55 protein-coding genes and 1 pseudogene (2 of these 56 only partly in view) are annotated in these 56,909 nt (G+C 57.3%); 36 read left to right on the top strand and 20 right to left on the bottom strand.

What is annotated here, in order from left to right; all coding sequences use genetic code 11:
• From GZH91_RS13300 to GZH91_RS13260, 9 genes are all read left to right on the top strand, one after another.
• On the top strand, positions 1-323 hold the 3' portion of the coding sequence (locus GZH91_RS13300) for a bifunctional diguanylate cyclase/phosphodiesterase (RefSeq protein WP_161984273.1). It extends 2,611 nt beyond the left edge of the window; only the last 323 of its 2,934 coding nucleotides appear in the window; the start codon falls outside the window, past its left edge; it ends in the stop codon at positions 321-323.
• Entirely contained in the window at positions 320-1,261 is a 942-nt protein-coding gene (locus tag GZH91_RS13295) for an ATP-binding response regulator (protein ID WP_223264591.1), read from the top strand. The genes GZH91_RS13300 and GZH91_RS13295 overlap by 4 nt, the downstream gene beginning before the upstream one ends.
• Before the next feature lie 26 nt (positions 1,262-1,287).
• Complete coding sequence (locus tag GZH91_RS13290) at positions 1,288-2,121, top strand: HDOD domain-containing protein (protein WP_147074136.1); 834 nt, start codon at positions 1,288-1,290, stop codon at positions 2,119-2,121.
• A 17-nt stretch (positions 2,122-2,138) separates the two neighbouring features.
• Positions 2,139-3,536, top strand: a complete 1,398-nt coding sequence (locus tag GZH91_RS13285; RefSeq protein WP_147074138.1) for an ATP-binding protein — start codon at positions 2,139-2,141, stop codon at positions 3,534-3,536.
• 106 nt (positions 3,537-3,642) lie between these two features.
• The gene (locus GZH91_RS13280) at positions 3,643-4,986 is read left to right on the top strand and encodes an HD domain-containing phosphohydrolase (RefSeq protein WP_147074140.1); all 1,344 of its coding nucleotides are present in this window, start codon (positions 3,643-3,645) and stop codon (positions 4,984-4,986) included.
• An 11-nt stretch (positions 4,987-4,997) separates the two neighbouring features.
• The gene (locus tag GZH91_RS13275; RefSeq protein ID WP_147074141.1) at positions 4,998-5,555 is read left to right on the top strand and encodes a response regulator; all 558 of its coding nucleotides are present in this window, start codon (positions 4,998-5,000) and stop codon (positions 5,553-5,555) included.
• A gap of 34 nt (positions 5,556-5,589) precedes the next feature.
• Positions 5,590-6,243, top strand: coding sequence for a GTP-binding protein (locus tag GZH91_RS13270; RefSeq protein ID WP_147074142.1), 654 nt, complete (start codon positions 5,590-5,592; stop codon positions 6,241-6,243).
• A 6-nt stretch (positions 6,244-6,249) separates the two neighbouring features.
• Entirely contained in the window at positions 6,250-7,491 is a 1,242-nt protein-coding gene (locus tag GZH91_RS13265) for a sensor histidine kinase (RefSeq protein ID WP_147074143.1), read from the top strand.
• A 5-nt stretch (positions 7,492-7,496) separates the two neighbouring features.
• Positions 7,497-9,731 (top strand): ATPase, T2SS/T4P/T4SS family, encoded by a 2,235-nt coding sequence (locus GZH91_RS13260; protein WP_147074145.1) that lies wholly within the window; start codon positions 7,497-7,499, stop codon positions 9,729-9,731.
• Positions 9,732-9,874: 143 nt separating this feature from the next.
• Here the strand turns inward: GZH91_RS13260 and GZH91_RS13255 are convergent, their stop codons facing one another.
• The 8 genes and pseudogenes from GZH91_RS13255 to GZH91_RS13220 all read right to left on the bottom strand — a co-directional run bounded on the left by GZH91_RS13255 (position 9,875) and on the right by GZH91_RS13220 (position 17,165).
• The gene (locus GZH91_RS13255; RefSeq protein ID WP_147074147.1) at positions 9,875-10,411 is read right to left on the bottom strand and encodes an N-acetyltransferase; all 537 of its coding nucleotides are present in this window, start codon (positions 10,409-10,411) and stop codon (positions 9,875-9,877) included.
• Positions 10,412-10,492: 81 nt separating this feature from the next.
• A pseudogene (locus GZH91_RS13250) lies at positions 10,493-10,600 on the bottom strand (transposase); the annotation flags it as partial.
• A 98-nt stretch (positions 10,601-10,698) separates the two neighbouring features.
• The gene (gene folK, locus GZH91_RS13245; RefSeq protein WP_147075121.1) at positions 10,699-11,265 is read right to left on the bottom strand and encodes a 2-amino-4-hydroxy-6-hydroxymethyldihydropteridine diphosphokinase; all 567 of its coding nucleotides are present in this window, start codon (positions 11,263-11,265) and stop codon (positions 10,699-10,701) included.
• Positions 11,262-11,504 (bottom strand): formate dehydrogenase subunit delta, encoded by a 243-nt coding sequence (locus GZH91_RS13240; protein WP_147075120.1) that lies wholly within the window; start codon positions 11,502-11,504, stop codon positions 11,262-11,264. Before GZH91_RS13240 ends, folK begins: the two co-directional genes overlap by 4 nt.
• 7 nt (positions 11,505-11,511) lie before the next feature.
• Positions 11,512-12,333, bottom strand: a complete 822-nt coding sequence (gene fdhD / locus GZH91_RS13235) for a formate dehydrogenase accessory sulfurtransferase FdhD (RefSeq protein WP_147075119.1) — start codon at positions 12,331-12,333, stop codon at positions 11,512-11,514.
• Positions 12,320-15,169 carry a formate dehydrogenase subunit alpha gene (gene fdhF, locus GZH91_RS13230; protein ID WP_147075118.1) on the bottom strand — a complete coding sequence of 950 codons (2,850 nt, stop codon included), beginning with the start codon at positions 15,167-15,169 and terminating at the stop codon, positions 12,320-12,322. Before fdhF ends, fdhD begins: the two co-directional genes overlap by 14 nt.
• A complete protein-coding gene (locus GZH91_RS13225) occupies positions 15,166-16,728 on the bottom strand; it encodes a formate dehydrogenase beta subunit (RefSeq protein ID WP_147075117.1) in 1,563 nt (520 codons plus the stop codon). The genes fdhF and GZH91_RS13225 overlap by 4 nt, the downstream gene beginning before the upstream one ends.
• Positions 16,725-17,165 carry a formate dehydrogenase subunit gamma gene (locus GZH91_RS13220; protein WP_147075123.1) on the bottom strand — a complete coding sequence of 147 codons (441 nt, stop codon included), beginning with the start codon at positions 17,163-17,165 and terminating at the stop codon, positions 16,725-16,727. The genes GZH91_RS13225 and GZH91_RS13220 overlap by 4 nt, the downstream gene beginning before the upstream one ends.
• Positions 17,166-17,655: 490 nt before the next feature.
• On the opposite strand from GZH91_RS13220, the gene soxC reads away from it, so the two are divergent.
• Both soxC and GZH91_RS13210 read left to right on the top strand, forming a co-directional pair.
• Complete coding sequence (gene soxC, locus GZH91_RS13215) at positions 17,656-19,113, top strand: sulfite dehydrogenase (protein WP_198415314.1); 1,458 nt, start codon at positions 17,656-17,658, stop codon at positions 19,111-19,113.
• A complete protein-coding gene (locus GZH91_RS13210) occupies positions 19,097-19,687 on the top strand; it encodes a c-type cytochrome (protein WP_147075171.1) in 591 nt (196 codons plus the stop codon). Before soxC ends, GZH91_RS13210 begins: the two co-directional genes overlap by 17 nt.
• Before the next feature lie 155 nt (positions 19,688-19,842).
• Here the strand turns inward: GZH91_RS13210 and GZH91_RS13205 are convergent, their stop codons facing one another.
• Positions 19,843-20,802, bottom strand: coding sequence for an IS5 family transposase (locus tag GZH91_RS13205; protein ID WP_161984272.1), 960 nt, complete (start codon positions 20,800-20,802; stop codon positions 19,843-19,845).
• Between the two features lie 289 nt (positions 20,803-21,091).
• The gene (locus GZH91_RS13200; RefSeq protein WP_147071543.1) at positions 21,092-21,316 is read right to left on the bottom strand and encodes a hypothetical protein; all 225 of its coding nucleotides are present in this window, start codon (positions 21,314-21,316) and stop codon (positions 21,092-21,094) included.
• A gap of 596 nt (positions 21,317-21,912) precedes the next feature.
• Between GZH91_RS13200 and GZH91_RS13195 the strand changes: the two genes are divergently transcribed.
• From GZH91_RS13195 to GZH91_RS13140, 12 genes are all read left to right on the top strand, one after another.
• Positions 21,913-23,121: an aromatic ring-hydroxylating oxygenase subunit alpha gene (locus tag GZH91_RS13195; protein ID WP_147071541.1), complete on the top strand. Its 1,209-nt coding sequence runs from the start codon at positions 21,913-21,915 to the stop codon at positions 23,119-23,121.
• Between the two features lie 48 nt (positions 23,122-23,169).
• On the top strand, positions 23,170-23,631 hold the full coding sequence (locus GZH91_RS13190) for an aromatic-ring-hydroxylating dioxygenase subunit beta (RefSeq protein WP_147071539.1): 462 nt from the start codon (positions 23,170-23,172) through the stop codon (positions 23,629-23,631).
• A gap of 24 nt (positions 23,632-23,655) precedes the next feature.
• Positions 23,656-24,693, top strand: coding sequence for a 2Fe-2S iron-sulfur cluster-binding protein (locus GZH91_RS13185; RefSeq protein WP_147071537.1), 1,038 nt, complete (start codon positions 23,656-23,658; stop codon positions 24,691-24,693).
• Between the two features lie 9 nt (positions 24,694-24,702).
• Positions 24,703-25,428 carry a cyclic nucleotide-binding domain-containing protein gene (locus GZH91_RS13180; protein WP_147071535.1) on the top strand — a complete coding sequence of 242 codons (726 nt, stop codon included), beginning with the start codon at positions 24,703-24,705 and terminating at the stop codon, positions 25,426-25,428.
• Positions 25,429-25,566: 138 nt separating this feature from the next.
• The gene (locus GZH91_RS13175) at positions 25,567-26,715 is read left to right on the top strand and encodes an ABC transporter substrate-binding protein (RefSeq protein WP_147071533.1); all 1,149 of its coding nucleotides are present in this window, start codon (positions 25,567-25,569) and stop codon (positions 26,713-26,715) included.
• 71 nt (positions 26,716-26,786) lie between these two features.
• Entirely contained in the window at positions 26,787-27,953 is a 1,167-nt protein-coding gene (locus GZH91_RS13170; RefSeq protein ID WP_147071531.1) for an ABC transporter substrate-binding protein, read from the top strand.
• A gap of 28 nt (positions 27,954-27,981) precedes the next feature.
• Positions 27,982-29,319, top strand: a complete 1,338-nt coding sequence (locus tag GZH91_RS13165; RefSeq protein WP_147071529.1) for an ABC transporter permease subunit — start codon at positions 27,982-27,984, stop codon at positions 29,317-29,319.
• Between the two features lie 107 nt (positions 29,320-29,426).
• On the top strand, positions 29,427-30,182 hold the full coding sequence (locus GZH91_RS13160) for an ABC transporter ATP-binding protein (RefSeq protein ID WP_223264505.1): 756 nt from the start codon (positions 29,427-29,429) through the stop codon (positions 30,180-30,182).
• A gap of 6 nt (positions 30,183-30,188) precedes the next feature.
• Complete coding sequence (locus GZH91_RS13155) at positions 30,189-31,013, top strand: ABC transporter permease (protein WP_147071525.1); 825 nt, start codon at positions 30,189-30,191, stop codon at positions 31,011-31,013.
• 11 nt (positions 31,014-31,024) lie between these two features.
• The gene (locus tag GZH91_RS13150) at positions 31,025-31,933 is read left to right on the top strand and encodes an ABC transporter ATP-binding protein (RefSeq protein WP_147071523.1); all 909 of its coding nucleotides are present in this window, start codon (positions 31,025-31,027) and stop codon (positions 31,931-31,933) included.
• 571 nt (positions 31,934-32,504) lie between these two features.
• Entirely contained in the window at positions 32,505-33,365 is an 861-nt protein-coding gene (locus GZH91_RS13145) for an amidohydrolase family protein (protein ID WP_147071521.1), read from the top strand.
• Between the two features lie 254 nt (positions 33,366-33,619).
• The gene (locus GZH91_RS13140) at positions 33,620-34,090 is read left to right on the top strand and encodes a GNAT family N-acetyltransferase (RefSeq protein ID WP_147071519.1); all 471 of its coding nucleotides are present in this window, start codon (positions 33,620-33,622) and stop codon (positions 34,088-34,090) included.
• A gap of 520 nt (positions 34,091-34,610) precedes the next feature.
• Here GZH91_RS13140 and GZH91_RS13135 read toward each other — a convergent pair.
• The 7 genes from GZH91_RS13135 to GZH91_RS13105 all read right to left on the bottom strand — a co-directional run bounded on the left by GZH91_RS13135 (position 34,611) and on the right by GZH91_RS13105 (position 41,487).
• On the bottom strand, positions 34,611-35,363 hold the full coding sequence (locus GZH91_RS13135) for a sulfite exporter TauE/SafE family protein (protein ID WP_147071555.1): 753 nt from the start codon (positions 35,361-35,363) through the stop codon (positions 34,611-34,613).
• 168 nt (positions 35,364-35,531) lie between these two features.
• Entirely contained in the window at positions 35,532-36,353 is an 822-nt protein-coding gene (gene folP / locus GZH91_RS13130; protein WP_147071517.1) for a dihydropteroate synthase, read from the bottom strand.
• Positions 36,354-36,356: 3 nt separating this feature from the next.
• A complete protein-coding gene (locus GZH91_RS13125; RefSeq protein WP_147071515.1) occupies positions 36,357-36,896 on the bottom strand; it encodes a histidine phosphatase family protein in 540 nt (179 codons plus the stop codon).
• Positions 36,893-37,699: a formylmethanofuran dehydrogenase subunit C gene (locus GZH91_RS13120; RefSeq protein ID WP_223264503.1), complete on the bottom strand. Its 807-nt coding sequence runs from the start codon at positions 37,697-37,699 to the stop codon at positions 36,893-36,895. Before GZH91_RS13120 ends, GZH91_RS13125 begins: the two co-directional genes overlap by 4 nt.
• The gene (fhcD, locus tag GZH91_RS13115) at positions 37,696-38,592 is read right to left on the bottom strand and encodes a formylmethanofuran--tetrahydromethanopterin N-formyltransferase (RefSeq protein WP_147071513.1); all 897 of its coding nucleotides are present in this window, start codon (positions 38,590-38,592) and stop codon (positions 37,696-37,698) included. Before fhcD ends, GZH91_RS13120 begins: the two co-directional genes overlap by 4 nt.
• Entirely contained in the window at positions 38,589-40,253 is a 1,665-nt protein-coding gene (locus GZH91_RS13110) for a formylmethanofuran dehydrogenase subunit A (RefSeq protein ID WP_147071511.1), read from the bottom strand. The genes fhcD and GZH91_RS13110 overlap by 4 nt, the downstream gene beginning before the upstream one ends.
• The gene (locus GZH91_RS13105) at positions 40,240-41,487 is read right to left on the bottom strand and encodes a hypothetical protein (RefSeq protein ID WP_147071509.1); all 1,248 of its coding nucleotides are present in this window, start codon (positions 41,485-41,487) and stop codon (positions 40,240-40,242) included. The genes GZH91_RS13110 and GZH91_RS13105 overlap by 14 nt, the downstream gene beginning before the upstream one ends.
• 296 nt (positions 41,488-41,783) lie before the next feature.
• On the opposite strand from GZH91_RS13105, the gene GZH91_RS13100 reads away from it, so the two are divergent.
• The 8 genes from GZH91_RS13100 to GZH91_RS13065 all read left to right on the top strand — a co-directional run bounded on the left by GZH91_RS13100 (position 41,784) and on the right by GZH91_RS13065 (position 49,334).
• Positions 41,784-42,773 carry a beta-ribofuranosylaminobenzene 5'-phosphate synthase family protein gene (locus GZH91_RS13100; RefSeq protein WP_147071507.1) on the top strand — a complete coding sequence of 330 codons (990 nt, stop codon included), beginning with the start codon at positions 41,784-41,786 and terminating at the stop codon, positions 42,771-42,773.
• 30 nt (positions 42,774-42,803) lie between these two features.
• A complete protein-coding gene (locus GZH91_RS13095; protein ID WP_147071505.1) occupies positions 42,804-43,706 on the top strand; it encodes an NAD(P)-dependent methylenetetrahydromethanopterin dehydrogenase in 903 nt (300 codons plus the stop codon).
• Positions 43,696-44,868 carry an ATP-grasp domain-containing protein gene (locus GZH91_RS13090; RefSeq protein ID WP_147071503.1) on the top strand — a complete coding sequence of 391 codons (1,173 nt, stop codon included), beginning with the start codon at positions 43,696-43,698 and terminating at the stop codon, positions 44,866-44,868. The genes GZH91_RS13095 and GZH91_RS13090 overlap by 11 nt, the downstream gene beginning before the upstream one ends.
• Positions 44,869-44,871: 3 nt before the next feature.
• The gene (mch, locus tag GZH91_RS13085; RefSeq protein ID WP_147071501.1) at positions 44,872-45,840 is read left to right on the top strand and encodes a methenyltetrahydromethanopterin cyclohydrolase; all 969 of its coding nucleotides are present in this window, start codon (positions 44,872-44,874) and stop codon (positions 45,838-45,840) included.
• A complete protein-coding gene (locus GZH91_RS13080) occupies positions 45,837-46,751 on the top strand; it encodes an ATP-grasp domain-containing protein (RefSeq protein ID WP_147071499.1) in 915 nt (304 codons plus the stop codon). The genes mch and GZH91_RS13080 overlap by 4 nt, the downstream gene beginning before the upstream one ends.
• On the top strand, positions 46,748-47,611 hold the full coding sequence (locus GZH91_RS13075) for a triphosphoribosyl-dephospho-CoA synthase (RefSeq protein ID WP_223264502.1): 864 nt from the start codon (positions 46,748-46,750) through the stop codon (positions 47,609-47,611). The genes GZH91_RS13080 and GZH91_RS13075 overlap by 4 nt, the downstream gene beginning before the upstream one ends.
• Positions 47,612-47,772: 161 nt before the next feature.
• Positions 47,773-48,285 (top strand): formaldehyde-activating enzyme, encoded by a 513-nt coding sequence (fae, locus tag GZH91_RS13070; protein WP_147071498.1) that lies wholly within the window; start codon positions 47,773-47,775, stop codon positions 48,283-48,285.
• Positions 48,286-48,917: 632 nt separating this feature from the next.
• The gene (locus tag GZH91_RS13065; protein WP_147071495.1) at positions 48,918-49,334 is read left to right on the top strand and encodes a hypothetical protein; all 417 of its coding nucleotides are present in this window, start codon (positions 48,918-48,920) and stop codon (positions 49,332-49,334) included.
• Here GZH91_RS13065 and GZH91_RS13060 read toward each other — a convergent pair.
• A complete protein-coding gene (locus tag GZH91_RS13060; RefSeq protein ID WP_147071493.1) occupies positions 49,331-50,083 on the bottom strand; it encodes a HisA/HisF-related TIM barrel protein in 753 nt (250 codons plus the stop codon). The two genes, GZH91_RS13065 and GZH91_RS13060, sit on opposite strands and share 4 nt — an antisense overlap.
• On the opposite strand from GZH91_RS13060, the gene GZH91_RS13055 reads away from it, so the two are divergent.
• From GZH91_RS13055 to GZH91_RS13035, 5 genes are all read left to right on the top strand, one after another.
• Complete coding sequence (locus GZH91_RS13055) at positions 50,082-51,065, top strand: ATP-grasp domain-containing protein (protein WP_147071492.1); 984 nt, start codon at positions 50,082-50,084, stop codon at positions 51,063-51,065. The genes GZH91_RS13060 and GZH91_RS13055 overlap by 2 nt on opposite strands.
• Positions 51,055-52,140 carry a hydantoinase/oxoprolinase family protein gene (locus GZH91_RS13050; RefSeq protein WP_147071490.1) on the top strand — a complete coding sequence of 362 codons (1,086 nt, stop codon included), beginning with the start codon at positions 51,055-51,057 and terminating at the stop codon, positions 52,138-52,140. Before GZH91_RS13055 ends, GZH91_RS13050 begins: the two co-directional genes overlap by 11 nt.
• Positions 52,141-52,198: 58 nt before the next feature.
• Entirely contained in the window at positions 52,199-53,593 is a 1,395-nt protein-coding gene (gene pabB, locus GZH91_RS13045; protein ID WP_147071488.1) for an aminodeoxychorismate synthase component I, read from the top strand.
• Positions 53,578-54,159 carry an amino acid kinase family protein gene (locus GZH91_RS13040; RefSeq protein ID WP_147071486.1) on the top strand — a complete coding sequence of 194 codons (582 nt, stop codon included), beginning with the start codon at positions 53,578-53,580 and terminating at the stop codon, positions 54,157-54,159. The genes pabB and GZH91_RS13040 overlap by 16 nt, the downstream gene beginning before the upstream one ends.
• A 318-nt stretch (positions 54,160-54,477) precedes the next feature.
• On the top strand, positions 54,478-55,839 hold the full coding sequence (locus GZH91_RS13035) for a pyridoxal phosphate-dependent decarboxylase family protein (RefSeq protein WP_147071484.1): 1,362 nt from the start codon (positions 54,478-54,480) through the stop codon (positions 55,837-55,839).
• An 11-nt stretch (positions 55,840-55,850) separates the two neighbouring features.
• On the opposite strand, the gene GZH91_RS13030 is transcribed toward GZH91_RS13035, so the two are convergent.
• Both GZH91_RS13030 and GZH91_RS13025 read right to left on the bottom strand, forming a co-directional pair.
• Positions 55,851-56,546: a (5-formylfuran-3-yl)methyl phosphate synthase gene (locus GZH91_RS13030; protein ID WP_147071482.1), complete on the bottom strand. Its 696-nt coding sequence runs from the start codon at positions 56,544-56,546 to the stop codon at positions 55,851-55,853.
• Positions 56,543-56,909: the 3' portion of a DUF447 domain-containing protein gene (locus tag GZH91_RS13025; protein ID WP_174861828.1), read on the bottom strand. Its footprint extends 206 nt past the window's final position; only the last 367 of its 573 coding nucleotides appear in the window; the start codon falls outside the window, past its right edge — the gene reads right to left on this strand; its stop codon occupies positions 56,543-56,545. The genes GZH91_RS13030 and GZH91_RS13025 overlap by 4 nt, the downstream gene beginning before the upstream one ends.

Genomic DNA, 56,909 nt, shown 5'->3' with positions numbered 1-56,909 from the left:
TCGACGATTTCGGCACCGGCTACTCGTCGCTTGCCTACCTCAAGCGTTTTCCCGCGGACAAGCTCAAGATCGACATGTCGTTTGTGCGCGACATGCTGAAAGATCGCCATGATCACGCCACCGTCGGCACCATCATCAGTATGGCGCGCAACTTCGGCCTCAAGACGGTTGCCGAAGGCGTGGAACAGGCGGCGCAGGCGGAAACGCTGCTGGCAATGGGCTGCAATGAGGCACAGGGCTATTATTTTGACCGCCCCGAAGCCGCGGAGGTCTTTGCGCAGAAATGGCTCGGGGCGGCCGCCTGTGGAAGCGTGCTGCGATGACGCCATTGACGGGGACGAAATTCACTGGAGCGATGAGACCGCACGGACCTGAAAAACCTTGTAATGAGTCTATATTTGTAAATCCAGGAGGTGAAATGGACAGAACGCTGCTGTTGGTCGATGACGAAGAAAACATTGTTTCCGCCCTGGTGCGGTTGCTGCGCCGGGACGGTTATCGCATCCTGAAAGCCAACAGCGGCAAGGAAGGACTGGAATTGCTGGCGCACAATAAAGTGGGCGTCATTGTTTCCGACCAGCGCATGCCGGAGATGACCGGGGCGGAGTTTTTGAGCAAAGTGAAAGCGCTTTATCCGGACACGGTGCGCATCATGCTGAGCGGCTATACCGAACTTGATTCGGTGTCGGATGCCATTAATCGCGGCGCCATCTACAAATTTCTCACCAAACCGTGGGAGGATGATCTGTTGCGGGCCAACGTGGAAGAGTCCTTCCGTCTTCACGAAATGAAAATGGAAAATATCCGGTTGACTCATCAGCTGACAGAGGCCAACGAAGCGCTGTCCCGGTTTAACCGGGAGCTTGAACAGCAGGTGGAGAAAAAAACCAGTGAAGTGGTACGCAACCTTAAAATCTTGCGTATTTCACAGGAGGTACTGGATTTTCTGCCGGTAGCCGTGGTGGGTATCGGTGACGATGGCGTGATTGCCATTGCCAATCAAATGGCGCACCAGTTGTTTGGAGGGGGCGGTGAACGGGCTTTGCTGGGCGAAGTGGCAAGTGAAGTCATGCCGGCCGCGTTGTTGACGGGCGTTTCAAGCAGTCAATGCCGTCAGAATGAAGGCAGAAAACCATGTCATCTCGAGGATGGGCGGGATGTCAATTACTGGTGTTATTCCATGGGCGTGTTTTCCCAATCGAAGGGTGTGGTGCTCGTTATTGACCATGATCCGCAGTCCAAGCAGTTGCTGGCATTCTGAATATTTGTTTCCGGGAGACAAGGAAAATGGCTGCTGTCACTGACGGGAAAGAAATACTTGCCAAGCTGCATCAACTCCCCGTCATACCGGTCGTGGTGCAGGAAGTAATCAGCAGCTTCAGCGATCCGGATCTGGACAGCACCGCCTTGGCACACAAGATCGCGCAGGATCAAGGCTTGACCGCAAAGGTTTTGCGGGTGGCGAACTCCGCGTTTTACGGTTTGCCGCGCCAGATCAGTTCCATGCAGGACGCGGTGCTGGTGATGGGATTCAATCATATCCGTTCGCTGGCATTGTCGGCAGGATTTGTGCATGCTTTTCCGGTCACCGGATCAAGCCGGTTTGACCGGCATGCTTACTGGAAGCACAGTTTCCGGGTAGCGGCCTACGCCAGGGCGCTGGCAAAGTGTTTAAGGCATGACCAGGAGATGGCCTTTATGGCTGGCATGTTTCACGATATCGGCCAGTTGGTGCTGGATACCTGCATGCAGGAACAGTTTGCGAGCGTTCTGGAACAGCAGAAGGAATCCGGCCAGAGCCTGATCGAGATCGAACAAATGTTGTTTGGATTCGACCATGCCCTGATCGGCGCCGAAGTGGCCAGACGCTGGAATTTTCCCCGGGCAATAGAACATGCCATCCGTCATTGGCGCATTCCTGAGCATGAACCGTTCGAGCCGGTTACCGGCATGGTGCATGTGGCGGTATTGCTCGCAGGCGGATTAAGCGGCGAGGCGTTGATGGGCAATTTTCCGGCTACTTTGCGCGAGCGTCTCCAGATGACATGGGAGCGCATCGAAGCCTGCCTGCCGCAGCCGGACCAGCTGGATGCCGGGACCAATCTTATGCTGTCGGCTTAGAATAGAAAGGAGAATGCATGTCCTTCGACCGGATGACCAAACTATCCTGGATTTACGACCTGTATCGCCTTGGGCAGGACGTGGTGCTGGCGGAAAACGCTTCCGCCATTTACCAGCGTATCCTGCTGCATATCGTGGACGGATTCGAAGCGAAAAACGGTTCGCTGGCATTGTGTGATGAAGACGGGGGTAGCCTGACCATCGTTGCCGGCATTGACTTGCCAGCCGGGGTGGTCGGCAGTCCGGTGAAAATGGGCGAGGGCATATTGGGATGGGTGGCGCAGGAAGGCAAGGCGCTGTTGCTGAACGGCGACGTTTCCAATGACCCGCGTTTCCTGCGACACAAACAGGGGCGCGGAGCTGTGGCGACCAATATCGCCATTTGCTGGCCGCTCAAGATTGAAGACCGTATTATCGGCGCGATCAGCGTGAACCGGCTGGACGGCACGCCGCTCTTTACCGAATTGGATCTGGAGCAGGGCACGATTTTGCTGAATATGGTCAGCCTGGCCTTGGGCAATATTCAATTGCACCTCGATCGGCAACGGCGCTTTGAAGAACTGCGGCAGGTGAATCAAAAACTGGAAGAAGCCCATAGCCAGCTGCTGCAATCGGAAAAAATGGCTTCCATCGGTCAACTGGCGGCGGGAGTGGCGCACGAGATCAATAACCCCATCGGCTATGTCTATTCCAATCTGGGGGCATTGGAACGTTATCTGGGAGAGGTGTTCGTGGTGCTGGATGCCTACGAAAAAGCGGAAGGGGCAATCCCCGGCAATGCGCCGGCGCTGGCCGATCTGCACGCCATCAAGAGCAAGGTGGACCTGCCTTTTCTAAAGGCGGATTTGCAGTCATTAATGAGCGAATCCAAGGAAGGGATTACACGGGTCAAAAGAATCGTTCAGGATTTAAAGGATTTTTCCCATGCGGATGTGGGGGATGAATGGCAGTGGGCGGATTTGCAAAAAGGGCTGGACAGTACACTCAATATCGTCTGGAACGAAATCAAGTACAAGGCCGAGGTTGTCAAGGAATACGCAGAATTGCCGGATATCGAATGCCTGCCGTCCCAGATGAATCAGGTATTCATGAATCTGCTGATAAACGCGGCCCATGCCATCGAGGAGCGGGGCATGATCACCCTCCGTACCGGGAATGGGACCGAAGAGGTATGGGTGGAAATAGCGGATACCGGCAAGGGCATTGCGCCGGAAAATCTGAAGCGGATATTTGATCCATTCTTCACCACCAAGCCAGTCGGCAAAGGAACGGGGCTGGGATTGTCGCTGGCATACGGCATTATCGAGAAACATCATGGCCGGATCGAGGTGCAAAGCGAAGTGGGCAAAGGCACGGCGTTCAGGATATGCCTGCCGGTACGACAGGCGCAGGCGGAAGCCGCCGCGAATGGATGAGCGCGTTCCTTGTTCGCGGGTGGGAGAAGGGCCGTATGAGAAGGATGCCGTCCTGCTGAATCAGGCGTGTTGGCGAGATAAACCGAGATAGGATCCAGAAAGATATATGACCGAAACCGCAGCATCGCCGGGGGCGGGTGGGGAAACCGCCCAGCCGGCAACTTTGTTATTCGTGGATGACGAGGCCAATATCCTGGCCGCGCTGAACAGGCTGTTTCGCCCCTTCGGCTACCGGATACTCACCGCGGAAAGCGGCGCCCAGGGGCTGGAAATCATGGCCCGGGAAGCTGTGGATCTGGTGATTTCCGATATGCGCATGCCGGAAATGAACGGTGCGCAATTCCTCGAAAAAGTGCGCGAGCGCTGGCCGGAGACCATTCGCATTCTGCTGACTGGATATGCCGATATCGCCTCGACGGTGGATGCCATCAACAAGGGGCAAATATTTCGTTATTTCTCGAAGCCATGGGAAGACCGCGACATTGTTGTAGATGTCAAACATGCTTTGGAACACAAACAGCTCGAACTTGATAAAAGGCGGCTTGAGCGGCTTACCCAAAAACAGAACGAAGAACTGAAACAGCTTAACGTCAGCCTCGAAGCAAAGGTCAGGGGACGCACCGAAGAATTGCGGCGAACCATGGGGTTCCTGGAAGAGGCGCACGAGCGTTTGAAAAAGGGCTTCCTGACTTCGATTCGTGTGTTTTCAAGTCTGATCGAAATGCGTGAAGGACCGCAGGCAGGCCACGCCCAGCGCGTGGCAGAACATGCGCGGGCGCTGGCACAACGAATGAACCTGGCGGAGAGCGATGTTCAGGATGTGGTGTTTGCCGCATTGCTGCATGACATCGGCAAGATCGGCTGGTCCGACAGTTTAATGCGAAAACCATTTTCCGCGTTGACGTCCGAAGAGCGAACGGAAGTCGTTAAGCACCCGATCAAAGGCCAGACCATCCTGATGGCGTTGGAGCAGTTACAAGGGGCTGCCAAACTGATCCGTCATCACCATGAACGTTTCGACGGAAAAGGTTATCCGGATGGTCTTGGCGGTCTTGACATCCCAATGGGGGCACGTATTTTGGCAGTGGTTAACGACTACGACGCCTTTCAGAATGGTAGTCTGGTGAGCAAACCGATGCACGCAAAAAAAGCGATGCAGTATATCCTTGAAACACGAGGGTCAAGATACGACCCCCTGGTGGTCGATGCATTTGCCGAGTTGCTTGGAGAAACCGAGTACGGAAGGGCAAACAGGCAGGAACGCGTGATGGATCAACCCATGCAGTCCGCACAGTTGAAGCCTGGTATGGTCATGGCACGCGATTTAGCGACGCAGGAAGGCATGCTTTTACTGTCCAGGGGAAATATCTTGTCAGCGGGAATGATCGCGCAATTGATCAATTACGAAGAGTCGGAAAAAAAGGCGCTCACCATTTATGTGTGCCCTTGAGGAGTGATGTTATGTACCGCTTGATGCTCGTAGATGACGAAGAAAATATATTGAACGCATTGCGTCGTGTTCTCGGTACGCTGCTGTTTGCGGGTCCGGACGGGGAAAAGTCCGAAGTTGTCATCGAAACTTTCCGCGTGCCTGAGAAAGCGCTTGAGCGCGCATCTCATACCGCCTTCGATTTGGTTGTGTCGGATTATCGTATGCCGACAATGAATGGCGTGGCGTTCTTGAAGGCATTAAAACAATATCAGCCGAATATTGCCCGACTGATTTTAAGCGGATATGCGGACCTGGATGGTCTTATCGGTGCGATCAATGAAGCCGGAATTTCACGCTTTATAGCCAAGCCCTGGAATGACTATGAGTTGACAGCGGCGATTACCCAACAGCTGGCTTATCGGGCGGTGCTCCTTGAAAATGAGCGTCTGGCGGACCTGACGCGCGTACAGCAAGGTAAAATAAGCCAGCAGGAAATGGCCCTGAAGCAACTGGAACTGGAACATCCAGGTATAACCAAGGTCAACTGGGGACCCGATGGCTCGGTGATACTGTTTGATGATCATTAATGATTTTTAAAGGGATAAGCAAGCGCTTCGCTTAATGGCCGATTACAACGAAGAATCCAACCGCCTGACGATCAAGATCGTCTATTACGGACCGGCGCTCAGTGGCAAAACGACCAATATCATGCGTTTGCATGACTTGATTGCGCCGCAGCTTAAAGGCGAGATCATGACGCTGGAAACGCAGAACGATCGAACCCTGTTTTTCGATTTGCTGCCACTTGCGTTTACCGCCAGCACCGGCCTGCTGATCAAATTCAAGCTGTTTACTGTACCCGGCCAGGTGGCGCATGACGGCACACGCAAAGCTGTGCTGTCGCGAGCGGACGGTGTTGTGTTTGTAGCGGACTCGCAGCGATCACAGAGTGTCAACAATGGCGAATCGTTCGACAATTTGGCTGAAAACGTGCATCGCGTCGGGCTTGATCTGGATCGCTTGCCGTTAGTTGTCCAGTTCAACAAGCGTGACCAAACAAACATCCTGTCCGAGGCGGAAATTTCGCAGCGATGGAGCGCCGCTTCCTGGCCCATCGTATTTGCCAGCGCGTTGCACGGCGACGGCGTGGTCGACACCTTTAGCCAATTGCTGGCGCAGGTTCATCGCAACCTGGACACGGAGTTCCAGCTGGTGAGCAAGCACGGTATAGAACAGCGCAGCTTTGTCGAGTCTGCCTGCGCTACCATTGGATGAACCGCTATGGAACTGACACCCAGGCAATTCGACCGCGAGCTGACACTGAAAGAATTACTCGCGGGTCTGCCCGCGGGTAAGCTGCAACAGATTCTTGAGGCGATGTTCGGCTGCGGATTCCGGCTCACCACTGCCGGTGGCCAGGTGGTGGCGGGCAGCGCTGAACCCGGCACTGCAACGACCCATTCCCCGATCCGTTATGAGCTGGAATCGATCGGAAATCTGGAGACGGCTAGCGCCGATCCAGAAAAAATCAAAGCTGCTGTTTTGTTAATCGAGTTGTTGTTGCACAGCGCCGCGCGCTATTACATGGCATCTGCACTGCACATAGAGGCGATCGACGCCGATTACGAAGCTTTGCAAAAAAAGCACGCGGCGCTGGTGATTTCAGAAACCCGTTACCGCGAACTGGCTGCCTCGCTGGAACTGCGCGTGCAGCAGCAGGTTGCAGTCATCGAAACTGCACAGCGGCAACTATATCAGACAGAAAAAATGGTTTCAGTCGGCCAGCTTGCGGCCGGTGTCGCACACGAAATCAACAATCCTGTGGGCTTCATAAAAAGCAACTTGAACACCGCTAAAAAATATGTGCAACAGTTCGCGCAACTCGCAGTATTGGTAAACAGCTCGCCTGACTCAGCGATTGCCAAAGGCTGGCGACAGGCTGATCTCGATTTCGTCATTCAGGATTTTTCCGATCTGCTCGGCGAAAGCATCGCCGGGACGGAACGCGTTGCGCGCATCGTGGCCGATCTGAAGGATTTTTCGAATATCGACCACACTGAAATTCAGGTCGTCAACATCAACGATAACATCCGCTCGGTATGCAATATGGCGACACATGAACTCAGCAAAACCGCCGATTTGCTGTTTGATCTGGGCGAGCTGCCTAAGCAGAAATGTCACCCGGGCCGCATCAACCAGGCGCTGCTGAATGTCCTGCTTAACGCAGCACAAGCCATGCCGGAACGCGGCCAGATCAAGATACGCAGCGAATATCGCGACGGCTTGACGTCGGTGCAAATTAGCGACAACGGGCACGGCATGGCTGAAAGCACGCTGGCGCGTGTTTTCGACCCATTCTTTACCACGCGCGAGGTAGGCAAGGGCACGGGTCTGGGGCTCACCGTTGCCCGCGATATCGTGACCGCCCATGACGGCGACATATTGATACAAAGCGAGCCGGGAAAAGGCACGACCGTCACAATACATCTACCCGTTGGCTGGCAATGTCTTATCAGGGAATGAAAGCCATGTCACGTTTCTCCTCACTGTTCACCGGTACCACCAGCGAAGAAAGCGCATCGCCAGCTGCGCCACCGCGCAAGCCATATCGGATATTGCTGGTCGACGACGACGAAAACGTGCTGAAGGCGTTGCAACGCGTGTTCCGCCAGGAAAATTATCAGGTTGTACTGGCCACTAGTGCGCAACAAGGGCTGGACATGCTGCGTTCAGACCCGGCACAGCTGATCATTTCTGATTACTTGATGCCTGGCGTAACCGGTGCGGTGCTGCTCAAGCAAGTCAAAGCACTCTACCCTGAAACCATCCGCATTATGTTGACGGGTCACGCCGATACAACTGCTGTCATGGCGGCGATCAAAGAAGGCGCAGTCTACAAATTCATTCTCAAGCCGTGGAACGACGATGATTTGCGCGTCACGGTAGCCCTCGCTCTGGAACAGTACGAGCTCCTGCAGAAAAACAAACAACTGCAAAACGAGAACATCAGCAAAGCCAAGGAAGTGGCTGCATTATCCAGGCTCGCTGTGAGCAATCGTAGCCAGCTGGCAATCATTCTCAACAAACGCAATTTGCTTAGCAGCCAGCAAGTACAGGAGCTGCATCGGTTGCAGCAGCAACGCAAAGAACCCATAGTCAAGTTGTTGCTGGAGCGTGATTGGATTAGCGAAAAAACCATACACGACATCCTGCGCAAAGAGTTGCTGATGGAAGAAGTGGCTTTGACGGAGTTTCAGGTCGATCCGGTCGTTGCTGCATTGATCCCACGCATTTTTTGTGAGCGCCAGCTGGTGGTTCCGCTTAAATTGGAAGGTAAGCGCCTGATGTTGGCAATGGCCGATCCGCTCGATATGGGATTGATCGATGATATGCGTTTTGTTTCCGGGTTCAATATAGAGCCGGTTATCGCTCCGATAGCGGCAATACGAATAAAAATCGCGGCCATCTACGGTGAGAACCAGGAGGTAAGCTTCCAGGACCTGGAAACCCTGTTCGACAACCCCGATCCCTATGAGGGCATTGAAGTCGTTATCGACGACGACGAAAACCTCAGTCTCGAAGAACTGTTGCTCGGTACCGAAGAACCGCCAGCTATTCGCCTGGTCAACTCGATCATCCTGGAAGCGATTCGCCTCGGCGCCAGCGATATTCATATCCAGCCGCGGCTGAAAAACGTGGTTGTCCGTTACCGCATCGATGGCGTTCTGATCGATAAGATTCACATTCCCCAAGCCTTCCATCTCTCTCTGATATCGCGGCTGAAAGTGATGTCGGAACTCGATATCAGTGAACGGCGGCGGCCGCAGGATGGCCGGATTACCGTAAAAACACCGACCCGTATGGTCGACCTGAGGATTTCTACGCTCCCGACGGTCAATGGCGAAAAAATCGTGATGCGCATACTCGATCGCAATTCAGCGATTGTGGGCCTTGAGGGACTCAATTTCTCCGCACCTGACCTGGAGAGTGTTACGCGTTTTATGGAAAAACCGCAGGGCATCATCCTGACAACCGGGCCAACCGGCAGCGGTAAAACCACCACGCTTTATTCGCTGTTACAACATAGTGCCACGCCCGAGCGCAACTATGTCACGATCGAGGATCCGGTTGAATATTACATGGACACCGCCGGGCAAGTGCTCATCAAGGAAAAAATCGGGCTCACTTTCCCGGTTGTGCTGCGCGCGATTTTGCGCCAGGACCCGGATGTCATATTGCTAGGCGAAATCCGCGACCTGGAGACGGCGGAAGTTGCTTTTCACGCCGCCTTGACCGGTCATCTGGTATTTTCAACCTTGCATACCAACTCGGCAATTGCGACCATCTCGCGGCTGCTCGACCTGGGACTCAAACCTTATTTGATCGCAACCGGGCTGGAAGGCGTCATTGCACAGCGCCTGGTCAGAAAAATTTGCGATCACTGCCGCGTACCGGTTACACCTGATACGGGATTGGCGGCCAAGCTCGGCCCGGTTTTTTTGAATAACATACCGCAGGCATACAAAGGGAAAGGCTGCCTGCACTGCAACAACAGCGGATATCGGGGACGCATCGCCATTTACGAAGTTCTGGTTCCGAACGACGAAATGCGCCACTTGATATCCACCGGCGGCAGCATACTGGAGATTACCAAAATGACCTGTGCACTCGGTGCCACCACCTTGCTGCAAGACGGGCGTGACAAGGTGCAACAAGGACTGACCACAATGGAAGAAATATTGCGTGTGCTTGGCCCGCAATAACGGAAAACCCGTTCTGGGGAAATGCGAATTACCGGGCAGGAGAGGCGGCCATTCCATTAGCCCGCGTCCCAGGCGGACACTGGGGAGCAGATATCTGCACACAGCGGCATCAGGGTTCGTTCCGACGTCCAGCTCAGGGGGGCTTATGACGCATCTACTGAAGCGCCGGATTCGGTTGCAGTGCGGCTAGCAAACAAGATAAGTTGATGATTTCCCTGGCTTGAAGTATAAGGCTGGCCGACGGAAAACAGGCCATGAGCCTTGAGTACGCGGTGCATGGCCCTGTTGTCTGTGCGTGATGCAGCAAATATGCCTTGGCCACTTATGGTGGAAAGGCTGGCATTCACGAGCTTGTGCGAGAACCCCGCACCACGTGATGACGGGAGCACAAACACCCAGCCGAGCTCGAATGGAAATGCCGTGTCCTGCCTGGATGCATGCGCTTTCTGGAATACACGATTTCTATAATCTGGGGCCGGCTTCATCACTGCGGCTATACCCTTGAGGCAACCGTCTTGCGATAAGAATACAAGGAACTCAGCTTTTCGCACTCTTTCATCAAGCCCAGCTGTCATTACTTCGCCACCTGCGAGTACAAAAGCGACAAAGCCTTGGATCTCTTCAGCAGTACACTCACTGGGTTTCTTGATGGTGACTTCTGGGCAGTTCGTTGCTTGCATGGATTCATTCCCTGGGTTTCTTCAGGTAGTCCCGTATTTCATGTATCAATGTCAATTTCACTCTTGGCAGTTGCACCACAAGCCCATCCTCTTGGTGACTTTACGCCGGCTCATGTTCACTGATTCGATGGCATTGGTCGTGTAGATGGCCTTCCTGAGCTCTGGCGGATAGTCGAAGAACGGGACGAAATTCGCGGAGGGAAGCCTGGCAGGCAGGAACCCACCGGGTGCGGAACCGCATGTCTGGAGTGGGACGGCGTAGGTGGCCCCGCCCCGTGCCCGATCCGTTACATTATTGTTTCTTTGCGGGAGATTGGCACCATGCCTTGGCCGAGTGCGCATAGTATCTGGAAGCCTTTGTCGAATTCCTCTCCATCGACACGCCAGATATCGTCCTGATCGGCAAGTGCTGCAAGCATCGAGGCGGCGGGGCCACGAAGCGGTATGACGCTATTGGGTGCGATCTCCAATAAGGGAACGAGAACGAAGGGGCGCATGTGCATGCGTGGGTGAGGCAAGGTGAGGGTGGCATCATCAAGGATCAGGTCATCGTAAAGCAGAAGATCCAGGTCTAGCGTACGCGGACCATTGCGAATGCTACGTACGCGCCCATGGCGAGTTTCCATGGCCAGCAATTCCATTAAGAGCGCATGGGGAGGGTATGTGGTTTCAAGCAGGGCGACGGCATTGATGAAATCGGGCTGGAAATCATAGCCTACCGGCGCCGTGCGATACAGGGAAGAGGCCCGTAGCAGGCGGCATCCGGGCAGGCGATCCAGTTCAGCAAATACAGCGCGGATCAGATTGGCAGGATGGTCCAGATTGCCGCCTAGTGCAATGAATGCCTGGCTCATGCGGGCTCCTTGTCAACCAGTAGCTGTTTGCGGTGGAGTTTCAAGGCCTCCCTGACGAAAGGGCTTAGATCGGTCTTGCCTGGTGTATCCAGGTGGGCGATGAGTGCTTTGCGCATGCGCGGTTCCCAGAAATGGGTTAGATGGTTGGCCACACCGGCCATTCCGATGGTGCGATCCGGATCGGTTTCAAAAAAATTACCGATCTGGTTCGCCATGTGTATCAGTCTCGCGATGTTCATAGCGGGTTCATTCCGTGATGCGCTCGGGATGCGCGTAGAGGATGTGGCGGTCAGAACGCACGAATCCGGCCAGGGTTAGCCCCGTTTCCCGGGCCAGGCGTATGGCGTAGCCGGTTGGCGCGGAAACTGCTGCGAGTAGGGGGATACCGACACTGGCGGCCTTCTGCACCATTTCGAAACTGGCCCGGCTGGTTACCAGCGCAAAGCCTTGTCGCGGATCTGCGTCCATGTGGATCATTGCGCCGATGAGTTTGTCCAGGGCGTTGTGGCGTCCTACGTCCTCGCGTACCGCCAGCAGGTTGCCCGCCCGGTCCGCCCAGGCTGCGGCATGAACCCCGCCAGTGCTGGCACGCAGAGGCTGGTTGAGCTGGAGTTGACGCAGTGCGTTGTGCATGGACGCGGCGGGCATGGGTTGCCCGGCGGCCAAAGGCGCCAGTGGGCGAGCCACCTGATCCAGGCTTTCTATCCCGCACAGGCCGCAGCCGGTACGTCCTGACAGCGTCCTGCGCCGCGCCTTGAGGCCGACAAAACGCTCCTCTGAGACGCGCATTTGTACGACCACGCCATGCTCGCTGACTTCCAGCTCCAGGTCGTAGAGTTCAGAAGGCTGGGTCAGGATGCCTTCGCTCAGGCTGAAACCCAGGCCGAAGTCTTCCAGATCCGCGGGGCTGGTCAGCATGACGGCATGAGAGATGCCGTTGTAAGACAGGGCCACCGGCACTTCTTCCGGCACGGTATCGATGCGTTCACTGCCGGATTCCCGCACCACGACTTCCAGCATGGCTGCAGGCAGGGTCAAAGCTGGCTCGGGAAGGTCACACGGGCGCATGGGCGGACACCGGCCGCAGCAGGGCCAACTGCTCTTCGCTGAAACGGGCGTATTCCTTCTGCCACGTTGAGGGTTGCTCCACCCGTGAGACTTGTATCGCGGTCACCTTGTACTCGGGGCAGTTAGTGGCCCAGTCGGAGTTCTCGGTGGTCACCACGTTGGCCCCGGAACCGGGCCAGTGGAAGGTGGTGTAGACCACGCCGGGCTGCATGCGCTCGCTGATTTTCGCTCTCAGCACGGTTTCGCCGGCGCGGCTTTGCACGCCTACCCAGTCGCCATCCCGGATGCCCCGGTCCTCAGCATCTGCCGGGTGCAGTTCCAGGATGTCCTCCGGATGCCACACGGTGTTGGCGGTACGCCGGGTCTGGGCACCCACGTTGTACTGGGAAAGGATGCGCCCCGTGGTAAGCAGCAGGGGGAAGCGGCGATTGACGCGCTCTTCAGAGGCCACGTACTCGGTGAGTATGAAGCGCCCCTTGCCGCGCACGAATTCCTCCACGTGCATGGTGGGCGTGCCCTCGGGATGTGCTTCGTTGCAGGGCCACTGGATGCTGCCCAGGCGGTCCAGCCTGGCGTAGCTCACGCCGTGGAAGGTGGGCGTCAGCCGGGCGATCTCGTCCATGATTTCGGACGGATGCGCATAGTGCATGGGGTAGCCCAGAGCGTTGGCCAGCATCTGGGTCACCTCCCAGTCAGCGTAAGTGGCCAGAGGACGCATCACTTTCCTGATCCGGGAGATGCGCCGCTCGGCGTTGGTGAAAGTGCCGTCCTTCTCCAGGAAGCTGGCGCCGGGAAGGAATACGTGGGCGAACTTGGCCGTCTCGTTCAGGAATAAATCCTGCACCACCAGGCATTCCAGCGCTTCCATGGCGGCAGTGACGTGCTGGGTGTCGGGGTCGGACTGGGCGATGTCCTCGCCCTGCACGTACAGGCCCTTGAAGCTGCCGGCAATGGCGGCGTCGAACATGTTTGGGATTCGCAAGCCCGGTTCGTTGCTGAGCGGTACCCCCCAGGCCGACTCGAACAGCTTGCGGGTGAGGTCGTCGGAGACGTGGCGGTAGCCCGGCAACTCGTGGGGGAAGGAGCCCATGTCACACGAGCCTTGCACGTTGTTCTGGCCGCGCAACGGGTTCACACCCACGCCGGGCCGGCCGATGTTGCCGGTGGCCATGGCCAGGTTGGCGATGCCCATGACCATGGTGGAGCCCTGGCTGTGCTCGGTGACCCCCAGGCCGTAATAGATGGCGCCGTTGCGAGCGGTGGCGTAGAGCCGCGCGGCGGCGCGCATCTCCTTGGCCGGCACGCCGGTGACAGCCTCGGTGGCCTCGGGAGCATGGCGCGGATCGGCGATGAAAGTCTTCCATTTGGCAAAGGCTTCCGCTTCGCAGCGCCCGGCCACGAAGGCCTCGTCCACTAATCCCTCGCTGACAATGACGTGGGCCAGCGCATTGACCAGGGCCACGTTGGTGCCGGGCAGCAGTTTCAGGTGATGGGCGGCGCGCACGTGCGGGGTGTCCACCAAGTCGATGGCGCGGGGGTCAGCGACGATCAGTTTGGCACCCTGACGCAGGCGCTGTTTCATGCGCGAGGCGAACACCGGATGTCCGTCGGTGGGATTGGCACCGATCAACAGGATTACGTCAGCCTCCATCACCGAATCGAAATCCTGGGTACCCGCGGACTCGCCCAAGGTCTGCTTGAGACCGTAACCAGTGGGTGAATGACAGACCCGGGCGCAGGTATCCACGTTATTCGTGCCGAAAGCAGTGCGGGTCAGTTTCTGCACCAGGTAGGTTTCCTCGTTGGTACAGCGAGAGGACGTGATTGAACCGATCGATTCCGCGCCGTATTGGGTTTGCAAACGCTTGAATTCGGACGCGGTGTAGGCAATGGCCTCCTCCCAGCTTACCTCGCGCCACGGGCCGCGAATGGATTTGCGGATCATCGGTGTGGTGATGCGATCCGCGTGGGTGGCGTAGCCCCAGGCGAAGCGGCCCTTGACGCAGGCGTGACCGTGATTGGCGCCGCCCGCGGTATCCGGCTCCATGCGGATCACCTTCTCGCCCTGCAGCTCGGCCTTCAGTGAACAGCCCACGCCGCAGTAAGCGCAGGTGGTCGTGACACTGCGCTGGGGCTGGCCCAACGCGATGACGGACTTGTCCATCAGCGCCGCCGTCGGGCAGGCCGCGACACACGCACCGCAGGAGACGCACTCGGAAGACAGAAAATCGTCCCCCCCGGCCGCCGCGATGCGGCTGTCGAAACCGCGTTCCGTGGTGGTCAGCGCGAAGGTGCCCTGGATTTCGTCACAGGCCCGCACACAGCGGGAGCAAACGATACACTTGGACGGGTCATAGGCGAAATAGGGGTTGGAGTTGTCCGCGCTTTCGGAGAGGTGGTTGTGGCCGTCGGCGTAGCGTACTTCTCTCAAGCCCACCCGGCCTGCCATGTCCTGCAGTTCGCAGTCGCCGTTGGCAGAGCAGGTCAGGCAGTCCAGCGGGTGGTCGGAGATATACAGTTCCATCACACCCCGGCGCAGGCGGAACAGGGCGTCACTTTCCGTGGTGACCTCCATCCCCTCATCTACCAGCGTCGTGCAGGAGGCGGGGTATCCGCGCCGGTCCTTTACCTCCACCACGCACAGGCGGCAGGAGCCAAAAGCCTCCAGCTGTTCCGTGGCGCAGAGTTTGGGGATATCGATGCCGGCCTCGGCGGCTGCGTGCATGACCGAAGTGCCGGCCGCTACGGTGACGGGGATGCCATCAATGCGCAAGGTGACTTGCTGGGGGGATGTGCGGGCAGGGGTGCCCCGGTCGTTGTGGGAATGCAGGCTCATGTAGCGGTCTCCTCTCGTTTCGGCGCCAGGCCGAAGTCTTCCGGATAGTGATCGAGGGCGGACAGTACCGGATAGGGGGTCATGCCGCCCATGGCGCAAAGCGATCCTTCCAGCATGGTTTGACAAAGATCGCGCAGCAAAGTGTCGTCGTTGACAGCTTGGGGACGGCTCGCGATCATGCCGTCGAGCAGTTCTACCCCGCGCACGGAGCCGATTCGGCAAGGCGTGCATTTGCCGCAGGATTCGATGGCGCAGAACTCCATGGCGTAGCGGGCCATTTTCGCCATGTCCACGCTGTCGTCGAAGGCCACGATGCCACCGTGGCCCACTGAGGCACCCACGGCGGCGAAGGCCTCGTAGTCCAGGGGCAAGTCGAAACGGGATGCGGGCAGATAGGCGCCCAGTGGGCCGCCCACCTGCACCGCGCGCAGTGGCCGGCCGCTGGCTGAGCCGCCCCCGTAGTCGTACAGCAGTTCATTCAGAGTGATGCCGAACGGCACTTCCACCAGGCCGGTGTGCTTGAGATTGCCGGCCAACTGGAACGGCAGCGTGCCGCGGGAGCGGCCCCATCCGTAGTCCTTGTAGGCCTCACCGCCATGCGCCAGGATCCAGGGCGCGCTGGCCAGGGTGATGACGTTGTTCACCACCGTGGGGCGTCCGAACAGGCCCTTCAGTGCGGGCAGCGGCGGCTTGGCGCGTACCAGACCGCGTTTGCCCTCGATGCTCTCCAATAGCGAGGTCTCCTCGCCGCACACGTAAGCGCCGGCACCCTTGAACAGATGCAGCTCGAAACGGCGGCCGGAACCCATCACGTCATCGCCCAGCAGGCCTTCCCGGCAGGCGCTGATGATGGCGTTGTCCAATACATCCCAGGCGTCTGGATATTCCGAGCGCAAATAAATGTAGCCGGTGTCCGCGCCCACTGCCAGGCCAGCGATGATCATGCCCTCAATCAGGCAATAAGGATCGCCCTCCATCAGCATGCGGTCGGAGAAGGTGCCGGAGTCGCCCTCGTCGGCATTGCAGACAATGTATTTCTGAGTGGCGTCAGTATTCATGACCGTGCGCCATTTGATGCCAGTGGGGAAGCCCGCACCGCCGCGTCCGCGCAGTCCCGCTGTGTCTATCGCGCCGACGATGTCCTCGGCCTTCATGCCCAGAGCACGCTCCAGTCCGATGAGACCGCCGTGGGCACGATAATCATCCAGGGACAGGGGATCGGTTATGCCGATGCGGGCGAAGGTGAGCCTGGCCTGGTTCTGCAGATAAGGAATGTCTTCGGTTGGACCAAGATACAGCGCATGGGCCCCCCCCTGCAACCAACCGCATTCGAACAGGCCGGGCACGTCCTTGAGATCAACCGGACCATATCCGATACGTTGTCCGGCCACTTCCACTTCCACCAGCGGTTCCAGCCAGTAGAGACCGCGCGAACCATTGCGCACGATGTCCACGAGTATGCCTCGGTGCTGGGCTGCGGCGACGATTGCCCGAGCAACAGCCTCTGCGCCCACTGAAACGGCACCGGAGTCGCGAGGAATGAAAATGCGGGGGGTCATGCGGGCTGCTCCTCCGTCAGCAGGGCATCCAGGCGTTCTGCGGTGACCCGTCCATACAGCTTGCCGTCCAGCATGATCGCCGGTGAGCAGGCGCAGTTACCCAGGCAGTAGGCCGCTTCCAACGTGACCGCACCATCCGCCGTGGTGGCACCGAAGTCCACGCCCAGCTGCCTGCAGATGTGGGCAGCCAGGCGCTCGGAGCCCATGGCCTGGCAGGATTCCGCCCGGCACACCTGGAGCCGCCGACGGCCGGGCGGGGTGCGGCGGAAGTCGTGGTAGAAGCCGATCACGCCTATCACCTCGGCGCGAGAGACATTGTGTGCTTGGGCCAGTTGCGCTATGGCATGGTCAGGGAGGTACCCCAATTGGTCCTGCAGCCGGTGGAGCGCTGGCATCAGGCCCGCCTGGTCGGTGCTGCGCGCGGATTCTTCGGTCATGGGAAAGCTATTCAGTAAAGGATTTTATGATTTTAAGCAATTCTCATGCCGATTGCTTCAATTCCCCCGGAGATTGGCAAAAATGGAAATAAATCAGTCTTTTAAATAACCATTGCGTGCGAATTGTGTTGGGCTAGCCGATACCCGAGAAGTGACAAACTGTCACGGTTATTGAATCAAGTTGTTGCGGTATTAGTGCTGAAAATTAGGTGGAATATTGGTAGCCAATTGATAAATAACAAAACAATCGATTTAGCATGATTATTGCTAAATTTTTGAATATATTGCTGGCTTGGGCAAGCATGTGTTAACCGGTGGTTAGAATTTGCGGGGTAGAGTGAGTTGGCTACCAAATCGATAAGCAAAAAGCAGCGCCTGCAGTCCGCTCCATGAACACACGGGACGCTGAATAATTATAGATTGATTTTGTTGGCATTTTTAGGAAAAACCACCGTCACTAACTATTGCTAAACAGAAGGGGAGTGTGCAAATGACTATTTTTGAACCCGATCATGATCATGATACCAAAAGCAAATTAAAGATCGCTTCTTTGGTTGAAGCCGAAGAGGCATTTCTGGCTAAAGCTAGGATAAGCGCCAATTCGGTATATTTTAGCCCGAATGTTGGGTCTGCGGGGTCCGCAAAAGGTATTGAGCATCTACAGCGACCGCAAGGTCGGCGGCATTTTCTCGCCTCCGTGGCGGCGCTCGCCGGCTCGGGCGTGGCTGGCATGGCATTAGCGCAAACTACCCCCCCGTCTCCGGAAAACAAGGCTCCTGCTGGTGCTGTATGGAGGCCAGTTCCAGAAGATGCCACGAAAACTCAGGGAGTCGCTATTGGCGAAGATGGAGGGTATGGGACTCGCTCTCAATTTGAGACGGAGGTACGTTGGCGTTTTACCACCAAGACACCCTTCTCGTCTTGGTCAATGACGCCATTGGAGCATGGTGTTGGCATCATTACCCCGTCAGGGCTGCATTTTGAGCGAGACCACGGTGGCATCGCCACAATTGACCCGGCAACGCATAAGTTGTTCGTACATGGCATGGTGAAACAGCCAAAGAAATTTTCGATGTCAGACGTGAAACGCTTTCCGTCAATATCGCGAATTCATTTCATTGAATGCTCGGGCAATGGTCTCACAGAGTGGTCAAAGCCCACGCTAAAAACTGTACAGGGTACTCATGGCCTGGTATCAACTTCTGAGTGGACGGGAGTTCCACTGTCAATCATCCTTAACGAAGTGGGTGTCAGGACTGGCGCTAAATGGTTGCTTGTAGAAGGCGGTGACGCTTCGGTAATGACGCGAAGTATCCCACTTGAAAAGGCAATGAAAGATTGCTTCCTGGCCTATGGTCAGAATGGGGAGGCGATTCGTCCTGAACAGGGCTACCCGCTACGCCTGATAGTGCCAGGATACGAGGGAAACACGCATATCAAGTGGGTTCGGCGAATTGAATTGGCTGATATGCCTTTTATGACGCGCGAAGAAACTTCAAAATATACGGACTTGCTTCCCAATGGCAAGGCCGTGCAATTTTCCATGATTATGGAAGCTAAGTCGGTGATTACGCGGCCATCCGGGGAAATGGTGCTCCCCGGCCGCGGTTTCTATGAGATCACTGGAATGGCCTGGTCTGGCCGTGGACGCATTAAACGCGTCGATGTGTCGACGGACGGGGGGAGGACATGGAAGCCAGCGCAACTGCAAGATCCGATTCTACCGGTTTGCCAAACGCGTTTTCGTTATCCTTGGGTATGGAATGGCAAAGAAGCGATTTTGCAAAGTCGTTGCGTGGACGAAACCGGGTATGTCCAGCCAACGCTTGGGCAACTTATTGATATTCGCGGCTTAAATGGACCTATTGGTTCAGTCTACCATCTCAATGCAATTCAAAGCTGGAAAGTTGACACCGAGGGGAGGGTAAGCAATGTTCACTACTACTAAACTCTTTTTACTCGTAACTGTATTTGGTACTTTATCAGCATTCAATACCTATGCCATTAGCGCAGACGCGATTCACTATAATTTTGGAGAGCCCGCATCTGCAAATGATCTGAAAGATTTTGTGTCCCCTTTACCAGATGGACGAGGTCTGCCGGCAGGTAGTGGCACTATCGCACATGGAAAACAGATTTACGAAGAAAAATGTGCATCCTGTCACGGACAAAAATTGGAAGGCGGCCTGGGCGATCGCTTGATCGGAGGAAGAGGAACTTTGGTGAATGATGATCCCAAAAAAGCGCCAATTAAGACTGTTGAAAGCTATTGGCCATATGCAACGACATTATTTGACTACATAAAGCGTGCGATGCCATTTTATTCTCCAGGGTCATTGACGAATGATGAGGTGTATTCATTGGCCGGGTATATTCTTTCACAAGGTAATATTATTAAAAATAATGATCCAATCACCTCAGAAAATTTAGCAAAAATTCTTATGCCGAATCGTGACGGATTTATTCCGGATCATCGGCCAGAGCATTTCAAACCGGCAGATAAAAATCCTCAGTTACGCTAGGGATGCTCTGAACAACCCCATCCACCGCGCAGCGGCAGGCGGCGCTGCTTTAAATTTCAAATCAGCCACGCGAAATGCTTAATAAGCGCCTATTCCCGCGCTGTTTTTAGAGTTTTTAGCCCGGTTCAGGCCGCTTTCCTGATTTCCAGGCGCACTCATCCCGGTAGTGCCATCAGTTTGTGCCGCGCCATCCACAGATTGGATAGCGCAAACAGGGTGATGAGCTGGGCCGTATTCTTCTTCAATCCTTTGTAGCGCACCTTGGCGAATCCGAACTGGCGCTTGATCACCCGGAACGGGTGCTCTACCTTGGCGCGGATACCCGCCTTGAGTTTCTCCAACTGGTCGATCAATGCATCAATGGGTTTGTCCTTGTCCAGCGCCCGGCGCTTGCCCGGGCGCATGGCGATGTGCCAGTTGATACTCGCTTTGGCGTCCGGGCGTTTGGCGGCACCCTGGTAACCGGCATCGCCATACACTTCTGTTTCCTCGCCATGCAACAGCCCATTGGCTTCGATCACGTCATGCACATGGCCAGCCGTGCCGCGCACGGTATGCACCAGTCCGGAATCGGCATCCGCACCAATGTGGGCTTTCATGCCGAAGTACCATTGATTGCCTTTTTTGCTGGAATGCATTTCGGGGTCGCGGGTCTTGTCTTTGTTCTTGGTCGAGGTGGGCGCCGGGATCAGGGTGGCGTCCACCACGCTGCCGACTTTGAGCAGCAGGCCTTGCTGGATCAGCAGCTGATTGACGGTGGCGAGAATCTGTTCGGCCAGCTGGTGGTGCTCGAGCCGGTGGCGAAAGCGCAGGATGGTGCTCTCGTCAGGCAGGCGGGCATAGTCTTCGAGTTGGGCAAATTCGCGGTACAGCGGGATGTCGAAGAAGGCTTCTTCCATGCCCGGATCGGACAGGCTGAACCATTGCTGCATGAAGTGGATGCGCAGCATGGTTTCGAGCGGGAACGGCGGACGCCCGTTGTTGCCTTGGGGGTAGTGCGGGGCAATCAGCTTGACCAGCGCTGCCCACGGTACGACGTGTTCCATCTGCTCGAGAAATTCACGCTTGCGCGTGCGCTTGAGACTGAGGTCTAGATTCAGGGTGGTTTGTTTCATGGGCTTAATATTGCCACAATGGACTCGGGTGCGGGGCGCAGAAGTGGGGGTTTTGCAGAGTTTCCCTAGTGCAGTATCTCAATAATATTTTTGCATTCTTCTCATTTTGCATACTGGCAAAGTTCGACGCTGAGATGGGTAAGTTTTGGATGCAGATGGACAGCATGATGTACTGGATGCGACATGGTATCGGTCCCGGTGCTATGCCTGCCAGTTCTCAGTACACCGACCCAGCAGTCGCCGACCCGCTTGCGGTTGATCTGATACCCTTTGCTGCGCAGATACACGCTCATCTTGGGCTGCCATAGGACGGGTGACGCGAGTATTCGGTGTCGATCTCCCGCGGCAGCGTCAATTGCTGTTCGTCTGGTTCAGCGGCCAGATGCGGGGCATGGGCGCGGGAGCGGACGCCGCCGGATTGTTCACATTGCCGGATCAGCACCAAGGGATCAAGTGGGCAGCCCCAGTGCTGGCGGTCTTCCACTGGCCTGCGGTTGCACTTGACGTCAAACAAGGATGAGGCCTGTTCTGGCAGTTCCTGTTTACACAGCCCAACTTGGGGCAGATGTACCCCAAATTCGGGGCAATCTCGTTTACCGTTTTGACTCCACAGTACTAACCACTGAATTTTTGCGTTTCGTCTCACTCATCACCTGCTCCTTTTACAGCAGGCTACCATCTTAAACCACCGTCCGGAAAGTGGGGATCACTACAGTCGGGGCACTGATCGGCGGTGGTTTGGTTAACAGCATTTTATTAAGGATGGCTTCTTTGCGAGCCATAGACATGCATGACATGGCAGCACTCCGACCCTCATGATGGTGGTGGTGATGCCAAAAAAACACCTTACAAACTATCCTGGCACGGGCGCGCCATAAAGCGGGTTGCTGTTACAGATTTGACGCACTCTGTCATGACACGTAGCAACAACTTGGCGCGTTTTGGCCTGATGATATCTTCCATAACGGCAGTGACGCTAGTGGCGCTGTACACGAAGCCAATTAAATCGACCTGGCACAGACTATGCTTTATGCCTGCATAGACGACGCTTATTCGTCTCTCATTGATAGCTATGATGTTTTTTCCTTAACGTATCCAAGGAGCCAAAGAATGTCGCGCACTGAAATTGAATGGAAAGAAAGACCAAAATTTCCTCCTACTCATTTTGTAGATACCGGGATTTATACCGACGAACAGATTTTCCGGGAGGAACAGGAAAAGATTTTTAATAAGTGCTGGATTATCGCCTGTCACGAATCGGAACTGCCGAACGCCTACGATTACCGGACTTTCAGCCATCCGGGTGGCGAGCCAATCTTCGTTATTCGCGGCGAAGACATGAAAGTGCGCAGCTTCTACAACATCTGTCCGCACCGCGGCAACACGCTCCTCTACGATCCCGTCGGCAACGCCAAACGCATCACCTGTATTTTTCATGCCTGGTCATTTAATCCCAAAGGGGATTGCATAGATATTACCCGCGGCAAGGAAGGCTATCAAGAACGCTTCGGCTGCAAGGACGCTGGTCTGCGCGAAGTCAAAAGCGCAATCGGCTACGGCGGCTTCGTCTGGGTAAATGTGGATGATGATAGCTGCACGCTGGAGGAATACATAGGCGATGCGATGGGGATGCTGGACGAGAATCTCAGCATGCCTTTGGAGGTCATCCATTATCACAAGGCGATCGTCAACACCAATTACAAGCTGTGGCATGACACCAACAGCGAGTTCTATCATGACTACGTACACTACTTCAACCGCATCACTGGCATGATCCAACCAGGCTACTTTGATCGCAAGTACACAGGTTATCCGAATGGTCACGCGTCAGTGGGTTCAATGGCGATCAAATACGATGCTTACGAAGGCAGCAAGGAGCGCGGTGTGGGTTGGCCGGGGTTGGCGCCAGGTGGCTGGATACTGATCGATATTTTCCCCGGCATGACTTACAACCTGCGCACCTCGGTGTTGCGTATGGACACGGCCATTCCTTTGGGACCGAACAAACTGCTTATCGAGTTCCGCGGGCTGGGGCTGAAGAGCGACACGCCCGAGCAGCGCGCCGAGCGGATCCGCGATCACAACCAGATATGGGGGCCGTTCGGTCGCAACCTGCATGAAGATCTATTGGCGGTGCATGGGCAGGGACTGGCCATGCGTGAGCGTACCGACAGCAAATGGGTTATTCATGGTCGTGAAGAAAATTCGACGATACACGATGAGATTGGAATGCGGCATTTTTACGCCGAGTGGAGCAAGCGCATGGGGCGCATGGCATCCGATCCCTATGTTAAAAAAGAGGACTCCGCTGCGGCGTGAGTGCATCTATTCGCAAACTTTCATTTCATTACTTTATAGAGGATTAGCGTGGAACCCAAACAATCTATCAATGAGCTAATTTACCGATCTTGCCTTGCATTGGACGCCAAGGACTTTGCGGGTTACCTGGAATTGTGCGATCCGGCGTTTCACTATGCCATTACCGCCTACAGTCCGGAAATCCGCAAAGAAATGACCTGGCTTGAGCATGACAAGGCGGGGATGAAGACGTTATTCGATAATCTACCCAAGCACAACAGCGACCATTCGCCGCTCAGCCGTCACGCCACGGTGTATATAGTTGACCACGACGAAGCCAGGCAACAAGCCAAAGTGATCAGCGCGCTGCAGGTCTTCAAGACATCGCTTGACGGCGGTGCAACCGAGCTGTTTGTGGTGGGTAAAGTTTACGACACTATCGCACTTGGGGACGGCGGCCCGAAATTGCTGGATCGCAATATCCGCCTTGATACGCGGCTGTTCGGTTTCGGCTCTCACATTCCATTCTGATAAGCCCCTGCGCCGAACAACACCATGAAAATCCAGCTCAACGCCAGAAACCGGGCACATCATTTTGATGCTGCTGATGGCAAAAAAATACTCTATGCCGGGTTGAGTAGCGCTGTCGACCTGCCTTATGAATGTGGTAGTGGAACGTGTGGAACATGTAAAGCCCGGTTGATCTCAGGGGAGATTTCTGATCCCTGGCCCGAGGCTCCAGGGCGCAAGTATCTGAAAGGTCAGGACGAGTTTCTGATGTGTCAGTGTACAGCTAAAACTGACGTCTCAATTGAAGTGTCAAGCTTTGTCCAGACCATGGGTGCAGGTGCCTGTGTGCCTGCCTCAATAAACGGGCGTATAAGCTCTGTAAAGCTTTTGACTCCTGATGTGATTCATCTCCAGATCGACCTGAACCAGGCGATGGAGTTTGACGCCGGCCAGTTTGTGATGATCCAGGTGCCCGGAGTGGCAGGCTTTCGCGGCTGGTCCATGGTGAATTATCAGCGTCATGCGGAAACGCTCAACTTTGTTGTCAAGAAAAAGCCCGGAGGAGGTATTTCCGAATGGCTGTTCAATAACCAGTGCGAGGGCGTGGAAGTTGAACTATTCGGTCCTTTGGGGCGCGCGACTTTTTATCCGAGCCTGGCCAAAAACATTCTTTGTATCGCCGGTGGCAGCGGCATCGCCGGAATGATGTCCATTCTGTCGCGGGCTGCGCAGGACGGCTATTTCACTCAATATAAGGGTGATGTGTTCTTCGGGGTGCAAACAATGAAGGACGCCTTTTTTCTCCATGAATTCTCCCAGTTACGCGCCCAGTGCGGCGACAAACTGAATATAACCATCGCCCTGTCAAGAGAGGATGCACCCGCCTCCGCCCTGGCTGACTATCCGCAACTGGCGTTTGACAAGGGTTTTGTGCACGAGGTAGCGGGACGTCATATGCAAGACCGCTATCAAAACGTCAGGGCCTATCTCGCCGGCCCACCACCGATGGTGGATGCTGCCGTCCGCATACTGCTACAGGCGAGATTGACCACCGATAATATTTGCTATGACAAATTCAGTTAGGAATGCGGTATGAGCAAGATACGCATATGCAATTCGGCCGAAATTCCTACCAACGGGATGAAGGACTATGACATTGAAGGTGGGCTGAAAGTCCTGATCGCCAACGCCGGAGACTGCTATTACGCTTATCAAGGCATTTGCCCCCACCAGGAAGTCTGTCTGGCCGAAGGATATTATGATGGCGCGGTGCTCACCTGTCACCAGCATTTATGGCAGTGGGATATTACTACCGGGAAAGCGCTTGGTCTCGCCGAAGCCCCTCTGGAAAAATACGAAGTCAAGGTCGAGGATGGTGAGATATTCGTGCTGCAATCCAGCGCGCTGAAAGCGGCGCAGTTGTTTATGGACATTTCTGACGATACGCTGCAAAGGCTTGATCAGCTCGCATGTCGCGAAGAATACGAAAGCGGCAGCACCCTCTACAACATCGGTGATCCGACTGACGATCTCTATATTCTTGAATCTGGCCGCGTCGAATTTCTCATTGGCCGCGATGGTACCAGCCCCGCCGGTTTTGTTCTGCGCAAAGGCGAGGTGTTCGGCTGGGCGGCGCTGCTCGAGCATCAACCCCGCCGCATTGCCAAAGCTACCTGCCTGGAAAAGTCGGCTCTGCTGCGACTGAACGGCGAGGAAACCCTGAAAGTCCTCGAATCTGATCCGGCTTCCGGGTATCTCGTCATGCGCAAGCTTTCGACCCTGATCACCCGGCATCTGGGCTCCCCGGGGGAAAAATAGCCCAAGCTTTAACTTGCTAAGGAGATTTTACGCCAACGTCAGTTCCCACCTCATCTGGATACGAACGGGAACTAACAAAGAAGCGTATTTTTAATACGACCCTATTTGGGAAGTATTTAACAATAGGAGGAGTTCATCATGGCATGCTTTATTAATCGATGGGTACGTGTCACGTTAGTAGTCTTGGCCACGATTTTTGGCTTTACCGCGGGGGGCAGCGTGTCTTCCGCGTTCGCGGGTGAACTGGATTACGGCAAGGTGGGGAGTCCAGTCCATTTGGTGGTGGGTTACCAGCCTTACTATACGGAGTCCTGGTCCGGTGTGGTGATGCGGCCCATGAAGTTTTATGAAAAATACTTGCCCAAGGGATCAACCGTGGAGTTCGCGGTCGGCTTGCAGGGTGCCATTATCGTCAATGCAATGCTCGCCGGCAAACAGCAAATCGGTTACATGGGAGACATGCCGGCTATCGTCTCTACCACCAAAGAGAATGTCGCGGATTTGCGCATCGTTGCGACAGTGGGTTTGGGCGTTGATCAATGCAACAACTTTCTCGCAAGAACCGACGCCCCGAAGTTTGCCAATCAGAAAGAGGCCATCAATTGGCTGAACGGAAAACAGGTGGCGGTGCCCAAGGGCGCCTGCGCAGACCGTTTCGCGCAAGCCGTGTTCGAGAAAATGGGTGTTAAGCCTTCGGCTTATCTGAATCAAAACATTGAAGTCATTACCAGCGGTTTTCGGGTCGGCAAGATCGATGCTGCGGTCATCTGGGAGCCAACCGCGTCGCGTCTGGTGGCAGAAGGTCTCGCCAAGCGTATTGCGTCCGGCAATGCGGTGAATGAACACGACGGCGCGTTCCTGGTGATGCGCGCCGACCTCATCAAACAGCGCCCGGATGTGGTCAAGGCGTGGCTCAATGCAGAGCTGGATGCAGAGCAATACATGGCGGACCCGAAGAATGCCGATGCAGTAATCCGCATGGTGTTGGCGCAAACCACCGGATTTAAAGAGAAGGAGCTGTGGAGTGCCCTGTACGGCAGGATTCCGGATGCTCAGGGTGGTACGCCAGTACGGCTAGTGCTGCCTTATACAATCACTCCGGAAGCTTCGGACCTGATCACGAGGGCGACCAAGTTTCTTCACTCCATCAAGAGTATCGATGTGGACAAGCTGCGGCCGGACGCTGTCATGCCGGAGTTTACCCAGGCAATATTGAAGGAGCGCGGACTCACATCCCCGGTTGGCGTGATTAAGGCGTTGCCTGAAACCGACTACAAAGGCAAGTAGCTCACATATCTATAGAGCCGACCATCAAATCGCTTAAGCTAGCCCTTTATTCATGCGGGTTTGAGGGCGAAATGCACGCCAGATTTGATGGCCGAGTTAATAATAATAATCAAGGAGCTGTAATGAAATCACACGCTAAAACCGCCATGCTTGCGTTAGCACTGATAATTTTCAATGTTGTCCAGCTGACTGCAGTGCGCGCGGCCGAACCAGTGAAGCTGACTGTCGGTTACCAGCCCTACGACACTGTTTCGTACTCGGCAGCGGTAATCCGCGCATTGGGACTGTGGAAGAAATATTTGCCCCCCGGTAGCGAGGTCCAATTCCAGGGTGGTCTGCAAGGTTCGATCATCGTCAATCAAATGCTCGCGGGTAAGCAACAAATTGGTTATCTCGGCGACATGCCTGCGGTAGTGGCAACGACCAAGCAGGATGTGGCCAAAATCAAGCTGGTGGCCAACACCGGATTTTCTCCGGGACAGCGTTGCAATGTGATTATGGTGCGCGCCGACGCACCGAACTTCAAATCCCCCGAAGAAGCCGTCAAGTGGCTGAATGGCAAGACCATTGCAACACCGAAAGGCAGTTGCGCGGATCGCTTTCTGGGCTACGTTATAGAGAAATCAAAAATCAAGCCGGCGGCGATCATGAACCAGTCGCTCGAGGTTCTTAGCACCAACATGCGCGCGAAGAAACTCGATGCCGTTGTGCTCTGGGAACCCACGGCATCGAGAATCGGCAACCTGGTTGGCGAGGGAATCGCGAAATACGCAGTCACCGGGAATACGTTCGGCATGCCCGATTCCGGCTTTATCGCGATGCGCGAAGATTTCATGAAGCAGCGGCCGGATATCGTCGAAGACTGGTTGAAGACCGAACTGGAAGCGCAGCGCTTCGTGCTGAACCCGAAAAACTGGGTCAAGGTTGCCGAGATCGTCAAAGGGCAGACCAACGGGATTACCGTCCCGATGGCCTGGTTCTCCGAATACGGCAGGATACCCGCATACGCTGGTGGCAGTCCGATCAAGGACGAAAAGCCGTTTGTCTTCGACGACCGTATTCGTAATCAACTCGTCGGCATCTACCAGTTTCTTTACAAGAACAAAATAATCAACGTGGATCAGGCACCTGCGGGTGTGCTGGATGACTCGGTCGCACGCAAGATTGCCAAGGACGCCGGTGTTCGCTTACCTCTGGGGAGCATCCAGGCACAAGACGTTTCCAAAGCCCCTAAATGAATCCAAAAATATGCCACACGGAGGATTAATGGAACAACTCATAGCCTTGTTGAAACGCACAATGCCGTTCCAGATGGTGCCGGACAGTATGCTCCTGGCTATCGCCGGGCTTGCTAAGTGGGAGTCACACGCGCGGGGCGATGTACTTTATCAAATAGGTGATAAGGCTGAAGATATATACGTTGTGTCCTCAGGCAGCGTGCAGCACACTCTCGGAATAGACGCTCATGCGATCCATCCGGATAAAACCGTATACAGCGGCGGCGTGTTCGGATGGGCAGCCGTGCTCGAAGGCCAGCGCAAACGTTTGGCGAAAACCGTCTGCCTGGAACGGACTGAGCTTATCCGGATTAACGGCGAGGATCTGATCAATCTTTTCAAGGCGTCCCCTTCTATTGGCGATGTTGTCATGAGCCGCTTTGCCACCATGATCAACAAGGAATTTACCCTGCCGGAAGCAGTGGCTACGCAGGTGCGTCATTTTCCCCCCGGAGAGCAGACTCTGCCCCAGCTGCAAGCTACCATGGCAACCGGCTTGACCTTGACGCTGTTTCGCGTGTCGCAGTGGGTGAAGAGCCCTGATCCTTATCTGATGATCACCGGATTCGCGATTCTATTGGGCTTTTGGTACTTCGCTGTCGAGGTCTGGAAATTGCCCCGCTTCGAAGATATGCCTGGACTGACCGTGGTTGTAAAAGAGCTTTTCAGTAAAAATCCAGTCTATGGTGTGTCGCTTTATACCCCCGAGTATTACCATGACATCTGGATCAGCGTTCGCCGTGTGGGGATTGCGTTTTTCCTGGCAACACTTTTAGGTGTGCCGCTCGGATTGTTTTTGGGCTGGTCCAAGAAGTTTCGCGAATACATCTTTCCTCTTTTTGAAACCCTGCGTCCCATCCCTGTTCTCGCGTGGGTGCCATTGGCAATCTTGATGTTCAGCGGCTCCGAAACCCCGGTCATTTTTCTTACTTTTCTCGCTTCTTTTTTCGCCACCGCCCTGAATACCATGCTCGGCGTCGATTCTATCGACGAGTCCTATATTCGGGCGGCCTCATGCCTGGGTGCGAGTCGGTGGCAATCCTTCAGGGAAGTGATTGTGCCGGGCGCCATGCCGTTCATTTTTACCGGCCTGCAAATATCCGTCGGTGTCGCCTGGTTTTCACTGGTGGCGGGAGAAATGGTTTCCGGCCAGTTCGGGCTTGGCTATCTGATCAATACATCCTATACGATGGTTCGCTATCCGACGATCGTGATCGGCATGATCACCCTTGGCGCGGTTGGCTATTCCACCAGCGCCCTGGTGCGCATGATCGGTGATTACATGATGCAGTGGCGGGTACGTGAACTTGCCTTGGGAGGCCGTTGATGAGCTATGTACTGGAAACAAGCGCAAAGTCGGAAAAAGCCATATCGCAGGGCGCAATCCGGATCGAGGATGTCGTCAAAATCTATGACCCGGAAGGCGCCGCAGTGATGGCGGTGGATCATTGTTCGCTGGATATCTCGGCAGGAGAAATCTGCATGATTGTAGGGCCATCCGGTTGCGGGAAAACCACTTTGTTGAATGCGATTGCCGGGTTTCACAGTATTACATCCGGCAAGATTTACCTCGATGACAAGCTCTTGTGTGGCCCGGATAAACCCATGGCAGAGCCGGGCTCAGACCGCATTGTGGTGTTTCAGAACGGCGCACTGTTCCCGTGGAAAACCAACCTGGAAAACATTGCTTTCGGCCCTCTGATGCAAGGCAAGATGAGCAAAAAAGAAATCTATGAAAAAGCCCGCAACATGATGGCTGATGCCGGACTGGGTGGCACCGAAAACAATTATCCGGGCGAAGTTTCCTCCGGTTTGCGCCGCCGGGTGGAAATTGTCCGGGCATTGATGAACGACCCCAAGGTGCTGTTGTTCGATGAGCCTTACCGCGCACTCGACTCGCTTACCAAGTCGGTAATGCATGAGGCATTGCTGGAAATTTACTACAAGAACAAGGTCACCATTTTCTTTATCACCCACGATTTGGAAGAAGCGATTTTTCTCGGCCACCGAGTAGTCATCATGTCTTCGCGGCCTTGCAAGCCAAAGAAGATTCTTGACATCGACATCCCTCATCCACGCGATTACAGCGTACTGACCAGCGCACGGTATCGCGAACTGATGGATGAAGTCATAGAGCTCGTGCATGAAGAAGCCAAGAAGTCTTTTGCAGCAGGCGAAAAAGAAGGGTAGGCGAACATGAACCTCAACAGATTTAAAAAAACACTATTTAGCCGCTCTACCCTGCGCGGAATTGTCGGCATTGTCGCGTTTCTGGTGCTATGGGAAGCGGGCTCGCAGTCCAAGCAGTGGCTAGGCTTTGCTCTGCCATGGATTGGTCAGGTGCCCGCTCCAACCGCTGTACTCAAAGCATGGATCGGACTGGTTGGCGATTCGGGATATTGGCAAAGCTGGTATATGAGCCTGATCCGGGTTTTGACGGGATTCCTTGTTGCCATGTTGATTGGTATTCCCTTCGGCCTGCTCATGGCAGTAAGCAAAACGTTTAGAAGTCTGGCCTTCCCGTCCTTTGAGCTATTGCGTCCGATCCCGCCGCTGGCTTGGGTCCCCGCATCGATCATCTTTTGGCCGACGCAGGAATTGTCCATCACCTTTGTTACCTTTCTCGGTGCGTTTTTTACTGTCGTGATCAATGTGCTGGGTGGCGCAAAATCGATCGACATCCGGTATTTTCAATCGGCTCAAGCAATGGGAGCCTCGCAGTGGGATATTTTCCGCCGTGTCGTTTTTCCCGCAACACTACCTTCGATTGTCGTCGGAGCTGCAGTAGGCATGGGGATTACCTGGGAGGTGGTGGTCGCAGCGGAAATGATTTCGGGTGGCGGCAGCCAGGCGGGCGGATCAGGCGGTGGGCTCGGCTTTTTTATCTGGAACTCCTATGTGGGCGGTTCCTACGCACAGATTGTTGTGGGCATGATCAGCATCGGCGTTGCTGGTTATCTTTGTAGCGCGACCTTGCGTGCGCTCGGCGGCTTCGTCACACCCTGGTTGAAGAAACGATAAAGGATATGAATATGACAAATATCTCCCATGATCTGTCTGATTCATCGGCTAGCCTGAGGCCGCAGGTCAGTGCCGGTGAAATCACGGTAAGCAATGTCAGCAAGTCATATGGTGCTGGGCTGTTTACGAAGGAAGTAGTCAAGGACTGCTCATTTACCATCGAGCGCAACAAACTTACCGTGATGATTGGCCCATCGGGCTGCGGTAAAAGTACGTTGATACGACTTCTGGCCGGGTTTGAAAAGCCTACGACCGGCAGTATTAAAATAAATGGAAAGCCAATAACCGGCCCTGATCGAGATCGCCTGGTTGTGTTCCAGGAATCTGCCTTGTTTCCGTGGATGACAACCTATGACAACATAATGTATGGACCCAGAGCGCGCGGCGAGGATACGCAACAAGCCCGTGACCTGGCCAAATTTCTGCTTGAAAAGGTGGGTTTAACAGCGTTCCGGAATAAATATCCGCCGCAGCTCTCTGGCGGCATGCAGCGCCGTGCTGAACTAGCCCGTGCAATGATCAATGACCCCGAAGTCATGATTCTTGATGAACCATTTCGTGGCCTGGATTGTATGTCCAAGGAGTTGATGTGGGAATATTACGCAGGACTCTACGAGGAGTCGCGGAGAACCAATTTCTTTGTTACGACGGATATTGATGAGGCGATCTTCCTGGCTGACCGCTTGCTGATCATGACCAATATTCCCGGACAGGTCCGGGCTACGATTGAAGTCGACTTGCCCCGGCCGAGACGGTTGGCTTTCGTGTTTGACAGTAAGCGTGCGAATGAAGTGAAGACGGAAGCCTTGTCCCTGCTGCACGAGGAAGCGATGAAATCGTTTGCGGGCGGAAGTAAGGCAGCAACTGATTTCGTTGAAGCCTATTCAAGACGCGCGGACAAGACTGGCCCGGGTAGTTAAGCAAAGAGTGTGATATTGAGTCGCTATGATGGATTGGTTATTCAGCCGTACAACGATAGTTATCCTCGCGGTTCTTGGCGGGGTTTGCGCTGTGCTTGCTTCGTGGTGTCAGGCACGAGGCACAGCATCGGAACCCAGTGTCAGGCGGTGGAATGTTATTGCCTATGTGTTCATGGCTGCAAGCATGATTCTGTTCATTGGTGCAGGTATTTTCCATGTCGCCATCGGCGCAAGAACATAACAAGACGACCGGGAAGAGATGCGCCACCAGATTAATGTCGCCAATCTGTGGCGTCAACGCAAAGCCCTGGACTTGACGGGAGCTGCGGTTGTCATGTCGACTCCAATTGATTGGGAGGTAATACGTTTCCGTCAATTAGCGCAGCAGGAACGAGGAGCCTGCATGCCAGCATTAAACAGGTATTAAGTACTAAGCAGCCATTGAGTAATTTTTTCCAGAAAAGTTGGGTAGAAGTAGGTAAGAGACATCGCGCCTCGCGCGTTGCCATTGAAGCAAGTTGACACTGGTTATGACACTGAACCGGATTTTTTAAGATAGGGAGATTTGGAAATGGTAAAGAAAGTAATAGGAAAAGTAAAAAAAGTAATAGATATGCGCAGCAGGCCTTCATTCCTGCACGATTTTTATGGCGCAACGCCTGGTACGAAGGAATATGAGGTTGTTAAATGGCTAAACCGGCGGGTGGGCTCAAAAGATGATGAGCACTTTACCCGGTCGAAGACCGTTGCGGGATTTGTGGAGGAGATCCGTGAAACCGGTATAACGGCAGCCGTGGTGGTGGGCCGCGACACTCCAGGGATCAGACATTCCAACGATCAGATCAGTGAAATAACCGGAGGACACAAGGAGCTCGTTGGTATTGGCTCAGTGGGCATTAATGGTTCGGCTACCGAAGTAGAGCGGGCTATCAAGACACTGGGGCTGAAGGGCATTAATCTGGAACCCGGGTTTGCCAGCACTCCCATGAAGGCCGACGATCCGCTGCTGTATCCGATCTACGACGCCTGTGACCAGCTGGGCGTTCCTGTTTGCATCATGTCGGGGCCGACATCCCCCAGTCTCGAACTGACCGACCCCGCCCCAGTGGGCCGGATTGCACGCGCATTCCCAAATCTGTCGATCGTTTGCTACCACGGATTTTATCCGTATGTGAATGAAATAATAGGGGTCGCCTTCCGCTATGAGAACGTTTACCTCGTACCCGACATGTACATCTTCCTTCCGGGCGGAAACCTTTATGTCGAGGCCGCAAACGGTTTCATGAAGGACCAGCTGATGTTCGGCAGTTCATATCCTTTCCGTGCAATGGGGCAATCACTGGAGGACTACAGGGAGCTGGGCTTCAGAGAGGAAGTTCTGGACCAGGTGCTCTATCAGAATGCAAAACGGGTGCTTAAGCTTGAGATTTAAAGAGGCGGCGGAACCGCGCCCGGGGCGGGCTTTCAAGTCTGCTGTGTCATCGAACTTTTTGCGAATATGACGGGGTAGTCCGACCTGTTCAGACGTTTCTTGGGAGATTGGCTCCAAGGAGGAAGGCAGGCGAAAACCAGGGTCGCATATTCGGATCGATGTGAACGTTTCTGTTAAATCCAGGTATACCCACACTGTCATTTTTGGCAGCGACTGAGGTATTCGGTTTTGGAAGGTGAGGCGTTGCCAGCGGAATGAAAATCGTCATTAGAGAAGCGGTATTGTCCGATCTGCCTCGGCTGCTTGAGCTTTATATGCTGCTCGAATTCGGACCTGCAAAAAAACTTTCATTGGATAAAGCGCGGCTGCGATTTTTGCTCTACCGGGAATATCCTGATTATCGTGTCTATATTGCTGAATCTGCCGGAGTAATTGCCGGTACTTTCGCGTTGATCATAATCGATAGCCTGGCGCACGGCGGCAAGCCTTTTGGAATTGTCGAAGATGTTGTCGTTTCCGACGATTGGCAAGGAAAAGGAATCGGAAAAAAGATGATGCGGTTCGCGATGGCGTGCTGTAAAAAAAGAGGCTGTTACAAGCTCGCCTTATCGAGCCATCTGAAACGAGAAGGGGCGCATAAATTCTATGAATCGCTTGGCTTCGAGAAGCATGGCTTCAGCTGGTATTGCCGACCTAACGGTGCAAAAGAGCGATCAGATTTGTGAAGGGTGAATTTCCCCCTCGACACGGCGCGTCTCCTGTCTTAAGACACACCGCGGGCGCGCATCACCTTTGCCACATCAAAAACGACTGTGCACGGCAGCCCGATAAGCCGAGGCAGATGAGGGGAATAGGGTACCCGAAACAAATTGTTGATGGGGACCACCTCGGCCAGCTTTCTGTGCGCAGTGTTCATTGCGCAATACATGGGATTGATCGCTGAACGCCGGTTCTTCTTTCGCGCAGGTCAATCACCAGCAGAATTTCTATTACCAGACAATTTCGTAAAATCCTGGTGTTCTGGTGTAGTGCGTCAAACGGATTATCTCTTAATGAAGCCTGGTCTGAGCGCGAGTGACTTTTGCGAGGATGTCAGTGGCTTGGGCTGTCCAGATGAGCGGTTTAGGATCCAGGCTGTTAACCCCACCGACCCCTTGATGGGAGGCGGCGGGGGAAGGGCTTGCTAATCAGTTTTTTCAACAGACTGCTTGGGCGCCGGCGTTCTTGTTTGAACGCTGATTGACTCTAAAAGAGTCCTAATGCACGCATCATGAGTCCCGCGCCAACAAGAATGCACAGTACGCCTACGTAGCGGCGCAGAGATTGAGCGTTCACGGCGTGTACGATCCGCACGCCGATTTGGACCCCTATGACCTCGAAAATAGTTAAGATGGTTACGAGATTGAAATTGATTGAGCCGTACTGCATATTCCCTGCCGTTCCCGAGATTCCGGCGAGGATCTGAATTACCTGGCTTGCGCCTATTGTGGTCAGTGGGGAGAACCCAAACAAAATCATCATGGGAACAGATAAAGCAGGACCCCCCACCCCAGTCAGGCCTGAGCCGAAACCCACAACGGCACCTATGCCAACCAAGAAGGCCTGCTGCAGCCCCGGCCGGCCTTGGAGAATGGCCGGTCTTGCCAGGCTGTGAGTGGAAATAGTGTAAATGCCGGCAAAAATGATAATTGACGACAGGATTAGGGAAAGTATGTACGCATCGATTTTCGCATTCGCCCAAGCGCCCAGAAATCCAAAAATTGCTGCGCCAAGGCACAGCGGCGCAGTAATGCTCCAGTCGATACTTCCGCGGCGCTGAAACGAAAAGGTGCCTATGGCACCGGTAAAAATAAAGGTAAATAAGGCGGTTGCCATTGCCTGGTGGATTGTTAGCCCCCCTAGAACGTTGAGTGCGGGAATCAGAAGGATTCCTCCGATACCAACGGCGCCAATCAGAATGCCGGCGCCAAGGGAAACCAAGAGAAGCCATATCATCATTAAGAGCGGCCTTGAGAAAAAAGAGCAATACTCAGGGGCACGGATCCAGGCGTTTTCTACCTCGACCTCGGCCGCATGGGCTAGGGAAGCGAACATCAGGTTAAACATTAAACAGGAAAGGGTGGATTCGGTTACGCTTTGCGATACTCGTACGTTATGGCGGGAAACTTATTGTTCAGCAGCGAGTGTGTGCATGACTTTTAAGGCGTGCACCGTCGCCGCGACGTCGTGGACACGCAGGATGGCCGCCCCTTTCATCGCCGCCAACATGGCCGCGGTGACACTGCCCACCAGCCGTTCCTGTAGCGGCCGCTCCGTGAGCACGCCGAACAGAGACTTGCGCGATACCCCTATAAGCAGTGGAGCCAGTTCAGCGAAATGATCCAGGTGCCTGAACAGGGAGAGATCATGGGCGGAGGTCTTGCCGAAACCGAAACCAGGATCCACTACCAGGCGCTCCCGGACTATGCCTGCGTGCTCCGCCACCACGATGCGGGCACGCAGATAGTCCAGCACCTCCGCCACCACGTTGTGGTATTGGGGTGCGGCCTGCATGGTGCGGGGACTGCCCTGCATGTGCATCAGGCAGACGCCGCAGTCCGAGGCGGCTACCGCCTCCAGTGCGCCGGGGGCAGACAAGGCATTCACATCGTTAATCATGTCCGCACCAGCCATCAACACGGCCGCCATGACCTGGGGTTTCATGGTATCGACCGACAGGGCGGCCCCGCACTCCAGCAGGCCGGCCAACACCGGCAGTACCCGGTCCAGTTCCAGCTGAACCTCAACTGGCGTGGCTCCGGGACGCGTGGATTCGCCACCGACATCAAGAATGTCCGCCCCCTCCTCTCGCAAGCGCAGGCCATGTTCGATAGCCCGTTCGGCGGCGGCGAAACTGCCGCCATCGGAGAAGGAATCGGGTGTGACATTGACGATGCCCATCACCAGCGGGTGCTCCAATGTGAAATGGAATCGATTGCAGACGAACATCCCTCAGCCCGATCCAAATTCCAGAATTTCGCCGTTGCCAACCCATACCTGCCACATCTGCGTTAGACTCAGACCCTGGAAGTGTCCCGCCACGGCCTGCAGCACTTCGTGATGCGTCACCACCAGTACCGCTGGTTCATCCAGCCGGGAAAGGTCCTCCAGAAAGGCATGCGCCCGCGCCACCATTTCCCGATAGGACTCGCCCGTCGGCGCCTTCCAGCCGTAAGGGTCGGGCGCGCCACGCATGGCGCGCAGATAATCCTTTACCTGTAGGCCTTCGAAGCCAGTATTGCGGTCGTCCAGGCGGGTATCCACGTGGATACGGGCACCGTGGCTCGCATTGACGATGGCTGCTGTTTCCTGGGCGCGTTGCAAACGCGAGACGTACATTCGCCGAATCGGCAGGTCACGCAGCCGCCCGGCCGCCGCCTCGGCCTGGCGGCGGCCGAGCGGTGTCAGGGGTACCGCCACGACCGGGTCGGCGTTGCAGCGGCCGAGCAGGTTGTATTCGGATTCGCCGTGGCGTAGAAAAATCAACTTCATGTTGCCACCAGGATTTCTCCCTTGCCGCCGCAAGTCAGGTCGCCCACATAGCGACGCACGCGCGACAGGGCGGGAACCACGCCGGGCAGGATGCCCGCGGCGTGGCGACGCAACAGGTCCAGATAGGGCAGATCCACAACGCCGGCGTGGTTGAATGTCGTCGGCAGGGTAGCCGGGGCGTGGCCGAGGATCAGGCTGCCACGGCGCAGGCCGAAACCGGGCTGGTCGCCGCACCCTCCGGCTACAACCAAGGTGCCGGCCAGAAGCCGCGTCGCGCAGGCGTCACCGGCGCGGCCACGGACCAGGATCAAACCGCGTCGCATCCTGTCACCGGCGCGGTCACCTACATCGCCTTCCACCGCTACCACGCCACCGGCCATGCCGGCCCGGTCGCCAATCAGCGCGGCACCGAGCCAGTCGCCAGCGTTGCCGACGATGTGCAGCAGGCCCCCCTTCATGCCGCTGGCGGCGAATTGACCGGCATGGCCACGGACAACGAGTTTACCGCCACACAGGTTCTGGCCGGTGTAATGACCGGCCGGACCTTCCACGGTAATCGTCCCGGCGGTCATGCCCTTGCCCAGGTAATCCAGGCAATTGGTGGCGGTGCAGATCACGAGTCGGTTCGCCTCTCCTGGTGCCACATCGAACAGCTCGCCCAAAGCCACCGGTCGGCCATTCATGATCAAAGGCAGGGCGGCGATCGCGGCGACGGAAAGCCCTGCCAGGGCCGCCGGCAAAACGCCGCTCATATCCACCCGGCCTTGAGGCGCCGCACGCAAGGTCAGGGTCAGGGCGCTCATGCCAGTATCTCCCGCAGACGATAGTGGAATTGCCCCAATTTGCCGCCATAGTTGCCAGCGGACAGGCGCACGATGCCACCCGCCGCGCCAATCTCGCAAATTGCCTCCAGGCCCGCTTTCATGGCGGCGTGCATATCGGCATCGGACAACCCGTCGATGACGATTTCCAGCACAGCCTCCACCTCTGGTGACAGTTCGGATTCCGTGACGCCACGCAGGGTGGGACAGAAGGCATCGTTGGTGGAGGCGGGCAAAGCCTTGTACTTGGAACCTATTTTTGAGCCGGAGCGAACCACGCCACCGGGGAAGGGCGTGATGACACCCGGTACCTTGGCGATGGCCAGCACAGCCGCTTCGCACGCGCTTAGTGCCTGACAACGTGAACGCGCCAGCACCAAGAAGTTGCCGCCGCCCACGGAACGCAGCAGGCCTGTGCTTTCCTCGGCCAGGAATTCCCCGTCCATCACCGGGATGCGCCAGTAGCGGCGACCGGCGATGACCTTGGATATTTGCCAGCCGTCCCCGAAATAGCGCAGGTTCTTGCCCAGGGGAAGTTTTTCCTCACTGTCGCAGCCGGCGAACACGGCGGTACTGGGGCAGGTGAGCACGCCTTGGCCAATACGGCGCTCCAACTGCTTGGCGAGTTCTTTTGTTGACATCGCGAACAGCAGGCCGGCCACACCGGGTCGGCCATCCGGTGTCTCGTCCGGCGCGAGTTCCCGCTCGATGCCCGCCTCGCAACCGCAGGCGATGACCGAGGTGGCGAAGCCGAAGGCGGCGTTGGCGGCGTTTTTCGCCCAGGTGAGGTTGTCCGCCGTGATGATGATGCGGGTGGCCTTCATGCCGAAGGCCTCGGCATAGGTGTCGTCGATGAGGACGCCGTTATGGATCATGAGCTGCTCACCGAGCACTTGTGAGGAATGAGCCTGCTGGCGCCGCAGCTGCATATTTCGTCGTCGCTTACTTTTATGTGTTCCATCTTCACCGTCATGTAACGATCGAAATAGTCCTTCAGGGGCTTTTCGATGCCCTTGTCGTATTCGGGTTTAACCACATGGACCGCGCCGTTGACCACCTCCACCACACGGCCATCACGCACGATCAGACGGCCATCCTTGAACACGTACTCGGGTTTGGCGAACATCACCTCCCGGTCGGTATCGTCCCGATAGACCACGATGTCGGCTGCAGCGCCAACGCCCAGGTGGCCCCGGTCGGAAAGGCCCAGGGAGCGGGCCGGCGCAGCGCGCGTCATGATGGCGATCTCGTACAGGTCGTATTCCCGTGCCAGTTGCCGCAGCTGGCTGTGGGCAGCGGCTTCCGGGTTGATCTCGTCCAATTTTGAATTGCGGAAATTCCGATCCATGAGCAGACGGATCAGATGCGGGTAGCTGGTGAAGGGCGCCCCGTTGGGGTGGTCGGTGGTGAGGAAGATGCGCCATGGGTCGGTCACCCGCAGGAACAGTTCCAGGCCGATGGCCCATTGCAGGGCGTTGACGAAGTTCTTGTCGCGATACTTGAAGGGTACCACGCCGCAACCCGCGTCGCATTCGATATCCATACATACCCATTTGTCCGGGCTGGCATGACGGCGGTTGCGGTGCTGGATCATGGTATCGCCAGAGGCGGTGACAGTTTGTCCAAAAAGAATCTGCCCCACGTCCGCGCTCACGTTGCCCATGTGGTTGATGGCGTCGGCGATGCGCTCGGCTTCGGAAGAAAACTTGCGCTCGCCTTCCATACCGTAGCTGTGGAACTGGATGTGAGTGATGTGGATGGGCAGGCCCTCTGCCGCCGCCATGGTGGCCAGCGTGGTATCGGCGTTGCCGGGGATGCCCAGATTACTGGCATGCACATGGAGCGGGTGGGCCACGCCCAAGTCGTGCACGGCCCGGGCCAGGGTCTGGATCACCTGCCGCGGCGTTACGCTATAGTAGGGGTGAGCCTCGTCCAGGTCCAGGTTGCGGGCATTGAACTTGAAAGCGGAAATGCCACCCGGATTCACCACCTTGATGGCCATGGCTTGGCTGCTGTCCAAGGTCCAGCCCACATAGTCGTTGACCAAACGCTGGTCGGCGCCGGTGGCCAACAGGCGCAGGAAGAAATCGTCGCTGCCCAGCATGGCGTAGGCACCTTTGTCCACCATGGGGATGTCGCCCATTTCCAGATGGGCGTGGCGCGCGTTGGAAGGTAGCATAGCCGGCTCGAAACAGGCGGTATAGCCCATCTCCGCATAGCGATAACCGGTGGTCCAGGTAGAGGGCGCGGCGTGGCCACAACCAGCGTGCATGAGGTCCGTGGCGGGCGCCGGGTCGAATCGGTGGTCTTCCGGCAGCAGGGCACGGGCGATGTTCACCTTGCCGCCGCCGATGTGGGTATGCAGGTCGATGGCACCGGCCATCACCACCCGGTTCGTCAAGTCGATTTCCTGGTGGATGACGGCATCGGGGCCTGGATCGGCAACGATGCGGCCGTCCTCGACATAGAGGTCCCCCACCTGACCGTCGATGCCATGGGCGGGGTCGTACAGGCGTCCGCCTTTAAGCCGCAGCATGGTTCAATTTCTGTTGGATGGCCACCAGGGCCTGGGCTACGCTGGGCAGGTCGGCAGGGGCCGGCGCGCTCAGAGGCAGGGCCACCACCGCGTCCATGCGGTGCAGGAAGCCGGTGTGTTGCACGCCCGGTACCGCGACCGGAATAAAGACATCCGGTGGGCGGGTGAAGATCATGTCGGGGCGTCCCAAGACGATGGTGGGGCAATTTGCGGTTGGAGGGGTGCGTTCAGGGTCGAAGGCGGATATCCAAACCAGGGCATCCACATCGCCGCTTTCCAGGAGGGCATCCGTCGCGTAGAGCATGGGTTCGTAATGGGGGCCACTGGCCTCGAACGTGGTGCGCAGGGGATAGCCCGCCTGCCAGGTGCAGACCTGGGCGGCGGAAGTGTCCCCGTCGTTGCCGCCTAAGGGCAGGCCGGACCAGCGGGTAGTGCGGTTGAGGTCCTTGATCAGATTCACCATGGCCTGGATGGCCAGGTCGGCGTTGGGAAAATCCAGCTCTGCCGCATTCCATACCAGCACACCATAGCGGGCGGCATGCAGGGCAACCAACAGGGCATCGATTTGCGCCAGCGGTACGCCGGCAATATCGGGAGCGTCTAGCCGGTGTCCAGCTAAGCGAGCGCGCAAAGCCGCGAACAACTCACCCAGGCGCTCATTCTGAATGGGAATGGCGAGGTCTGTATCGGTGGGGCGTCCCGGGATCAAGGGAAGATTGGTTCCCAAAGCGATGATCTGCCGATGCAGCTCGCCAAACTGGGACTCGGGTGTCAGGCAACGCTCGAAAAAACGGGGAAAACGGGAGGTATCGGTGCCGGCTAACACGATCAGATCAGCCCGGTTGCGCACTTCGGACAGTGTGGTGGTCATCCAGCCGCCGTCCTGGAAGGGCAGCCAGTTGCGGAACTGAGCCTGCCCATTCATGTGGTCGACTACGCCGCCAACTTTCTCCGCCAGAGCCAAGGCTGCGCGATGGCCTGTGACATCGCAGGCCAGGCCGCCCATCAAAGGGTGCTGCGAACGCGTGAGGATGGCGGCCGCAGCGCGATAGGCAGCGGCCAAGTCGACTGCCTGGCCGGCGACCAGAGCCTGACTCTGCCTGGGAACAACAAACAGTTTGACAGCGCGGGCACAGCCCGCACTTTCGATCTGTGCCTGACCCTTGTTAAGGGCGATAGTCAGATCATCGCAAAGCAAGCCACAGAATGGGCAACAGACAAAGGTATCAGACATCGGATAAAGGATTTTAACAGGAGGGGTGCTGCAATATAAGCATTTTTCATGCCATGCATGGAATCCATTGGAATCCATTGGGATCTCTTGGATTATGTCTGGCGAATCAAATATTTTCCTGACATCCGTGAGTGTGGTTATGCGACCCTGGATGTACCACGCGCGGGGTGATCGATGGGACAGTGTGTCACACTTCTGCACGATGTATGGGTACTAGCAGGCTGATTGATATGCGTTTTTTTATGGCATGGAGATTGCTAATCTGGTGACAAATTAATGATCCAATTTTTAAAAATATGTCCCCTACAGCCTATCTAAGCGCAACCGTACGAGCTCCAGCACGACTGCACATGGGATTCCTCGACCTCAACGGCAGCTTGGGGAGGCGCTTCGGTAGCCTGGGTCTGGCGATCGAGGAATTGGCCACCACGGTCACGGCTCATCCGGACGATCGGATATCCGCTCAGGGCCCCCAGGCTGAACGCGCCCAGGCTTTCGCGCGCCAGGCCTTGGTCAGCATGGGCATCAAAGGGGGGGCACGCCTGCAGGTACAGCAAGCAATCCCCGAACATGCAGGCTTGGGATCAGGCACCCAGCTGGCTCTGGCGGTGGGAACTGCACTGTCCCGTCTCTATGGAGTGGAATGGCCCTTGCGCGACATGGCCACGGCTATGAACCGGGGTGGGCGTTCCGGTATCGGGCTTGGCCTGTTCGAGCACGGCGGATTCGTCGTGGATGGCGGCCGGGGCGGACAAGATGCGCCACCCACAGTGATTTCCCGCCTGGAATTTCCGGCTCACTGGCGTCTGGTTTTGGTGTTCGACCGCACCTACACGGGATTGCACGGCGAACAGGAAAAACAAGCCTTCGCCGCCTTGCCAAACTTTCCGGAAGCCAGTGCTGGTCGCCTGTGTCGTCTGGCTCTGATGCAGGCCATGCCTGCCTTGGCGGAATGGGATATCGCTGGCTTCGGGGTCGCTGTCAGCACAATCCAGGAAGTGGTGGGCGACCATTTCGCGCCTGCTCAAGGTGGACGTTTTGCCAGTCCCCGGGTGGCGCGTGCCCTTAAGTGGTTCGGGCGCAACGGCGCTGCTGGAGTGGGGCAGAGCTCCTGGGGGCCAACCGGCTTCGTGCTGGCGGAGTCCGAAATGTCGGCTCATGCCTTGGCCCGGTCGGCGCGTACCGAATTTGCCGCAGACAACCTGGAATTTATGGTTTGTGCCGGGCGAAACCGGGGGGCGGAAATACGCACCGAAGCTCACCAGGCCCTGGCGCAAGCCAAATAAAAAATCAAAAACAGAATTACGAGGATAACGATGGAGAAACCCTATTTACTGCACTTCGCCACACCGGGCGAACGTGTCAGCCCCTTCGATGTGAACATGGCCTACGATGCCGGCTGGGATGCGGTGATTCCCTATGCGGGCGTAGGCTTGGAAGAGATAGCCAATTTTACCCAGGATGTCATCTTTTCCAGGGGGGCTAAGGGGGTGAAGCATACGGGCATTTTCATCGGCGGACGCGATGCAGTGCTCGCTACTGACATGCTGGATGCGGCTCGCAAGGCTATGGTGCCGCCCTTCCAGGTTTCCGTCTTCGCTGACCCCAGCGGCGCCTACACTACGGCAGCGGCCATGCTGGCCAAGGTGGAACAATCCTTGGCTAAGGTTCACGGTTTAAGCTTGACAGGTCGCCAGGTGGTGGTATTCGGAGGTACCGGCCCGGTGGGCAAGATTGTGGCGGTGTTGGCGGCGCAAGCGGGGGCCGAGGTCACCATCACTAGCCATGACGGCCTGGCTCGGGCTGTGGCTGTTACCGAGACCATCAATGCCCGTTTCGGCATAGTCGTGCGCCCGGCTGACACCCATTCCGAGATAAGTAAAGTGGCGTTACTGGCTGACGCAGAAATTATCCTCGCCACCGCCAAGGCCGGGGTGCAGGTGCTCTCCGCTGAACATCTTGCTTTGGCTTCCAAACTGCTGGTGGCAGCGGACATCAATGCTGTGCCACCTGCCGGTGTGGCGGGTATCGGTGTCATGGACGATGCCGCACATCTTTCTGCCGGCTCTGGCCGGGCCGTGGGTATTGGCCCTTTGGCTATCGGTAACGTCAAATACAAGGTTCAACAAGCTTTATTACAAGCGATGCGGGGAGCTGACAGTCCCTTGTATCTGGGTTTTGCCGACTGTCTGGAAGAGGCCTGCCGGCATGCCCGATAAAGCTTTTCTTATTGTTTCTCTATCCGGGCGCATTCTGGCACAGGCGGCGGCTCGTTCAGGCCGGCGCGCCGTCGGAGTGGATGCGTTTGCCGACCGGGATACCTGCAGTCTCGCCCGGGAATGGGCCCGGGTACCCCTGGACCCTGACTGGAATGTGCAACCGGCGGCCATGCTGGCGGCGGCAGAGGCGATCTGCCCCAAAGATCGCTGTCTCGGGCTGGTATATGGCTCGGGCTTCGAAGCCCGGCCGGATCTGTTGCGGCGCCTGGCCGAGAGCCGGCCACTGTTGGGCAATACCCCCGCGGTGCTGGAAACTGTGGCGAACCCGACCAGATTCTTTGCCCTGCTGGATCAGCTCGGCATTCCCCATCCACAAGTGAGAGCGCAACGCCCGACTCCTCATGTCGGCTGGCTAAGCAAGAAAGCCGGTGCCAGCGGCGGAACTCATGTACGTTCGGCATCGACCCAAACCGGCGATGAAGCGGGCCGCTATTTCCAACGCGCCGTGTCGGGTGAGAACTGGTCACTGCTGTTTCTGGCCAACGGACACGGGGTTTGCCCGGTGGGATTCAACCGCGCCCTTCTGACTCCACCTCAGGCGCCCGGCCCTTGGAGCTATGCCGGCGCCATACGCCAGGTTCAGGCTCCGGCCCTGATTGGCGAGGCAGTGGTGGACGCAGCCCGAGCCCTGACCTGCAACCTCGGTCTCAAAGGTCTGAATGGCCTGGATTTCATCATCACGGACACGGGATGGACGCTACTGGAACTCAACCCTCGGCCTACCGCCACGCTTGAGCTATGGGATGTGCCACCCGTACCGCCCTTGTTTGATCTCCACATGCAGGCCTGCCTCGGTCGGCTACCAGTGGGGCTGCCGCAGCCCGAGGGCGCCATGGCGGTGGCAGTGACTTATGCGGAAACCACAATGTGTGTGCCTGCTTCCTTCCCCTGGCCGAACTGGAGCGCGGATCTGCCCCAAGTGGGCTGCGTCATGCAGATGGGTGAGCCGGTCTGCACAGTCCACGCCGAAGGTGCGGACGTGACCGAGGTCGAGCAGCAAGCCCTGGAGCGGCGCCAAACGATCCTCGACCGGTTGGCTGTTTTCCGTCCTGGCGACAATGATCACCCGCCAAGGCACGAAACCCAAGCAGCCGTGGCCTGAAAAATGACTGACATGATTATCAGCATCAACCAACTCACTGCGCCCCTGGTAGAACGCCTGGTGGAAGAAGCACCCCAGTTGCGCCTAGCCGTGGCTCGCCAGGACAACGGCGTACGCATCGTGGACGCGGGCATCCAGGTTGCCGGCGGCATCGAGGCGGGCCGGCGCATTGCCGAGATATGTCTGGGCGGCTTGGGACGGGTGAGCCTGGTACCCGCCGGAGCCGACGCCGCCTGGGCTTGGGAATTGGCGGTTTCAACCGCCCAGCCAGTGCTGGCCTGCCTGGGCAGCCAATACGCGGGCTGGATCTTGGTTCATGGCGAAGGCAAGGGATCCTTCTTCGCCATGGGTTCAGGCCCCGGGCGTGCCCTGGCCTATAAGGAAGAGCTGTTCCGGGAAATGGGCTATCGTGATACGGCTGCTTCCACTTGCCTGGTGCTGGAAACCGACAAAACGCCGCCTTTACCTCTTCTGGACAAGATCGCGGACCAGTGTGGCATACCGCCGGAAAGTCTCACCCTGATCCTGACGCCCACCTCCAGCCTGGCCGGTAGCGTGCAGGTGGTTGCCCGGGTGCTGGAGGTGGCTCTGCACAAGGCTCATTTCCTCGGCTTCCCGCTGGATCACATTGTCGATGGTATGGGCACGGCACCAGTCTGTCCGCCCGCGCCTGACTTTCTCACCGCCATGGGCCGTACCAACGACGCCATCCTGTTTGGCAGCCGGGTCCACCTGTTCGTCAGTGGCGAACAGGCAGCCGCCGAGGATCTGGCCCGACGCCTGCCCAGCGAGGCCTCCGCCGACTATGGGCAGCCCTTTGCCCAGGTGTTCAAGGCGGCAGACCACGACTTTTATAAGATAGATCCCCTGTTGTTCGCCCCTGCCCAGGTAACGGTCACCTGCCTGACCACCGGCCGCAGTTTCCGGGCGGGACAGCTCAACGCAGACTTGCTGGAGCGTTCCTTTACATGAACGGGCGCATTGCAATTTTTACTGACGACCCCGGCTGGCACGGCAAGCGTCTTAAACAGGCCTTCGCGGCGCGGGGCTACGAGGCAGTTTATCTGTCATTAATGGATTGCAGGGTGGACTTGGAAGAAGGCATCGGCGGCGTGGTCTTGCCGGGCTTCGAGGATCGTTTGCCGGACGGGGTATTCGTACGCGGCGTGCCCGGCGGCACGCTGGAGCAAGTGATCCTGCGTCTGGATTTCCTGCATGTGCTGCCGGCTATCGGCGTACCGGTCTACAACTCGGCGCGGGCCATCGAGAAGAGCGTGGACAAGGCCATGACCAGCCTGCTGCTGAAGCAGGCAGACGTCTCCACACCGCTTACCTGGGTACTGGAGTCGGAAACGCAGGCCCGCGCGCTCCTGATGCGCGAAGTGGCTCGAGGTCACGAACTTGTGCTTAAGCCCCTATTCGGCTCCCAAGGGACAGGGTTGCGGCGCTTGGCCCATCCCGGCGACCTGCCCCCGGTGGAGGATTACCAGGGACTATATTACCTTCAGCGTTACGTGGGTGCGGAGGCGGGGGCAGGGGAGGACTACCGCGTGCTGGTCATCGGCGGTACCAGCCGGGCCGCCATGACCCGCAGGGGGACGGGCTGGATCAACAACGTAGCTCAGGGTGCCGCTTGTCTGCCCGCCCCGGAGGATTCGATGCTGTTCCGTCTGGCCGAGGCAGCAACCCACGCACTTGATATGGATTACGCGGGAGTCGATATGATTCGCGACCGGGAAGGCCACCTCACTGTGCTGGAGGTAAACAGCATTCCTGCCTGGTTGGGCTTGCAGTCCGTGGTGGAGGCGGACATTGCCGGCATGCTGGTGGACGACTTTCTTGACCGACACGTGATCAAGCCGCTCCAGGAGCACTTCGCATGAATTCGCCCATGGCACTGCAGCCCGATATTCTGGCCGCCTCGGATGCGTTTCGGGCGGCCTGCGAACTGGATGTCCTCGCCTTCAAACCCGGTAACGTAAGCATGGATTCCCCTGGCCACGGCATGACCGCGCAGGACTTCGTGGTTAGTGCCCGGGTAGCCGCGCCCCACGTGGCAGACCGGATGCTGGGGGTGGGAGAGCGTGTATACCGCGCCATCGAGGCCACTCGCCAAGCAGTGGCATGCAATACCAACCTGGGTATCGTGCTGCTGGCCGTCCCTCTCATACACGCCGCCCAGCACCGCTTGCCGGGTGAGACACTGGCTCAACGCCTGTACCTCAGCTTGTCCGGATTAACTCAGGAAGACGCGGATTGGGTTTATCGTGCCATCTGCCTGGCCGCACCCGGCGGGCTGGGTGAGCCTACACGCCACGATGTCCACACCACGCCTACGGTAACCCTGTTAGTTGCCATGCAGGAAGCTGCGCGGTGGGACCGCATCGCCCACCAGTATGCCAGTACTTACGCCGACATCTTCGGCATGGGCATGGTCAGGCTGCGGCAGGGACGAGCCCGCTGGGGTGGCGAGGCAGAGGCAGTGACGACTGTTTACCTCGGTTACCTGGCGGACTTCCCTGATAGCCATGTATTGCGCAAATACGGTCCGGATACAGCCGAACAGGTTCGCCAAATGACCCGGACCTGTATTGCAAACATAGCGCGCTGTTCCGATTGGGCCGATGTTCGGAGCCACCTGGAAGCGCTGGATCATGAGCTCAAATTGACCTCGATCAACCCCGGCACCAGCGCTGATCTGACCGTGGCCACCTGGCTGGCAGACCGGCTGACGCACGGTTAAGAAGTATTGTCTTCAAACCAGCCCAAAGGAGGCGTCCAGGATATTCGATATTTTGAAATGCCTGTTAGGGCTTGAAACAAGTGGTCAGCCAACGAATGACTCGGCGCTGGCGAGCCACTCTAATCCAACCGAGTCTGTGCAATTCAAGGAGAGAATTAATTATGGCAAAGATCGATCGCGTAATGGTGGGCGAGGCCCTGGTGGGTGAGGGCAACGAAGTGGCTCATATCGACCTGATCATGGGGCCACGTGGCAGCGCTGTAGAAATGGCCTTCTGTAATGGTCTGATCAACAACAAGGAGGGTCATTCTTCCCTGCTGGCGATAGTGGCGCCCAATCTGCCCACCAAACCCAACACCATGATGTTCAACAAAGTCACCATCAAGGGCGCAACGCAAGCCGTGCAGATGTTCGGCCCGGCCCAGCGCGGCGTGGCCATGGCAGTAGCGGATTGTGTCGAAGATGGGACCATTCCTGCCAACGAAGCCGACAATGTCTTTATCTGTGTGGGCGTGTTCATCCACTGGGAAGCGGCGGACAACGCCAAGATTCAGGACTACAACTACGAAGCCACCAAGCAGTCCATCAAGAACGCCATTTCCGGCATACCCACGGCTGCGGACGTTGTGGCCAAGAAGGGCAGCGCAGGCCACCCCTTCGCAGCCCACATCTAAGATAAGGAGAGGGAGGGACTATGTTGCCAGAAATGCGGAGCCACAGTGATGTATCTCTCCACATTAAGCATCTTTACGTTTGTAGTGTTCACATCCTCCAGAAATATGCCTTGCATTACGCCAAGCCCATCGAGCTGTTGGGGCAAGGGTTGGGATAGTTGAAATGATGGCTGGGCTTCCGTTAATGCCTGCTACTGTGCCTGACGAAACAGTACGAAGGTTTCTTGCAGGCTTGAATCTGGCCAGCGGGATACGGGACGAAGGCTGCTCGCTTTGCCTTGTGAAAGGCAAAGCAGTTTGCCTCGATCCATTGTTGCGGGATATGGCACCTCTCGTTCCCTATGGTTTCCGGCTTCGCCATGATGTACCCGGTATCCACCGGGTCGGGGCGAATAGCCGGTTAAGCATCCTGCAACATTATCTGGTTGGCCCCTGGCTATCCGCCAGGGCGCCTCCATTAGTTGACCCCTGGCTATCCGCCAGGGTGTCACTAACGACACAATGCTTGAAATATGCGACTTATCTGGCCCATGCCACCACACGGTATGGCGGCTATCCGTTCCTGCCCTTCGCCTTGACAGATGAGGCCGAGGAGACAGCGCGAATTTTTATTGTGAGGCCACGAGCTTGCTATGCAGTTCCTGGCGGCGGGTGCGCCCCTGTTGCACAGCCTGACCCAGGCCGGTGCCGTACGCCTGCTCGACGGCCTGGAAGTCATGGCAGTCGTCTGGTCCCGCTTTCACCTGGAGGCTCCGGAAGACACGGTGAGCAAAGCCGTGGTGTTCGAATCCGTCCCCTGGTTCACCGATTACCTCGCCAGGTACAGCAAGCTGCATTGCGGACGCTGCGCACGGCACGTGGCGGTGGCTGGTCAGATCATCCCATTGCCGGCCGTGGGCTGCCCGCACTACACCTATCGCAAGCGGGTGAGAAGCGCCCTTGTGGTGGTGCATTTCGGCCACCATACCCCGAATTGCGTCGGGCCGGAGTTGACCCGGCGTTCCACTTCACAATATGGGAGCCGCTCATCGATTTCATGCCCGACCTAGTGGATTTTAGCTTGTACGAAACGCCCCGGTCCTGGTGCTGGTATACCGGCACGAAGCGCGGCAAGCTCGGTGCGGCTGATGGCCCCGTCGTGCAGAGCCGAAGCCAGCAGCACGCCGGCGGCGCCGGCCTGGGTCAGTTCCACCAGGTCTGCTGCGTGACGCACCCCTCCTGCTGCGTACAGGCGGCATGCCGGGGCCAACCGTCGCAGCTCCTCCAGCCTGGCCAGATCGGGCCCTTCGCTCATTCCTACCCGCGCCAGGGTCATGACAATAACGTCCGATGGCCAGTGTCCGGCTTCCCGTACCAAGGCGGTCGGCCCCAGGAAGTCATCGCCCCGGAAATCCAGGGAAAGCACACCGCCGACAGGGAATACGGAGCGGGCTGGTACCTCGGACAGGCTCTCGCTCCCCAATACCGGCCGACCCAGTCCTTTGCTCTGCCAAATACGGGCGGCCTCTACATTGGCAAAGCCCGCATCCACCCAGAATTCCAGCTCCGGATGGGCTCGGCGCAGGGACTCCAGGGTGGTCTGGTGGCTGCCCTGACCGAGGATGGCATCCAGATCCGCTATGTACAAGTGGCGAAATGGGAACAGGCTGAGCAGTCCCTCCACCACGGCTTCGGGTCTGCTAGATTGGCACAGTCTGGATTGCAGGGGGAGGTACTCGTCCCGGAGTCCGGCGCGAGCGCGTACCACTTGGCCGCCCATCAGGTCCAGAACCGGAATCAGCTGTAAGGATGCAGGCATGAAGATTTTTGTTTATGAATTCGTTACGGGTGGCGGGTTTGCCGGACAACCACTCCCAAGCTTTTGGATGGAAGGAGAATTGATTTGGCAGGCGTTGGTGAATGATCTCATATCCCTTGAAGGGGTGGAAGTGATGACGCTACGCGATGATCGTCTCGCCCTGCCGGATTGGCCGGATTTGCCGAATCTGGTGGTTACGGCTACCAATGCTGAGCGTTTTGCCAGCGATTTTCGACATTGTCTGGCAATGGCGGACGCGGTTTGGCCTGTGGCGCCGGAGGAAGCGGGCATACTGGAATGCCTGAACCGGGATATTCTCTGTGCCGGCAAGCGGCTGCTTGGCTGCCTGCCAACGGCGATAGGGATTACAGCAAGCAAAGCCAGCACGGCAAGGCATCTGGCCGCCGCCGGGATTAATGTGGTACCGACCTATAGCGCCCCGTTTCTCATGATTGCTGAGGGTGCGGTGGTAGCCAAGCCTGACGACGGCGCCGGATGTCAAGAGACGCTGTTTTTTACCCATCTGGATGAAGCCAAATCTTGGGCTATGCAGCAAGAATCAAAAGGTTTTATCTTCCAGCCCTATGTGGGTGGCGAGGCGCTTTCCCTGTCCCTGTTATGTTGCGAAGGTCGCGCCCAGCTGCTGACGGTTAACCGTCAGCATATTGACCTGCAAGATGACCAATTCAGGTTTGACGGGGTGACAGTTAACGCTCTGGCCGACGAGAATGGCGTCTATGCAAGCTTGGCCGCACAAGTGACGGCCAGCCTGCCCGGATTGTGGGGTTATGTCGGGATTGACCTTATCGAGACGCCATCCGGCCCCTGTGTTTTGGAAGTGAATCCACGTCCTACTGTATCCTATGCCGGGTTACGGGTCGCGCTTGATTGCAATCCGGCAGAGCGGGTGTTGTTACTCCCCGAGATGCGACCCTGTCGCGGCATACATGCGGTTCAACTGGAGACGACTCATGCATGCTGACTCCCGGCTGGTCGAGCCGATCGCTCAAGAAACAGGGGAGACCGTGATGGGCTGGGATGTGGGCGGTGCGCACCTGAAAGCAGCCCGGGTAGAGGGGAATGACCGGATATCCGGAGTCTGGCAGGAGGCCTGTCCCCTGTGGCGTGGTCTGGAACACCTGCATGCGGCCATAGACCGGATACTGGCAGAGAGCACGCCGCTGGCCTGGCATGCCGTTACCATGACAGGCGAAATGACTGACCTGTTCAAGACCCGCCGGTCAGGTGTACATGCTCTGGTGGACGTGTTGTGCCAACGCTTGGGGAGCGACCGGGTGCGCTTCTATGGCGGCGCGCTGGGGTGGCTTGATGCCGACGCCACTCGCCTGCACGCAGAGCAGGTGGCTTCCGCCAACTGGCATGCCTCCGCCCACCTGGTGGCGACGCGCTTGGACGACGGGCTACTGGTCGATATCGGCAGCACCACCACTGACATCATACCGATACGCGACGGGGGGGTGGCCACCTTCAGCACCAGTGACAGCGACCGTCTGGTAGCCGGTGAGCTGGTCTACACTGGCGTGGTGCGCACGCCAGTCATGGCTTTGGCCGCCGAGGCCCCTGTGGCCGGACGTTGGGCGCCCCTCATGGCGGAGCATTTCGCCACCAGTGCAGATGTCTACCGGGTGCTGGGCTGGTTGCCCGAGACGGCCGACCAGCAGGACAGCGCGGACGGCGGCCCCAAAACAGCTGAAGCCAGCCGTGCCCGCTTGGCCCGCATGATGGGCCGGGATGCCTGCGCCCTGCCGGAGGGTGCCTGGGCCGAGTTGGCAGCCTGGTTCGCCAATGCCCAGTTGGAGAGGATCAGCCGCGCTGCGCGGCAGGTGCTGTCCCGGGGACTGCTGGAACCGAATGCCCCTCTGGTAATTGCCGGGACCGGGGCGTTCCTGGGAGAACGGCTGGCGGCACGGCTTGGACGGCCGGTCATGAATTTCTCACAACTGTTGACGGCGGATTCCATGTCGGGGAAAGTCGACTGGTGCGCGCCGGCGGTGGCGGTAGGTTGGCTGCTGGCAGGAGAAAAAAAGTGCAAGTAGCTGCGTTCATGCCGGTGAATTTCACCACCGCATGCTACAAGATCAAAAGGAGCTTTTTATGTACCTGACGTCGATCCCCTATCGTCCGGACAGTGCCGAACTGTTCGAAGCCATTGCCGACGAACCCTGGGCTGTGTTCCTGGACAGCGCCCGTCCGCGTTCCACCGCTGGGCGCATGGACATCCTGGCGGCGCGGCCTTATGCCACTCTGGTTACACGGGGCGGCATGACCGAGATCCGCAGGTTCGGCGAAGTCACCCTCTCTCCTGCCGATCCTTTTAAATTGCTACGTCATTATCTGGCGGCGGATGGCCAACCCACGCCGCTGCCCTTCGCCGGTGGGGCCATCGGCTACTTTGCCTACGACCTTGGCCGGCGCATCGAGCGCCTGCCAACCAAATCCCGCGACGCCGAAGCTATCCCGGAAATGGCAGTGGGTCTCTACGATTGGGCCGCAGTGGTGGATCACGAGCGGGGCGAGAGCTGGCTGGTTGCCGCTGGCCGCGATCCCCGTACCGAAGCGGATTGGAACGGCTTGCTCGCCTTGTTTTCCGATCCGCCGTTGCCAGAATTCCGGTGTCCGTTCCGGGTTACCGGCGAGGTTTCGATCAATTTCGACCGGAGCGCCTACCAGCAGGCGTTTTCTCGCATCCAGCGCTACATCGCTGCTGGCGACTGTTATCAGGTTAACCTGGCCCAACGTTTCTCCGTCCCGGTGTCCGGCGATCACTGGCTGGGCTACCAGGCTCTGCGTCGGCTCAACCCGGCTCCCTATTCGGCCTATCTCAACCATCCCGGCGCGCGAATCCTGTCCTCATCGCCGGAACGTTTTCTGGAAGTGAAACAGGGTCGGGTGGAAACCAAGCCCATCAAAGGCACCCGTCCGCGCGCCGCCGCTCCGGAGGCGGATTCGGCTCTGGCCAGGGAACTCAAGCGCAGCGAAAAAGATCGGGCCGAGAATCTGATGATCGTAGACTTGCTGCGCAACGACCTGGGCAAGGTCTGCACACCCAGCTCCGTGGCTGTGCCTCGGCTGTTCGAAATCGAGAGCTTTGCCACCGTACACCACTTGGTCAGCACCGTCACCGGCCATCTGGCCGATGGCGTGGATGCTGTGGCCCTGCTACGTGCCGCCTTTCCAGGTGGCTCCATCACCGGGGCGCCCAAGCTGCGGGCCATGGAGATTATCGAGGAGTTGGAGCCCCATCGGCGTGGGGTTTACTGTGGTGCGGTGGGCTGGTTGGGTTTCAACGGCGACATGGACAGCAACATCGCCATTCGTACTATGGTCAGTTCCGATAGCCAACTGCGTTTCTGGGCCGGTGGTGGCATCGTTGCAGATTCCCGGGCTGACGAGGAATACCAGGAGTGCCTGGACAAGGCGGCAGCCATGTTGCGTCTGGTCAGGGAATACGGAGGGGGGGAGGCCGGTGAGCTATGCTCCGGGTCGTGAAGCTGGGTGGCAACCTGCATGAGGCGCCGGAGCTTGCAGACTGGTTACAGGTACTGGCCCGGGCGGGCGGGCGCATCGTGGTGGTGCCCGGAGGAGGCCCTTTCGCCGATGCGGTACGGGCCGCCCAGGCACGCTGGGGGTTTACGGACGCTGCAGCTCATCACATGGCTTTGCTCGCCATGGAGCAGTATGGACTGATGCTGTGCGCTCTCGAACCTGGTCTGATTCCTGCCAGTGATCCGGAGGACATCGCCAGGGTGTTGGTACGGGGCCGAACCCCCGTCTGGCTGCCTTCTTCCCTATGTGTTGGCGCCGCCGACATCCCGGAAAGCTGGTCCGTCACTTCTGATAGTCTGGCTGCCTGGCTGGCCGCTCGCCTGGGGGCAGAGGCCTTAGCCCTGGTCAAGCACACAGTCCCTGTAGATATCGATCCCCGGGCACTGGCTTTGGCAGGCTGGGTCGACACAGCCTTTCCTCATTTCGCCAAAGCGTTTGGGAAACCGATTCATTTGTTAGGCCGACAGGAAGCCCCTGTGTTTGGTGAGTGGTTAGCTCATCCGGTCTGATCGATGCCCTTCATAGAACGCTTGAGTCAAAAATGCAGATTCAGATTTGTTGCTATTGGTACGGTGGATGACCCATCGTTGCTGCCGATGCCACTCGCAATCCCGAAACCGGTCTGGAAACCTGGCAGGTCGAAACCCGATCTATCCGGGAACGGCTATCGCAGATCAGGCCGTATTGTCTTACAGTGGCGTTGGCGGACGTGGATTTGAACTATCCGAAGATCGAACGGGTGGTACAGGGTTTGTTTAGGGCAAAAGTCAATTTGCCACTGGTTCTGTCGGCGCCCTCCAAGCCTGAATACATGAGGAAATACAGCTTTGGCGGAAAAACCTTTTGACCGGGAAAGTCTTGTCCTGCTGGACGAAGCCCTGCGCGTTCTGGAGGACGGCTTCCGCGGCCTGCCGGGTGATACGTCGCCCATCGACCTTGCTCCACTACGCGACGTGCTGCTGGTGGCCGCGGAACGCCTGCGCGACAACGACCCCTACCACCACCCGCTGTACGTTGGGCAGATGCTCAAACCACCTCACCCAGTGGCTAGACTGGCCTACACGTTGGCGCTCTGGCTCAACCCCAACAACCACGCCTTCGATGGCGGTCGCGCAAGTTCGCTCATGGAACAGGAGGCGGTGGCTCAGATCGCGCGCATGTTCGGATGGGATACCCACCTGGGTCACTTGTGTAGCGGCGGCACACTGGCCAATTTCGAAGCGCTCTGGATCGCGCGCGAGCTTCGTCCCGGCAAGGCCATTGCCGCCTCGACCCAGGCTCATTATACCCACGAGCGGTTGTCCGGTGTGCTGGGTGTGCCATTCCGCGCCATCCCGGTGGATCAGCATGGGCGCATGGATATGGCAGCGCTGGAAGATAGGCTGCGCGATGGAGAGATCGGTACCGTGGTCGCCACGCTCGGCACCACTGGCGCCGGCACCGTGGATCCGCTCCACGAAATCCTCGCCCTGCGCGCGCGCCACGCTTTCCGGCTCCATGTGGATGCTGCCTATGGTGGCTATTTCACCCTGGCAGACAACCTGGATGCCGAGACCCGGCGCGCCTTCGATGCCATCCCGCAGGCCGATTCCATCGCCGTGGACCCCCACAAGCACGGGCTCCAGCCTTACGGTTGCGGCTGTGTACTGTTCAGGGACGTTGGCGTGAAACACTACTACCAGCACGATTCGCCCTATACCTACCTGGGTTCCTCCGATCCCCACCTGGGAGAAATCTCGTTGGAGTGCTCCCGTCCCGGGGCAGCGGCTGTTGCGCTATGGACCACCCAGCGCATGTTTCCCCTGACTCCCGGCGGCGGCTTCGCCCGCAATCTGGAGACCGGCCGCGAGGCCGCGCTGGCCTTGTATCAGGCGCTGGCGCGGGATCAGCGCTTCGCCCCCTTGTTCTTGCCCCAACTCGACATCGTAGCCTGGGCCGTGCGCGCTGATTCGGCCAGCGCAGCCTCGGCGCGCGCGCGGCAAGTATTCCAGGCCGCGAAGGAGCGGGATCTGTACTTGGCCTTGGCCACATTTCCACGATCCATGCTGGAATCCATCGCCCCAGTCGTACTATGGGATGCGGACGAGATCATCTGCCTGCGCGCTTGCCTGATGAAGCCGGAACACCACGAGTGGATGGGGGAGATTCTGGCGCGCCTGGGAGCTGCGGCCGACGCTTGTCTGGCTTGAGTGGTTAAGTGTTATCTTTCCAGGGCCGCCTGTTTTTCCATGGCCTTAGCGAGCGTCGCGATGGCGCTGGTGTTCAAGGTATGGGTGCGGGTATGCCCATGGCACAAGGCACCGCGAAAGCCCAGGTAATCTGGCTTGAGGGGCATCAGAACGGGGATGTCGGCGAGCTTCAACGAGCCGGCCAGGCCGCTGAGTAGATGCAAGTAGCGGGCCTGCTCCACAAATTCCGCCAGGCGTGCCACAGGCTGATGAGCAAGCAGGCCGCCACCCGTTTTGTCCGCCGTATCGAGCATGACGCCGTTGAATCCGATGGCGGCGAGCCGGGCAGGGAGTTGCAGATCCGGGTTCCGGTCGGCGAACAGTACGGCCACCAGGCGGTATTGACGGGCCAGGGAAGCCAGGGCGTCCAGACAGTCAGCCAAGGCGGGAGAAGGAAACAAGCCGATTTTCACGAAATCCACGCCTGTGGCTGCCATCTCGGCCACGGCCCCAGTCACAGCCAGGGGGTCCATGGTGGGGAAGTCGCCAATGGTGGCGCTGACGGGTACCCGGCCTGCCACCTCGGCAACGAGGGCGTGCACGGTCGCATGGGTCAGGGCGCCCAGGGCACCGGCATGGGGGTTCTTGGCATCGATGATGTGGGCGCCGGCGGCAAGCGCCAGGCGCGCTTCCTCAATGCCGGTGATGCTGGCCAGCCAGCCGGTCATGCGACCCTCTCCGCCGCCCGATGAGCCTCGATCTTCTCTTTTAGCCAGCCCCAGGCTTCCATTTCATGTGGCCCGGCCGTCTTTTCGATGGCGATGGCAAGGTAGGCCATTTCCCGTTCGAGTTTGTCCATGGGCAGCATGCCGAGCCGGCTTATCAGGATGCAGGCTTCGATGACGGCGGCCTGTGCCCGATTATGCCCCGGGAACGGGGCATGGTTATGGCTAGCCACTTCCCGGCAATAGAAGCGGGGACGCACGCTGTCTTCCTCCACCCGTATCACATTCAGTTCGCTGTGGCTCAGGGCGTTACCCAGTCGGCCACAGGGGATATGCGCGCAGGGTGTCAGTGGCCATTCCCGCCGA

It is taken from the genome of Sulfuriferula plumbiphila (assembly GCF_009938015.1).
Taxonomy (GTDB): domain Bacteria; phylum Pseudomonadota; class Gammaproteobacteria; order Burkholderiales; family Sulfuriferulaceae; genus Sulfuriferula; species Sulfuriferula plumbiphila.
Note: the sequence above shows the minus strand (reverse complement) of the source record. Positions and strands in the feature narration are given on the sequence as shown.

Coding starts and splice junctions, on each gene's coding strand:
- GZH91_RS13295 (WP_223264591.1), top strand. CDS start 320: ATGACGCCATTGACGGGGACGAAATTCACTGGAGCGATGAGACCGCAC.
- GZH91_RS13290 (WP_147074136.1), top strand. CDS start 1,288: ATGGCTGCTGTCACTGACGGGAAAGAAATACTTGCCAAGCTGCATCAA.
- GZH91_RS13285 (WP_147074138.1), top strand. CDS start 2,139: ATGTCCTTCGACCGGATGACCAAACTATCCTGGATTTACGACCTGTAT.
- GZH91_RS13280 (WP_147074140.1), top strand. CDS start 3,643: ATGACCGAAACCGCAGCATCGCCGGGGGCGGGTGGGGAAACCGCCCAG.
- GZH91_RS13275 (WP_147074141.1), top strand. CDS start 4,998: ATGTACCGCTTGATGCTCGTAGATGACGAAGAAAATATATTGAACGCA.
- GZH91_RS13270 (WP_147074142.1), top strand. CDS start 5,590: ATGGCCGATTACAACGAAGAATCCAACCGCCTGACGATCAAGATCGTC.
- GZH91_RS13265 (WP_147074143.1), top strand. CDS start 6,250: ATGGAACTGACACCCAGGCAATTCGACCGCGAGCTGACACTGAAAGAA.
- GZH91_RS13260 (WP_147074145.1), top strand. CDS start 7,497: ATGTCACGTTTCTCCTCACTGTTCACCGGTACCACCAGCGAAGAAAGC.
- GZH91_RS13255 (WP_147074147.1), bottom strand. CDS start 10,411: ATGCAAGCAACGAACTGCCCAGAAGTCACCATCAAGAAACCCAGTGAG.
- folK (WP_147075121.1), bottom strand. CDS start 11,265: ATGAGCCAGGCATTCATTGCACTAGGCGGCAATCTGGACCATCCTGCC.
- GZH91_RS13240 (WP_147075120.1), bottom strand. CDS start 11,504: ATGAACATCGCGAGACTGATACACATGGCGAACCAGATCGGTAATTTT.
- fdhD (WP_147075119.1), bottom strand. CDS start 12,333: ATGCGCCCGTGTGACCTTCCCGAGCCAGCTTTGACCCTGCCTGCAGCC.
- fdhF (WP_147075118.1), bottom strand. CDS start 15,169: ATGAGCCTGCATTCCCACAACGACCGGGGCACCCCTGCCCGCACATCC.
- GZH91_RS13225 (WP_147075117.1), bottom strand. CDS start 16,728: ATGACCCCCCGCATTTTCATTCCTCGCGACTCCGGTGCCGTTTCAGTG.
- GZH91_RS13220 (WP_147075123.1), bottom strand. CDS start 17,165: ATGACCGAAGAATCCGCGCGCAGCACCGACCAGGCGGGCCTGATGCCA.
- soxC (WP_198415314.1), top strand. CDS start 17,656: ATGACTATTTTTGAACCCGATCATGATCATGATACCAAAAGCAAATTA.
- GZH91_RS13210 (WP_147075171.1), top strand. CDS start 19,097: ATGTTCACTACTACTAAACTCTTTTTACTCGTAACTGTATTTGGTACT.
- GZH91_RS13205 (WP_161984272.1), bottom strand. CDS start 20,802: ATGAAACAAACCACCCTGAATCTAGACCTCAGTCTCAAGCGCACGCGC.
- GZH91_RS13195 (WP_147071541.1), top strand. CDS start 21,913: ATGTCGCGCACTGAAATTGAATGGAAAGAAAGACCAAAATTTCCTCCT.
- GZH91_RS13185 (WP_147071537.1), top strand. CDS start 23,656: ATGAAAATCCAGCTCAACGCCAGAAACCGGGCACATCATTTTGATGCT.
- GZH91_RS13180 (WP_147071535.1), top strand. CDS start 24,703: ATGAGCAAGATACGCATATGCAATTCGGCCGAAATTCCTACCAACGGG.
- GZH91_RS13175 (WP_147071533.1), top strand. CDS start 25,567: ATGGCATGCTTTATTAATCGATGGGTACGTGTCACGTTAGTAGTCTTG.
- GZH91_RS13170 (WP_147071531.1), top strand. CDS start 26,787: ATGCACGCCAGATTTGATGGCCGAGTTAATAATAATAATCAAGGAGCT.
- GZH91_RS13165 (WP_147071529.1), top strand. CDS start 27,982: ATGGAACAACTCATAGCCTTGTTGAAACGCACAATGCCGTTCCAGATG.
- GZH91_RS13160 (WP_223264505.1), top strand. CDS start 29,427: ATGGCGGTGGATCATTGTTCGCTGGATATCTCGGCAGGAGAAATCTGC.
- GZH91_RS13155 (WP_147071525.1), top strand. CDS start 30,189: ATGAACCTCAACAGATTTAAAAAAACACTATTTAGCCGCTCTACCCTG.
- GZH91_RS13150 (WP_147071523.1), top strand. CDS start 31,025: ATGACAAATATCTCCCATGATCTGTCTGATTCATCGGCTAGCCTGAGG.
- GZH91_RS13145 (WP_147071521.1), top strand. CDS start 32,505: ATGGTAAAGAAAGTAATAGGAAAAGTAAAAAAAGTAATAGATATGCGC.
- GZH91_RS13140 (WP_147071519.1), top strand. CDS start 33,620: ATGAAAATCGTCATTAGAGAAGCGGTATTGTCCGATCTGCCTCGGCTG.
- GZH91_RS13135 (WP_147071555.1), bottom strand. CDS start 35,363: ATGATGATATGGCTTCTCTTGGTTTCCCTTGGCGCCGGCATTCTGATT.
- folP (WP_147071517.1), bottom strand. CDS start 36,353: ATGTTCGTCTGCAATCGATTCCATTTCACATTGGAGCACCCGCTGGTG.
- GZH91_RS13125 (WP_147071515.1), bottom strand. CDS start 36,896: ATGAAGTTGATTTTTCTACGCCACGGCGAATCCGAATACAACCTGCTC.
- GZH91_RS13120 (WP_223264503.1), bottom strand. CDS start 37,699: ATGAGCGCCCTGACCCTGACCTTGCGTGCGGCGCCTCAAGGCCGGGTG.
- fhcD (WP_147071513.1), bottom strand. CDS start 38,592: ATGATCCATAACGGCGTCCTCATCGACGACACCTATGCCGAGGCCTTC.
- GZH91_RS13110 (WP_147071511.1), bottom strand. CDS start 40,253: ATGCTGCGGCTTAAAGGCGGACGCCTGTACGACCCCGCCCATGGCATC.
- GZH91_RS13105 (WP_147071509.1), bottom strand. CDS start 41,487: ATGTCTGATACCTTTGTCTGTTGCCCATTCTGTGGCTTGCTTTGCGAT.
- GZH91_RS13100 (WP_147071507.1), top strand. CDS start 41,784: ATGTCCCCTACAGCCTATCTAAGCGCAACCGTACGAGCTCCAGCACGA.
- GZH91_RS13095 (WP_147071505.1), top strand. CDS start 42,804: ATGGAGAAACCCTATTTACTGCACTTCGCCACACCGGGCGAACGTGTC.
- GZH91_RS13090 (WP_147071503.1), top strand. CDS start 43,696: ATGCCCGATAAAGCTTTTCTTATTGTTTCTCTATCCGGGCGCATTCTG.
- mch (WP_147071501.1), top strand. CDS start 44,872: ATGACTGACATGATTATCAGCATCAACCAACTCACTGCGCCCCTGGTA.
- GZH91_RS13080 (WP_147071499.1), top strand. CDS start 45,837: ATGAACGGGCGCATTGCAATTTTTACTGACGACCCCGGCTGGCACGGC.
- GZH91_RS13075 (WP_223264502.1), top strand. CDS start 46,748: ATGAATTCGCCCATGGCACTGCAGCCCGATATTCTGGCCGCCTCGGAT.
- fae (WP_147071498.1), top strand. CDS start 47,773: ATGGCAAAGATCGATCGCGTAATGGTGGGCGAGGCCCTGGTGGGTGAG.
- GZH91_RS13065 (WP_147071495.1), top strand. CDS start 48,918: ATGCAGTTCCTGGCGGCGGGTGCGCCCCTGTTGCACAGCCTGACCCAG.
- GZH91_RS13055 (WP_147071492.1), top strand. CDS start 50,082: ATGAAGATTTTTGTTTATGAATTCGTTACGGGTGGCGGGTTTGCCGGA.
- GZH91_RS13060 (WP_147071493.1), bottom strand. CDS start 50,083: ATGCCTGCATCCTTACAGCTGATTCCGGTTCTGGACCTGATGGGCGGC.
- GZH91_RS13050 (WP_147071490.1), top strand. CDS start 51,055: ATGCATGCTGACTCCCGGCTGGTCGAGCCGATCGCTCAAGAAACAGGG.
- pabB (WP_147071488.1), top strand. CDS start 52,199: ATGTACCTGACGTCGATCCCCTATCGTCCGGACAGTGCCGAACTGTTC.
- GZH91_RS13040 (WP_147071486.1), top strand. CDS start 53,578: ATGCTCCGGGTCGTGAAGCTGGGTGGCAACCTGCATGAGGCGCCGGAG.
- GZH91_RS13030 (WP_147071482.1), bottom strand. CDS start 56,546: ATGACCGGCTGGCTGGCCAGCATCACCGGCATTGAGGAAGCGCGCCTG.